This is a genomic window from Photobacterium carnosum (assembly GCF_021236965.1).
GTDB lineage: Bacteria > Pseudomonadota > Gammaproteobacteria > Enterobacterales > Vibrionaceae > Photobacterium > Photobacterium carnosum.
This window is the reverse complement of record NZ_WMDN01000013.1, coordinates 1-57671: the sequence shown is the minus strand read 5'-3', so window position 1 is coordinate 57671 and position 57671 is coordinate 1. Positions and strand designations below refer to the sequence as shown.

47 protein-coding genes and 1 tRNA gene (1 of these 48 running past the window's edge) are annotated in these 57671 nt (G+C 40.2%); 25 read left to right on the top strand and 23 right to left on the bottom strand.

Annotated elements, in window-relative coordinates:
- Positions 1-416: the 5' portion of a GatB/YqeY domain-containing protein gene (locus tag GLP24_RS12995; RefSeq protein WP_101769225.1), read on the bottom strand. The gene continues 28 nt to the left of window position 1, outside the view; 416 of the gene's 444 nt are visible here — the first part of the coding sequence; the start codon lies at positions 414-416; the stop codon falls past the left edge of the window.
- A gap of 31 nt (positions 417-447) precedes the next feature.
- Positions 448-663, bottom strand: coding sequence for a 30S ribosomal protein S21 (gene rpsU, locus GLP24_RS12990; RefSeq protein WP_005301411.1), 216 nt, complete (start codon positions 661-663; stop codon positions 448-450).
- A gap of 248 nt (positions 664-911) precedes the next feature.
- Between rpsU and tsaD the strand changes: the two genes are divergently transcribed.
- Entirely contained in the window at positions 912-1928 is a 1017-nt protein-coding gene (gene tsaD / locus GLP24_RS12985) for a tRNA (adenosine(37)-N6)-threonylcarbamoyltransferase complex transferase subunit TsaD (RefSeq protein ID WP_232598530.1), read from the top strand.
- Here tsaD and plsY read toward each other — a convergent pair.
- Positions 1925-2614 carry a glycerol-3-phosphate 1-O-acyltransferase PlsY gene (gene plsY / locus GLP24_RS12980; RefSeq protein WP_232616126.1) on the bottom strand — a complete coding sequence of 230 codons (690 nt, stop codon included), beginning with the start codon at positions 2612-2614 and terminating at the stop codon, positions 1925-1927. The two genes, tsaD and plsY, sit on opposite strands and share 4 nt — an antisense overlap.
- 251 nt (positions 2615-2865) lie before the next feature.
- On the opposite strand from plsY, the gene folB reads away from it, so the two are divergent.
- Genes folB through GLP24_RS12965 form a run of 3 tightly spaced genes read left to right on the top strand, consistent with a single transcriptional unit; the run spans position 2866 to position 4551 of the window.
- Positions 2866-3219, top strand: coding sequence for a dihydroneopterin aldolase (folB, locus tag GLP24_RS12975; RefSeq protein WP_101769228.1), 354 nt, complete (start codon positions 2866-2868; stop codon positions 3217-3219).
- Positions 3219-3692 (top strand): 2-amino-4-hydroxy-6-hydroxymethyldihydropteridine diphosphokinase, encoded by a 474-nt coding sequence (gene folK / locus GLP24_RS12970; RefSeq protein WP_101769229.1) that lies wholly within the window; start codon positions 3219-3221, stop codon positions 3690-3692. The genes folB and folK overlap by 1 nt, the downstream gene beginning before the upstream one ends.
- A 55-nt stretch (positions 3693-3747) precedes the next feature.
- Positions 3748-4551, top strand: a complete 804-nt coding sequence (locus GLP24_RS12965) for an undecaprenyl-diphosphate phosphatase (protein ID WP_101769230.1) — start codon at positions 3748-3750, stop codon at positions 4549-4551.
- 63 nt (positions 4552-4614) lie between these two features.
- Here GLP24_RS12965 and GLP24_RS12960 read toward each other — a convergent pair whose 3' ends face one another.
- A complete protein-coding gene (locus GLP24_RS12960) occupies positions 4615-5844 on the bottom strand; it encodes a multifunctional CCA addition/repair protein (RefSeq protein WP_232604068.1) in 1230 nt (409 codons plus the stop codon).
- Between the two features lie 229 nt (positions 5845-6073).
- On the opposite strand from GLP24_RS12960, the gene GLP24_RS12955 reads away from it, so the two are divergent.
- Both GLP24_RS12955 and GLP24_RS12950 read left to right on the top strand, forming a co-directional pair.
- Positions 6074-7690 (top strand): ExeA family protein, encoded by a 1617-nt coding sequence (locus GLP24_RS12955; protein WP_232616125.1) that lies wholly within the window; start codon positions 6074-6076, stop codon positions 7688-7690.
- A complete protein-coding gene (locus GLP24_RS12950) occupies positions 7690-8646 on the top strand; it encodes a general secretion pathway protein GspB (RefSeq protein ID WP_232616124.1) in 957 nt (318 codons plus the stop codon). The genes GLP24_RS12955 and GLP24_RS12950 overlap by 1 nt, the downstream gene beginning before the upstream one ends.
- Before the next feature lie 98 nt (positions 8647-8744).
- Here GLP24_RS12950 and GLP24_RS12945 read toward each other — a convergent pair whose 3' ends face one another.
- The 3 genes from GLP24_RS12945 to GLP24_RS12935 all read right to left on the bottom strand — a co-directional run bounded on the left by GLP24_RS12945 (position 8745) and on the right by GLP24_RS12935 (position 11448).
- Positions 8745-9356 carry a TIGR04211 family SH3 domain-containing protein gene (locus tag GLP24_RS12945; RefSeq protein ID WP_232576155.1) on the bottom strand — a complete coding sequence of 204 codons (612 nt, stop codon included), beginning with the start codon at positions 9354-9356 and terminating at the stop codon, positions 8745-8747.
- A 114-nt stretch (positions 9357-9470) separates the two neighbouring features.
- The gene (locus GLP24_RS12940; RefSeq protein ID WP_101769234.1) at positions 9471-10736 is read right to left on the bottom strand and encodes an inorganic phosphate transporter; all 1266 of its coding nucleotides are present in this window, start codon (positions 10734-10736) and stop codon (positions 9471-9473) included.
- A gap of 31 nt (positions 10737-10767) precedes the next feature.
- Positions 10768-11448 (bottom strand): TIGR00153 family protein, encoded by a 681-nt coding sequence (locus GLP24_RS12935; protein ID WP_101769235.1) that lies wholly within the window; start codon positions 11446-11448, stop codon positions 10768-10770.
- A gap of 185 nt (positions 11449-11633) precedes the next feature.
- Between GLP24_RS12935 and GLP24_RS12930 the strand changes: the two genes are divergently transcribed.
- The 4 genes from GLP24_RS12930 (at position 11634) to hldE (ending at position 19514) form a co-directional block, all read left to right on the top strand.
- Positions 11634-13148: a CYTH and CHAD domain-containing protein gene (locus tag GLP24_RS12930; protein WP_221944206.1), complete on the top strand. Its 1515-nt coding sequence runs from the start codon at positions 11634-11636 to the stop codon at positions 13146-13148.
- 272 nt (positions 13149-13420) lie between these two features.
- Positions 13421-15013 carry a methyl-accepting chemotaxis protein gene (locus GLP24_RS12925; RefSeq protein WP_232616123.1) on the top strand — a complete coding sequence of 531 codons (1593 nt, stop codon included), beginning with the start codon at positions 13421-13423 and terminating at the stop codon, positions 15011-15013.
- A gap of 110 nt (positions 15014-15123) precedes the next feature.
- The gene (gene glnE / locus GLP24_RS12920; RefSeq protein WP_232616122.1) at positions 15124-18012 is read left to right on the top strand and encodes a bifunctional [glutamate--ammonia ligase]-adenylyl-L-tyrosine phosphorylase/[glutamate--ammonia-ligase] adenylyltransferase; all 2889 of its coding nucleotides are present in this window, start codon (positions 15124-15126) and stop codon (positions 18010-18012) included.
- 71 nt (positions 18013-18083) lie between these two features.
- Entirely contained in the window at positions 18084-19514 is a 1431-nt protein-coding gene (hldE, locus tag GLP24_RS12915) for a bifunctional D-glycero-beta-D-manno-heptose-7-phosphate kinase/D-glycero-beta-D-manno-heptose 1-phosphate adenylyltransferase HldE (protein ID WP_232604074.1), read from the top strand.
- Between the two features lie 64 nt (positions 19515-19578).
- Here the strand turns inward: hldE and tolC are convergent, their stop codons facing one another.
- Positions 19579-20877 carry an outer membrane channel protein TolC gene (tolC, locus tag GLP24_RS12910; protein WP_152653977.1) on the bottom strand — a complete coding sequence of 433 codons (1299 nt, stop codon included), beginning with the start codon at positions 20875-20877 and terminating at the stop codon, positions 19579-19581.
- A gap of 320 nt (positions 20878-21197) precedes the next feature.
- Between tolC and nudF the strand changes: the two genes are divergently transcribed.
- The 8 genes from nudF (at position 21198) to idi (ending at position 29752) form a co-directional block, all read left to right on the top strand.
- The gene (gene nudF, locus GLP24_RS12905) at positions 21198-21833 is read left to right on the top strand and encodes an ADP-ribose diphosphatase (protein WP_101769241.1); all 636 of its coding nucleotides are present in this window, start codon (positions 21198-21200) and stop codon (positions 21831-21833) included.
- 32 nt (positions 21834-21865) lie between these two features.
- The gene (locus GLP24_RS12900; RefSeq protein ID WP_101769242.1) at positions 21866-22294 is read left to right on the top strand and encodes a DUF1249 family protein; all 429 of its coding nucleotides are present in this window, start codon (positions 21866-21868) and stop codon (positions 22292-22294) included.
- Positions 22295-22334: 40 nt separating this feature from the next.
- Positions 22335-23159: a 3',5'-cyclic-AMP phosphodiesterase gene (gene cpdA, locus GLP24_RS12895; protein ID WP_101769243.1), complete on the top strand. Its 825-nt coding sequence runs from the start codon at positions 22335-22337 to the stop codon at positions 23157-23159.
- Positions 23159-23737, top strand: coding sequence for an esterase YqiA (gene yqiA / locus GLP24_RS12890; protein WP_232616121.1), 579 nt, complete (start codon positions 23159-23161; stop codon positions 23735-23737). Before cpdA ends, yqiA begins: the two co-directional genes overlap by 1 nt.
- A gap of 212 nt (positions 23738-23949) precedes the next feature.
- Positions 23950-25833 (top strand): DNA topoisomerase IV subunit B, encoded by a 1884-nt coding sequence (parE, locus tag GLP24_RS12885; RefSeq protein WP_101769272.1) that lies wholly within the window; start codon positions 23950-23952, stop codon positions 25831-25833.
- A gap of 80 nt (positions 25834-25913) precedes the next feature.
- Complete coding sequence (gene parC / locus GLP24_RS12880; RefSeq protein ID WP_101769245.1) at positions 25914-28193, top strand: DNA topoisomerase IV subunit A; 2280 nt, start codon at positions 25914-25916, stop codon at positions 28191-28193.
- Between the two features lie 155 nt (positions 28194-28348).
- Positions 28349-29074 (top strand): 1-acylglycerol-3-phosphate O-acyltransferase, encoded by a 726-nt coding sequence (locus tag GLP24_RS12875; protein ID WP_101769246.1) that lies wholly within the window; start codon positions 28349-28351, stop codon positions 29072-29074.
- A gap of 150 nt (positions 29075-29224) precedes the next feature.
- Complete coding sequence (gene idi / locus GLP24_RS12870) at positions 29225-29752, top strand: isopentenyl-diphosphate Delta-isomerase (protein WP_101769247.1); 528 nt, start codon at positions 29225-29227, stop codon at positions 29750-29752.
- 65 nt (positions 29753-29817) lie between these two features.
- On the opposite strand, the gene GLP24_RS12865 is transcribed toward idi, so the two are convergent.
- From GLP24_RS12865 to GLP24_RS12830, 8 genes are all read right to left on the bottom strand, one after another.
- A complete protein-coding gene (locus tag GLP24_RS12865) occupies positions 29818-30204 on the bottom strand; it encodes a RidA family protein (RefSeq protein WP_232616120.1) in 387 nt (128 codons plus the stop codon).
- A gap of 109 nt (positions 30205-30313) precedes the next feature.
- Positions 30314-30799, bottom strand: a complete 486-nt coding sequence (locus GLP24_RS12860; protein WP_101769249.1) for an arginine repressor — start codon at positions 30797-30799, stop codon at positions 30314-30316.
- A 304-nt stretch (positions 30800-31103) separates the two neighbouring features.
- A complete protein-coding gene (gene pyrI, locus GLP24_RS12855; RefSeq protein WP_101769250.1) occupies positions 31104-31571 on the bottom strand; it encodes an aspartate carbamoyltransferase regulatory subunit in 468 nt (155 codons plus the stop codon).
- 16 nt (positions 31572-31587) lie between these two features.
- Positions 31588-32517, bottom strand: coding sequence for an aspartate carbamoyltransferase (gene pyrB, locus GLP24_RS12850; RefSeq protein ID WP_232616119.1), 930 nt, complete (start codon positions 32515-32517; stop codon positions 31588-31590).
- A gap of 440 nt (positions 32518-32957) precedes the next feature.
- Positions 32958-33968: an ornithine carbamoyltransferase gene (locus GLP24_RS12845; RefSeq protein ID WP_101769252.1), complete on the bottom strand. Its 1011-nt coding sequence runs from the start codon at positions 33966-33968 to the stop codon at positions 32958-32960.
- A gap of 126 nt (positions 33969-34094) precedes the next feature.
- The gene (gene arcC / locus GLP24_RS12840) at positions 34095-35009 is read right to left on the bottom strand and encodes a carbamate kinase (protein ID WP_101769253.1); all 915 of its coding nucleotides are present in this window, start codon (positions 35007-35009) and stop codon (positions 34095-34097) included.
- A gap of 63 nt (positions 35010-35072) precedes the next feature.
- A complete protein-coding gene (gene arcA, locus GLP24_RS12835) occupies positions 35073-36293 on the bottom strand; it encodes an arginine deiminase (protein WP_232616118.1) in 1221 nt (406 codons plus the stop codon).
- Between the two features lie 727 nt (positions 36294-37020).
- Entirely contained in the window at positions 37021-38469 is a 1449-nt protein-coding gene (locus GLP24_RS12830; protein ID WP_101769255.1) for a YfcC family protein, read from the bottom strand.
- Positions 38470-39008: 539 nt separating this feature from the next.
- On the opposite strand from GLP24_RS12830, the gene rraB reads away from it, so the two are divergent.
- Both rraB and GLP24_RS12820 read left to right on the top strand, forming a co-directional pair.
- On the top strand, positions 39009-39407 hold the full coding sequence (gene rraB, locus GLP24_RS12825; protein ID WP_101769256.1) for a ribonuclease E inhibitor RraB: 399 nt from the start codon (positions 39009-39011) through the stop codon (positions 39405-39407).
- Positions 39408-39609: 202 nt separating this feature from the next.
- Positions 39610-42045 carry a beta-mannosidase gene (locus tag GLP24_RS12820; RefSeq protein WP_101769257.1) on the top strand — a complete coding sequence of 812 codons (2436 nt, stop codon included), beginning with the start codon at positions 39610-39612 and terminating at the stop codon, positions 42043-42045.
- A 107-nt stretch (positions 42046-42152) separates the two neighbouring features.
- On the opposite strand, the gene GLP24_RS12815 is transcribed toward GLP24_RS12820, so the two are convergent.
- From GLP24_RS12815 to pepA, 4 genes are all read right to left on the bottom strand, one after another.
- Positions 42153-42566: a DUF2061 domain-containing protein gene (locus GLP24_RS12815; RefSeq protein WP_101769258.1), complete on the bottom strand. Its 414-nt coding sequence runs from the start codon at positions 42564-42566 to the stop codon at positions 42153-42155.
- A gap of 195 nt (positions 42567-42761) precedes the next feature.
- Positions 42762-45623, bottom strand: a complete 2862-nt coding sequence (locus tag GLP24_RS12810) for a valine--tRNA ligase (RefSeq protein ID WP_232577592.1) — start codon at positions 45621-45623, stop codon at positions 42762-42764.
- 38 nt (positions 45624-45661) lie between these two features.
- Complete coding sequence (locus GLP24_RS12805) at positions 45662-46102, bottom strand: DNA polymerase III subunit chi (RefSeq protein ID WP_101769260.1); 441 nt, start codon at positions 46100-46102, stop codon at positions 45662-45664.
- 47 nt (positions 46103-46149) lie between these two features.
- Positions 46150-47658: a leucyl aminopeptidase gene (pepA, locus tag GLP24_RS12800; protein WP_101769261.1), complete on the bottom strand. Its 1509-nt coding sequence runs from the start codon at positions 47656-47658 to the stop codon at positions 46150-46152.
- 195 nt (positions 47659-47853) lie between these two features.
- Between pepA and lptF the strand changes: the two genes are divergently transcribed.
- Positions 47854-48954, top strand: coding sequence for an LPS export ABC transporter permease LptF (gene lptF / locus GLP24_RS12795; protein ID WP_232576164.1), 1101 nt, complete (start codon positions 47854-47856; stop codon positions 48952-48954).
- On the top strand, positions 48954-50027 hold the full coding sequence (gene lptG, locus GLP24_RS12790; protein WP_232616117.1) for an LPS export ABC transporter permease LptG: 1074 nt from the start codon (positions 48954-48956) through the stop codon (positions 50025-50027). The genes lptF and lptG overlap by 1 nt, the downstream gene beginning before the upstream one ends.
- A 63-nt stretch (positions 50028-50090) precedes the next feature.
- Here lptG and GLP24_RS12785 read toward each other — a convergent pair whose 3' ends face one another.
- Positions 50091-50582 (bottom strand): RDD family protein, encoded by a 492-nt coding sequence (locus GLP24_RS12785; protein WP_193435470.1) that lies wholly within the window; start codon positions 50580-50582, stop codon positions 50091-50093.
- A gap of 242 nt (positions 50583-50824) precedes the next feature.
- Between GLP24_RS12785 and GLP24_RS12780 the strand changes: the two genes are divergently transcribed.
- From GLP24_RS12780 to GLP24_RS12770, 3 genes are all read left to right on the top strand, one after another.
- A tRNA-Leu gene (locus GLP24_RS12780) sits at positions 50825-50909 on the top strand.
- Between the two features lie 511 nt (positions 50910-51420).
- Positions 51421-53337, top strand: a complete 1917-nt coding sequence (locus GLP24_RS12775; RefSeq protein WP_232616116.1) for an acyltransferase family protein — start codon at positions 51421-51423, stop codon at positions 53335-53337.
- 586 nt (positions 53338-53923) lie between these two features.
- The gene (locus tag GLP24_RS12770; protein WP_152653970.1) at positions 53924-54787 is read left to right on the top strand and encodes a PA4780 family RIO1-like protein kinase; all 864 of its coding nucleotides are present in this window, start codon (positions 53924-53926) and stop codon (positions 54785-54787) included.
- Positions 54788-54881: 94 nt separating this feature from the next.
- Here the strand turns inward: GLP24_RS12770 and GLP24_RS12765 are convergent, their stop codons facing one another.
- Complete coding sequence (locus tag GLP24_RS12765; protein ID WP_221944220.1) at positions 54882-55574, bottom strand: 2'-5' RNA ligase family protein; 693 nt, start codon at positions 55572-55574, stop codon at positions 54882-54884.
- Between the two features lie 176 nt (positions 55575-55750).
- Positions 55751-56938 (bottom strand): MFS transporter TsgA, encoded by a 1188-nt coding sequence (gene tsgA, locus GLP24_RS12760; protein ID WP_232576166.1) that lies wholly within the window; start codon positions 56936-56938, stop codon positions 55751-55753.
- Between the last annotated feature and the right edge of the window lie 733 nt (positions 56939-57671).

Sequence of the window (57671 nt, the reverse complement as noted above, 5' to 3'; positions counted from 1 at the left end):
CTAACAATCCCCATATCGGCACGACCCTGAATCTGCGGTTTCAGTACGCCCATAACCTTGCCCATATCTTGCATGTTGACAGCGCCTGTTGCAGTAATAGCATCATCCAGCAAAGCAGAGACTTCATCTTCACTTAACGGTTGAGGCATAAATTCTGCTAGAACACTGATTTCAGCATGTTCAATATCAGCAAGATCTTGACGGCCTGCAGCTTCATATTGGGCTACAGAGTCACGACGTTGCTTTACCATTTTGGTCAAAACTGCTAACACGTCATCATCGGAAAGAATAATTCTTTCGTCAACTTCACGTTGTTTAATTGCAGAAAGTACCAAACGGATAGCGCCAAGACGAGGTTTATTTCTCGCCTTCATCGCCGCGATTTGTTCGCCTTTAAGACGTTCAATAAGAGTCATTACGCGATCCTTCTGTTTTATAATCTAACGATTAGTACAGACGAACACGACGCGCGTTTTCGCGAGCCAATTTTTTCAGGTGACGCTTAACTGCCGCTGCTTTAGCACGCTTACGTACAGTTGTTGGCTTTTCGAAGTGCTCACGACGACGAACTTCAGAAAGGATACCTGCTTTTTCGCAAGAGCGTTTGAAACGACGTAGTGCTACGTCAAACGGTTCGTTTTCACGTACTTTGATTACTGGCATGTAATACTCACCTCAGAGTGATTCGGTTTAATACTGACGTCAAATGTCAGATGATTAAAATGGTGCGAAATTCTAATCTGATTTGGGGGTATTTGTAAAGCATTCTACGCCTATGAACTGGTTAATTTGTGTTAACAGCGGTAACATGGCACTTAATTACCCCTTTAAAAACCCGTATGAACTGTCGGTTGTTATTGAAAATAGACTGATTTTTTATATTGGCTCTCCGAATAGTAATAGAGGCTGTTATGCGAATATTAGGCATTGAGACCTCCTGTGATGAAACAGGTATCGCAATTTTTGATGATGAAAAAGGTTTATTGGCACATGAACTTTACAGTCAAGTAAAGTTACATGCCGATTATGGCGGTGTGGTGCCTGAGTTAGCATCGCGCGATCACGTTAAAAAAACCATTCCCTTAATCATTGCGACATTAGCGGCTGCGGGGTTAACGCCAGAAGATCTTGATGGTGTTGCTTACACTGCTGGGCCTGGTCTTGTTGGTGCGTTATTGGTCGGCGCGACCATCGGTCGTAGCTTGGCGTATGCATGGGATTTACCTGCGGTTGCTGTGCACCACATGGAAGGCCATCTACTTGCTCCGATGTTGGAAGATAATCCACCGGAATTTCCTTTTGTAGCATTGCTGGTTTCTGGCGGACATACCATGATGGTAGATGTGCGTGGAATTGGTGATTACAAGATCCTGGGTGAGTCAGTTGATGATGCCGCGGGTGAAGCCTTTGATAAAACCGCTAAAATGATGGGCTTAGATTACCCAGGAGGTCCACGACTGTCCAAAATGGCTGAACAGGGCACTCCGGGACGATTTAAGTTTCCGCGTCCAATGACAGACCGTCCAGGGCTCGATTTTAGTTTTTCTGGTTTAAAAACATTTGCAGCAAATACGATTCGTGGCAATGATGATGATCCACAAACTCGGGCTGATATTGCGTATGCGTTCCAAGATGCTGTGGTGGATACGTTGGCAATTAAATGTAAGCGTGCATTAAAGCAAACGGGTTATAAGCGCCTAGTGATTGCCGGTGGTGTAAGTGCTAATCAAGCGTTACGTCAACAGCTTGAAATCATGATGAAAGGTATGCATGGTCAAGTGTTTTATCCGCGAACTGAGTTTTGTACGGATAACGGCGCGATGATTGCTTATGCTGGTATGCAACGTTTGAAAAATCATGAGTCAATGGATCTTGGGGTGAAGGTTTACCCTCGTTGGCCTATCGATCAATTACAACCTATTGCTTAATAGTGATTATGTGTTGATCCGAATAAAAAGCGAGAATATATATTCTCGCTTTTTATTTGTTTTTCTGCATTTTCATTGCTTTTCATTGCTTTTACGAGCAAGTTTGCGCCATATTTTTTTTCGTCACCATCGAGTAAACGACGAATGTTATCTTGATGACGAAAGAGAATTAAGCAAGAAAGCATGGCAACTGGCATCGTGTATTCGGGTTTTATCATCCATGTCATTAATGGTGCGATAAGTGCTGTGATTAATGATGCGAGTGATGAATACCCCGTGAGTGTTAACGCTAATATCCAAATAATAATTAAACTGCCACTAAGATCCCAGCCGATTGGAGCTAATGCGCCAAGTGCTGTTGCTACCCCTTTCCCGCCTTGAAAATGAAAGAAAATTGGGTAGATATGACCTAGACAAGCGGCGATCCCTATGATGCCTAATAAGAATGGATTTAAGCCAAAAAAATAGCTTAACCACACTGGAATCATCCCTTTTAGAATATCGGCAACTAAAACTAATATTGCGGCAGTTTTACCTCCAAGGCGAAGTACATTTGTCGCACCTGGATTGAGTGAACCATGGGTTCGAGGATCGGGAAAATGGTACAGTTTTGAAATTAATACTGCACTGGAAATAGATCCTAATAAATAGGCCGCAATGATCATCAATAACGCTAATGGTGTCATGCAATATTCCGATTATTTGAAAGATAAGTGCTGCTATTTATTGTTGCTAAATGTTAGCTAGATCTTATCTTTATCAATATTGGTACTGATAAATATCAGCGTGTTTATGGCTGTGATATAGTCACGATTATGGTCAACATTGAGTATGTTGTTGGCCTGTTAGCATTTATTAATGCTAACTAATATAGCCTGATAATACGCGTTTTTGTGTGTATTAGGTATCCGACCTCTAACAAAATTAGCGATTAAATATGGACACGGTATTTATAGAACAACTCGACGTTATCGCCACTATTGGAGTGTATGACTGGGAGCAACAAATTAAACAAAAATTGGTAGTAGATTTAGAGATGGCTCACGATAATCGTCCTGCAGCTATGAGTGATGATGTTAATTTAGCGTTAGATTATTCGACGGTAAGTACTGCTGTTACTGAGCATATTACTCAAGGTCGTTTTTTGTTAGTTGAGCGTGTTGCTGAAGATATTGCTAGTTTGATTATGACGCGTTTTGCTGTGCCGTGGATAAAAGTACGGATCACTAAACCGGGTGCAATTGCTAATGCGCGCGGGGTTGGGGTTCAAATTGAGCGAGGCATTAAGTAGTGATCACCGCTTATATCAGCATTGGCAGCAATATTGATCGTGAATATTATTTACCAGCTGGCGTAAAAGCAGTTGCACAATTGGCCAGTTCATGGCGAATGTCACGTGTGTTTGAAGCTGAACCGGTTGGTTTTGACGGTGATAATTTTTTTAATAGTGTTATTGAAATAAAAACGTCATTGTCATTAGCTACTTTGCAGCTGTCATTGAAAAACATTGAGCGTCAACTGGGTCGGCCTGAAAATACTCAAAAAAATCAAAGCCGTACCATTGATCTTGATATTTTATTGTATGGTGATGTTATCTGTGAGTGCTCACCAACAATACCGCGATCTGATCTGTATAAATTTGCTTTTGTACTCTGGCCGATGAATGAGTTATGTCCTGAGTTAGTTATTCCCGGACAACAACAGACGATTGCTGAGTTATGGCAACATTTTTCACCTCAACAGTCATTATGGCCTGTTGAATAATATCGAGTAAACTATTGCTTGCAGCAATGGATATAACCTAAATTAAGGATAATGAATGAGTCACTTTGAAGCGATCATGCTTGCTCTATTACAGGGATTAACAGAGTTTTTACCTGTATCGAGTTCTGCCCATCTTATTTTACCGTCAGAAATCTTGGGGTGGCCAGATCAAGGGTTGGCATTTGATGTTGCGGTGCATGTGGGTACGTTATTAGCGGTAATGATTTATTTCCGTAAAGAAGTTGTTACGCTTCTTAGCGCATGGATAGCTTCAATTTTTAAGCGTCAACACAATGCTGAATCTAAATTGGCATGGATGATTGTTATTTCAACGATTCCAGCCTGTATTTTTGGCTTGTTGATGAAAGATTTCATTGAGATGTATTTGCGTTCTGCGTGGGTTATTGCTTGTACAACCATTATTTTTGGCTTGCTGTTATGGTGGGTTGATAAGCATGCGAAGCAGACCGATGATGAATATCAGACCACATGGAAAAGTGCAGTTTTAATTGGTTTAGCTCAAGCAGCAGCAATTATTCCGGGCACATCTCGCTCTGGTGCAACCATGACTGCGGCATTATATTTAGGTTTTACACGTGAGGCGGCAGCACGGTTCTCGTTTTTAATGTCGATTCCCATTATTCTGCTTGCGGGTGGGTACTTAGGTCTTAAATTGGTGACGGGGCCTGAATCAATTGATGTTAGTAACCTCAGTATTGGGATCGCGGTTTCATTTGTCAGCGCTTATGCGTGTATTCATGTATTCCTAAAGTTGGTGACCCGTTTAGGTATGATGCCGTTTGTTATCTATCGTTTAATCTTAGGCGTTGGTTTGATCTTGTTTTTATTGTCAAAATAATTTCAGATAAACGAGTGACAAAAAAGCCGACATTATATATGTCGGCTTTTTTGTGGTGACGTATTAGTTTCGAGTGCGTTGTAAATATTCATCAACCGCGAGTGCGCGGGCTTGTGCTAATTGATGTTTGATTTCAACGCCAGTGAACCCGGCTGCAATAATCGGAGCCACGGGGACTGCTTGAGCGATATCAAAAGTGGCGATAGTGATATCAGCTTGTGGATAGGCTGTATCTTCTAAACCTTGACGACCACGCGCATCTGCGCGACAACATATTGCCAGTTGTTCAATACGTTGTGGTTTTCGCCATGCGTCTATTTGATCAAAAATGGTAATAAAGGTGCTAGCTCGCATCTCTTGGGCGTGATGGATTTTAGTATGTTGAGCGCACACTAACAGTGCTAAATCACGATAATCATTGGGCACTTTGATCCGTTGACACAACTGTTTAATCGGTTTGATACCGTCACGACAATGGGTTTTATGATGGGGTAAATCATCTTTCGGAGAGAGTGCTTTGCCAAGATCATGCACTTGGGCTGCAAAACGAATGATTGTATCATCACTAAGTATTGCTGCTTGTTTTGCTACGAGCAGAGTATGAATGCCACAATCTATTTCTGGGTGCCATTTTGTCGGTTGTGGTATGCCAAATAAGGCATCGATTTCAGGCATAATTACCGCTAAAGCACCACATTGGCGTAATACATTTAAAAAGATCTGTGGATCATTGCTTGAAAGTGATTTGTGCCACTCAAGCCATACTCGCTCTGGGGTTAAGTTGGCTAATTCACCACTGACCACAATTTCTTGCATTAATGCCATCGTTTCTGCGGCAATGGTAAAGCCTAAGTGAGCAAAGCGTGCGGCAAAACGGGCAACGCGTAATACTCGCAATGGATCTTCGCTAAATGCAGGTGAAACATGACGTAAGATCTTATGCTCGAGATCATATTGGCCATGGTAAGGATCGATGAGTTGCCCTTGTTGATCTTGGGCAATCGCATTAATGGTTAAATCACGTCGTAATAGATCTTGTTCGAGGGTAACATCAGCAGCTGCATAACAGGTAAAGCCAGTGTAACCATGGCCTGATTTACGCTCGGTACGTGCAAGGGCATATTCTTGTTTAGTCCGAGGATGTAGAAAAACGGGGAAATCACTGCCAATTTGCTCATAACCTAATTTAAGCATGGCCATTGGCGTAGTGCCAACAATAACCCAGTCTTGATCTGTTATAGGTAAGCCTAATAAAGTGTCGCGAACAGCACCACCGACAAGATAGGTTTGCAATGAAGACTCCTTAATACCACGCGGGCTAATAGTTGTAAGTCACCATTATCATTGCATGATAATGGTGATCGGTATTATTTTATTAACCAATATACACTGGTTTGTTGATGTCATCATGATAGCAAATATCGATCAGTAATGAGAGTTTGTCAGTACTAAGTTTTTTTATATTGTTGATGATGTTATCGATAATTTATTCCTAAATAATTTTAAGTATTAGAGTATAGATATGTACCAAGATTTTTTTGGCATAAACGAAGCGCCATTTTCAATTGTGCCAAGTGCCCGTTTTCTTTACCTCAGTGAGCGTCATCGAGAAGCCTTAACTCACATGTTGTCAGGGTTAACCGATGGCGGTGGTTTTGGGTTACTAACGGGTGAAGTTGGTACCGGGAAAACTACAATATTACGTGCAATGATTTCGCGATTACCGCAACAAGCACAAGTGGCTGTGATCCTCAATCCAGCTTTATCATCCTATGATCTACTGGCCACTATCTGTGATGAACTAGGATTATCTTACCGTGATGGAGCCAGTTTTAAACAACTAACGGATATTATTTATCGGCATCTTATTGCTAATCATGCCGTGGGTAAGCAAACACTACTATTGGTTGATGAAGCGCAGCATTTAATGCCAGATGTGCTAGAACAATTGCGTTTGTTGACCAATTTGGAAACTGATAGTCGAAAATTATTAAAGGTCGTATTAATTGGTCAACCCGAATTACAGCAATTATTACAACAAGAACGTTTACGCCAATTAGCACAACGGATCACTTCCCGTTACCACTTGCTGCCATTGACCGAAACTGAAGTTAATGAATATATTCATTACCGTCTTAATGCGGTTGATTGTTTATATCCTGTCTTTAATACCAGCATTGTCAGTTATATCGCTAAACAAACTCAAGGTGTACCGCGGCTAATTAACTTGGTGTGTAATAAATCGATGCAGTTAGCGTGTCAGGGCGGCGTTCACAGTGTGACCAAAGCAATGGTGGTTCAAGCCTGTGAAGATATATTGAGTTGGCAAGTACCATCAGTGGCTTCGTCACGTTCACGTTTAACATGGCTGCCATGGACAATAGCAGCGGCACTGTGTGGTGTGATGGCAACGGTGGCATGGCAATATTGGCCTCAAATAAATACTCAGACACAACCTTTAGCCGCCACGTCTTCTTCGCAAGTGGCAACAACGGATACTGCACCGTTAACAACGGCAGTCGTCAATACTGAAACTCGATTAGTGACAGCGATTAATGACAGTCGTAACCAACGTAATGCGATGCAAAGTCTGTATCAATTATGGGGCTTTGATACGGCATTAAATCAGGCAACGTGCGCGACAAGCTCTCGCATTGCATTGACGTGTTTTTCTGGTTCAACGACATTAACGCGATTAGGATTGATTAATCGTCCGGTGATCGTGGCCCTTAAAGATGGTAAACAGCAGCCTTTTTATGCGGTTGTGTATGCGATTACGAGTGATCGAATCGAGCTATTATTAGATAAACAGCGTATTTCAGTGATGCCAGCATGGTTTGAAGCTCGTTGGAATGGTCACTTTAGTTTGCTATGGCGTCCACCGCTAGGAAATAAAACCACGATTCGTTTTGGTCAAAGTGGCACGCGAGTCGCATGGTTAAATCAGCAGTTAAATACTTTCTTAGGTGATGATGGTCATCAGATTAGTTACTTTGATCAAACGGTATTGGATAAATTACGTCGTTTTCAACGTGCGCAAGATATTACTGCTGATGGTATTGCTGGCCCCATGACCTTAATGATTCTTGATGCTGCGCTTAATCTTCCTGGACCGACGTTACAACCGGAGCAAATCTAATGTCTCAGTTATTAACGGCTTTAAAACAATCAGATGAAAATAATGTGACTCAATTAAGCCGTGGGAATACTAATGGCGAGACTATGAAAATTGTGCATCCGATGCGTACTGTTAAGGCGCAACAATCGCGAATTAAGTGGGTGATGCCGATAATTATTGCTTTATTACCAGCCGCCTCGATTGTAGCTTATAAGGTTTATCAACAACACTCAGTTATTACAACGGCAGCGCTTAATCATCAACCAGAATTAAAGGCTGTAGCATTAGCTGTATCAACACATTCCGTGTCGCAACCACCGAATAAACAAGCGCTGCACTTAACTCAAGCGACGGCGGATACCGATGTAATATTTATGGCATATCCCGATTTGGTTACTGAACCTTTACCGATCAGTGATAGTCTTTATTCTGCTTCTCCTGCCTATTCATTAAATGATGATAGCGAGAGTCAATATGCTGATCTTGGTCCAACGTATGATGATGTAGCCGTACAGTCGCCAGTTAAACATGTTACAAAAGCCGCAGCTATTTCTTATGATCCCTATAAGCTCGATAATCTTGATTTATCTGGTTTATCACCAGATATTGCCGCTAAACTTAAATCAGCAATAGTGGCGACTGATGGCGAACAATATCAAGATAGCGAGGTTGATCGTAGTAGCGCTGATCGTAATGCAATCAAGCCTCATTCAACGGTAACTAAGGCACCTAAAAGTAACGTTATTCCTATTGGTTTATTGCCAAACACAGTGCAACGTCAGTTACCAAAGATGAATTTTAACCAACATATTTACTCTTCTACACCGACGAAAAGGTGGGTTAAGGTTAATGGTCATGAGCGCCATCAGGGCGATATCATCGCTCCTGGGGTTAAATTAGTTAAGATTGAATCTCGCGATGTGATCTTAACGTTTGATGGCTATGAAATTAGTATGCCAGCGCTATCTGAATGGTAATTAACGCGAAGTGAAAATCAAAAAAGGCAGCCAATTGGCTGCCTTTTTTATTGATACCTGACATCTTTATAATAACATGCGCTGTTATTTAGGAATGTTTATGCCCAACCATTCGTACGCTTACGGCGACGGGGGGTAATATGGGGTAATAGTAATCCCAATAACAAACCAACCCCCGCTACGAGGCCGCCATAAGTAAACCATTTCATTAATAAATCATCTTTTTGAGTATCAATTTTGGCACGTAGGCTACGCACTTCATCTTGAGCGATGGTTAATTCATTTTGTAATTGGGTATTACGTGTTTCTAATGTATTAATCTGACTATTACGTTGAGCCAAAGCACTATTTAAATCACTGTGTTTATTATCATTCGTAGAGAGTGCTTCTACTAGCTTGGCTTTGACGGTGGTTAATTCCGTTTCAAGTACGGGCAGACGTTCTTGCAATGCAAGATCTGTTGAGATGAACTTGGATTCAATCCAGCCAGTACGACCTTTAGTATCTGTAATACGACTATAACCGTTATCTTTTTCTAATAGTGTAACGGGTGAGCCTGCATTAACACTACCGACAATACGGTATTGACTGCCCGGACCTTTTAATAGGTAAGTAAATAAGTTGTCAGAAATATAATGGGTTTGTTCAGCATTAGCTATCGGGCTAATTAGTGTAAAACATAACAAAAAAAAGCTTATGAGGTGCTTCACTATCGAATCCTTGATGAACCTGAAATGGTTAGAGGTCGAGGATAGTAAGGGCTTTGTAGGAAGGGAGCAAGAAAAGAGAGAGGGGATACCTCTCTCTTTGAACTCTGCCACTCTTTAACTAAATACTGCTTGTATAATGTAGAAGAAGATGATGGCAAGTAAAGCACCTGCCGGCAAAGTTACAATCCACGATGCAACGATGTTGCGAACAACACCAAGGTTAAGAGCCGCAATGCCGCGAGCAAAACCAACACCCAATACCGCACCAACAAGTGTTTGTGTGGTTGAGATTGGTAAACCCGTGCCTGATGCTAGTACAACAGTCGAAGCTGTTGCTAACTGAGCAGCGAAACCACGGCTAGGTGTTAACTCAGTGATGCCTGTACCTACGGTAGCCATTACTTTATGACCAAGAGTAGCTAAACCGATGACGATACCAACACCACCTAGTGGAAGGATCCACCATGCGATTTGGCTTTGAGTTGCAATTTGTCCAGAGTTCTCAATAGTTGAAACAACTGCTGATAGTGGACCAATTGCATTTGCTACGTCGTTTGAACCATGGGCAAATGCCATCGCACACGCAGTAACAACCATCAATACGCTAAATACACTTTCAACGCCAGCATAGCCATTACTATCCACTAGATCGTCATCAGTATATTTATGCTGAATGTAGAAGTAACCTACTATCATAACGATAAATGAAATAGCAATTGATGCAATCCAAGCTTCACCTGTCGTCAAATGCAAACCTATATGTTTCAAACCCTTCTTAATTGTTACCAATGCAATGACCATCGCTGTGATAAACATATAAACAGGAACGAAACGCTTTGCATTTGCCATCGGGTTATCAGTATCAAAGATTAGCCTTTGAGCACTGATGAAAATCAGATATGCAAATATACCAGCAATGAATGGTGTAACTAACCAGCTACCCACAATACCTTGGATTGAATGCCAATCCACTGCATTGGTGCCAACTGACACACAAGCAAAACCGATGATAGCACCGATAATTGAGTGAGTTGTTGAAACAGGCCAGCCCATAAAAGAAGCGACAAGTAGCCATGTACCAGCAGCAAGAAGCGCCGACATCATGCCAAAAACTAGGGTTTCAGGGTGAGCTGCATATAGAGAAGTTTCGATAACACCCTTGCGAATAGTATCAGTAACTTCACCACCTGCAAGATAAGCACCTGCAAATTCAAAAATCATCGCAATGATGATCGCTTGTTTTACTGTAAGTGCTTTTGAACCAACTGAAGTGCCCATGGCATTGGCAACATCATTTGCACCAATACCAATCGCCATCAAAAGACCAAAAAAAGCTGCCACTCCAATTAATAGAGTGCCGTAGTTAGCCAGGATTTCCATTGTAAAACCTTGTTTTGTTAAATTCCCGTTATTAAGAACGCGAGAGCATAATTTCTAAACGTGAGCCGACCCGCTGTGCTTGATCAGCAATTGCGCCTACCCACTCGAGAATTTTGTACAGGAACATGACATCCACCGGGCTGTGTTGGTCTTCGATGGACATTAATTGTTGACGTAAGATTATCTGCATAGCATCGGTATCGTCTTCGATAACATCTAGCTGATTAATCATTTCGGCAACAAGCGTCACTTCTCTGCCTTTGAAACCAGTTTCGAGTAATTCATCCAATTCATTGATTACACGACGAGCTTGATCAGCTGCGTCTAAACAACGTTGAATGTATGCCACGAAGTCTGGGTACATGATAGCAGGCATTTTTAGCTTACGTCCTAAGACTCGACCAGCGATGTCTTTAGAGATGTTAGCGAGTTTGTCCTGCTGAGTTAACAGTCCTAACATATCAGTACGATCTACTGGCATGAAAAGACCACGAGGAAGCTTCAGACGGATCTCACGCTTGAGTACATCCGCATCTTTTTCAAGTTGCGATATCTGTTCGCGTAAAACGGCCGCCTTTTCCCAATCTCCAGCATTACATGCCTCGAAGAACGGGATAAGCAGATCACAACATTCAGTTACGCGAATAACATGACGTTGTAGTGGTTTGATTGGGGATTTTGCAAAGAGCCCCATTATTGTATTTACTGGCATAGCCGATCAACCTAAAGAGCGCCCGAATAAGGCTAAATCTTGAGCGATGGTCATTGAATCGCGCATTTTAACGTATTAAATAGTATAGTGGAACTAGTTTTGATCAAGGTTTTATTGATATTTCTCACTTGCTCTGGAGTGAATAAGCAAATATCCTTGGTTTGCCACCGTTTATAGGTATAACTATGGAAACCGAGATAGAACTGAAGTTTTTTGTTTTACCAGAATTTTCAACTCAGCTAGTGGATAAAATTTCTGCGGCTAAAATTCTGCAACAGAGCCGTCGAGAGTTAGGTAATGTCTACTTTGACACGCCTGATCAAGTATTGCGCCAGCATGATATAGGTTTACGTATTCGTCGTTTTGATGATGTGTTTGTACAAACATTAAAAACGGCAGGTCGTGTTGTTGCTGGATTGCACCAGCGCCCTGAATACAATGTTGAAGTTAATAGTACTAAACCGAGTTTAGCGCTTCATCCCGTAGATGCTTGGCCTCACGACTTTGATGTTGTTGCTGTTCAGCAGCAAATACAGCCATTATTTAGTACCGATTTTACACGTCAACAATGGTTAGTGGCGATGCCTGATGGTAGTCAAATTGAGTTAGCATTTGATCATGGTGAAGTGAGCGTTGATGATAAACGCTCACCAATTTGTGAAGTAGAACTAGAGCTGAAGTCGGGTCAAACCGATGCTTTATTCACTTTAGCGCGCGAATTATGCGTTGATGGTGGAATGCGATTAGGTAATCTTAGTAAGGCTGCTCGTGGTTACCGACTTGCTGCTGATTATCAAGGCGATCCTATCAAGCCATTAGTTTTTGTTGATACAAACTTGCAAGATTCAGTTGAATCAACGTTTATTAAAACGCTTGAGCATGCATTAGATCATTGGTTGTACCATGAGCAAATTTACGTGGAACGCCAAGATCCACAAGCACTGGTACAAATATCACAAGCGTTGAGCCTATTGCGTCAAACATTTGCTACTTTTGGTGGCATTATTCCGCGTCGTGCCAGTGCCTTATTACGCCAAGAATTACAATGGTTAGACGGTGAGCTTGATTGGCTAGAAGAAGCCAATAGTATTCAAGCGCTGAGTGACGATAAAGCTTATGTATTACGTAAGCTTCATGCTCGTAAAGAATTACAACAGCAATTAGATCTACGTTATCAGGAACTCCCTAATAGTGACGCGATGATCCAATTAATGCGTTCAGCACGTTATTGTGGTTTGTTGCTTGATTTAAGTCGTTGGATTTTAAGTCGCGGTTGGCAGCCATTTCTTGATGATAAGTCACGTACTAAGCTCGCTGCCCCCATAAAAACCTTTGCCGATAATATGTTGACCCGTTCATGGTCTGAATTACTTGATGTATTCCCTGCTGAGCGTCAACTGAATCGGATTGATTATCTTGATCAAAAACCGCGTTTATTACGTAATTTGATGAGCGGTATCGCTTTTGCTGGTTTATATGATGAAGATCGTCGTATTTCTTTTAGAATGCCGTGGTTAGATTTATTACAAGGCTTAGAGGATTTACGTGAGTTAGAACCGATTCGACAGTTATTACCGTTATTTGAAGCAGATGACTTAGCGCAAATTGAAAAGTGGTTACAGCGCCAAGAAGAATCCTTATTGCATGCCATGAGTCAGACTCGGCAGATCAGTATTGAGCTAACGCCTTATTGGCCATAATCGTAATACGTTATATGCAACAAGTCAGTCTTAAATATTAACGCCTCGCTTTATGCGGGGCGTTGTCGTTTTTATAAGACAAATTATAGTATGCGGCGCAGATCATATTTTGAGGTATCTTTTTTATTGAGAGCTAAATATTTAACGGTAAATGTCGATAAGCAATGAAAGAGAATAGAGCAATGATGCTTATTGATGAGATTACTGGCTTGCGGATGACACCTTCACGTTAAATGTGAATGGGTTAAGCGTTAGCGATATGGAGATAATAAATGGCAACACTAGAGTTTAAACCTTGGGAAAAGTGGTTAACGAACCTGAAATTAAGACCCAAACTTATTTTACTGATGGTGTTTAGTACATTATTATTAATTGGTAAACAGCTGTGGGATGCTGAATTATTTTACCAGTCTGTTATCGTGACTCAGCAAGATAAAGTCCAGCAATTAGCCCAGTCTAATGCTTTGATGCTGACGAGCTTAGCCACTACAAATCCTCCATTTTCAGCTTTAAATTCCCCTCAATTATCCACGGAATTGATTAATCATAGTGTGTATGTTGTTGAGTATCGCAACGACAACATGCTAGAAAAATCCAAACTAAATCAGGTTATTAATCTTAAACAGCCGCTGGAAAAAGGGCAAACACTGAGTCAACTTCTGCATGACACAAAGCTCAATAATCAGGCATTTACGCGACAAGATAATGACGGTTATGGATATATAGTCAAACTACCCGCGTTACAGTTAGCGGTTATTAGCTATCAATCAAATGCATTGGCCGCTGGTTATTATCAACAGTATTTAGTGCAAATTGTATGGCAAACATCATTAATGGTGGTGATTTTTGTGGTGGTGTTATTGCTCGCATCGCGGATTATGTTGCGTCAAATTGGTGGCTTAAAGCAAAGTATTCAAGCCTTCGCTAATAATGATTTGTCACAGCCAATAGCCATGGCATGTCGTGATGAGTTAGGTGAGTTAAGCCGTGAGCTTGAACAAAGTCGTTGTCAGCTAAAAGCGATATTTATTGCTCAGCGTCAGGCCGCCAGCGCACTGTCACAATCAGCGGAAATGATGTCATTAATGATGGAGCAAACGAAAGAATCGTCTCAAGAAGAGTTTGCTGAAATCGATCAACTTGCGTCAGCTATGGCAGAGATGACTTCGACAGTACAAACCGTTGCTGGCCATGCGCGTGATGCATCAAATGCGACCCTTAATACCTCAGAACAAGCAGCAACGGGGCAGCGGTTTGTTAGTCGAACCATGGTTACTATTAACCAATTATCGGATGATATTACCCAATCAGCGGCTGCTGTTAACCAAGTAGAAACCCGCGTCGATAAAATAAGTTCGGTGATTGTGACCATTCAAAGCATTTCTGAACAAACGAATTTATTGGCACTCAATGCGGCAATTGAAGCCGCACGTGCTGGGGATGCTGGGCGTGGATTCGCTGTTGTAGCTGATGAAGTCCGTAATCTCGCTCAGCGTACTCAAACCGCAACGGTTGAAATTCAAGATATGATCGCTCAATTACAGCAAAGTGCTCAGCAAGCGGTTAATTTAATGGAACGCAGTGTTATTGAAGCTGATGAAGGGGTTGATTTAGTTACTAATGCTGGTGGTGAGTTAAATAAGATTGTTGAACAAATTCAAGCGATTAATGATATGAATTTTCATATTGCAGCCGCAGCGGAACAGCAAAGTGCAGTGGCAGATGAGATGAATATTAATCTGACGAATGTACGAGAGTTGGTTGATGGCTCAGTTGGTGTTGTTACTGAGTTAGCGCAAACATCAATTGATATGCAGCATCAAGCCAGTGATTTAGAAGCCAAAATAGACGCATTTAAAGTGTAAATAAAACGCCTTATATTGAATGGAATAAAATTATAATGCCCATCGTTTGATGGGCGTTTTTGTATGCTAAATTAGAGTTCTTTATCGAATTACTTGTTCAAGGACAGCGCATGGCGACCGAAAAATCACAACCTTATCCAAGCATTGATCATTGTAGTGATGTAGTAGCTGCTGCAAATTTAGCATGGGAAAAATTAGCCGATAAGCACCCACAACTATTGGCGTTATGGCAAGGTAAAGCCAAGCAAGAATTATATGCCATGTTGGGGCTGAGTGATTTTATTAGTGCTTCTTTACAGCAAGATGCGACGTTATTGGAATGGCTATTTGAGCAGCGAGAGTGCTGCTTAGAGATTGATTACCGTGAGTTATTGAGTCAGCAGTTAACACAAGTAACCGATGAACCGTGTTTAATGCGTAATTTGCGTCACTTTAGACGTCGCTACATGACGTTAATTGCGTGGCAAGATTTTAGTCATCGCGTACCTTTACAATACAGCCTCGCTAGTTTGTCGCAATTGGCAGAAGCCTTGATCATGGAAGCATACCATTGGCTTTATCGGCAGTGCTGCACTGAGTGGGGCACGCCGATGAATGAGGACGGTGAACCACAACCGATGCTGATTTTGGGTATGGGTAAGTTGGGGGGCGGAGAGCTGAATTTCTCGTCAGATATTGATCTTATTTTCACTTATCCTGAAAACGGTGAAACGGTTGGCGGTCGACGTAGCCTTGCGAATGCCCAGTTTTTTACTCGCTTAGGGCAGCGATTGATTAAAGCGTTAGATCAAGTCACCTTTGATGGTTTTTGTTATCGGGTTGATATGCGGTTGCGTCCTTTTGGCGACAGCGGACCGTTAGTGATGAGTTATGCCGCATTAGAAGATTATTACCAAGAACAAGGTCGTGATTGGGAACGCTATGCGATGATCAAAGCACGAGTGATGGGCAAAGAAAGTTTTAGCCAATATCAAGGCTTGCGCCAAATGCTTCGACCGTTTGTATTTCGACGTTATATCGACTTTAGCGCGGTTCAATCATTGCGATGCATGAAAGCGATGATTGGTAGTGAAGTTCGACGTCGAGGTCTTACTAATAACATTAAATTGGGGGCCGGGGGGATTCGTGAGGTTGAATTTATCGCGCAATCGTTCCAATTAATTCGTGGTGGTCGAGAGCCGAGTTTACGTGGTCGCGGTTTATTACCGACTCTTGCGGCAATTAAAGAGCTAGCGTTATTACCGCCAGCGGATGTTGATACTTTAACGGCGGGGTATTGTCATTTACGTCGCTTAGAAAATCTATTGCAAGCGATTGACGATAAGCAAACTCAAACTCTGCCAGATAAAGCCCTTGATCAATCGCGGTTAGCGTGCGCAATGGCTGAGCATGATTGGGCGGCATTAGTCATAACGACTGAACAACATATGGCTGCTATTCATGCCATTTTCGACGATATTATTGGTCATGATGATCAAGATAATCAGCAAGATGTTGCGACGCAATACCATGAAATGTGGTCAATGGTGACCAATGAGGATGTATTGCTCAGTATTCTGGCTGAATTAGAGGTGCCGGAGCAACATTTACAAGCTCAGAACTTAGCGGCTTTTAAGCATGAATTATCGAAACGTACCTTAGGTCCTCGTGGGCGTGAGGCGTTAGCCACCTTAATGCCTGAAGTTTTAGCGCAAGTGGTGTTACGTGATGATGCGGTACAGTTGTTACCGCGATTGACGAAATTGATTATTCGTATCGCGACGCGTACCACTTATCTTGAATTATTAACCGAACATCCCGTTGCACTAAAACAACTGATTCGATTATGTGCTGCCAGTCCAATGGTGGCAGATCAACTGGCTTTGTATCCATTATTGCTTGATGAATTGTTGGATCCGCAGCATTTATATCAACCCACACAACTCACGAGTTACCAAGATGAATTGCGTGAATATCTGGCGCGTATTCCTGAAGAGGATATGGAGCAACAGATGGAGGCGATTCGCCAGTTTAAGCAAACCCAATTATTGCGTATTGCTGCCGCTGATATTGCAGGTGTATTGCCTATAATGAAAGTAAGTGATCACTTAACGTATCTGGCAGAAGCGATTATTGCGGCGGTGGTTAATCAAGCATGGTTACAGATTGTAGCTAAATATGGTGAGCCAAGTCATTTGTTAGAGCGTGAAAGTAAAGGCTTTGCGGTGATTGGTTATGGCAAAGTGGGAGGTTGGGAGTTGGGATATGGCTCTGATCTTGATTTGGTTTTTATTCATGATTGCCCAGATAATGTTTATACCACTGGCAGTAAAGAAATTGATGGTCGTCAGTTTTATTTACGGTTAGCCCAACGCATCATTCATTTGTTCTCAACCAGAACTGCATCGGGGGTGTTGTATGAGGTTGATATGCGGTTACGACCTTCTGGTGCTTCTGGATTGTTAGTAACGACAATCAATGCGTTTTGTGAGTATCAGCAGCAACAAGCATGGACATGGGAGCATCAAGCTTTGGTTCGTGCGCGAATGGTGTATGGGGATGTGATATTACAAACTGCATTTGCCGATGTTCGCCAGCAAGTGTTAACAGTCGCTCGTGATCAGGCGCAATTAGCTAACGATGTGGTGACGATGCGCCACAAAATGCGCGCCCATCTCGGTAAGAAAAAAGCGGGTATGTTTGGTCTTAAACAAGACCAAGGAGGCATCACCGATATTGAATTTTTAGCACAATATTTAGTGTTGGCTTATGCCCATCAGCAACCAGCTTTAACGCGTTGGTCTGATAATGTGCGTATTTTTGACTCGATGGCCGATTATGACATTATCGATAGCGCCACTGTGGCTCAATTACAACAAGCTTATTGTGATATGCGTAATGCCATTCATCGATTAAGTTTATTGGGGCTACCCGCTTATGTTGATCAGCAGCAATTTATTGGAATGCGACAGACGGTGGAACAGGTATGGCAGCAATGGCTTGAACCTTGTCAGGTTTAGTTGTGATCCCGATGCCCCTTGATTTTAGTTTATGCTAGTATTCGAACGTTGCCATATTCCCGGAGAAAGAAATGAAACTGACGCTGCCTGATTATAACCATGCAGAAGTATTGATTGTTGGTGATGTAATGCTCGATCGATACTGGACTGGACCCACTGAACGTATTTCACCAGAAGCGCCGGTGCCAGTGGTTAAAGTTGATCAGATTGAAGAGCGCCCTGGTGGTGCTGCGAACGTAGCGATGAATATTGCAGCGTTAGGCGGTCATGCTAAATTGATTGGCTTAACCGGTATGGATGAGCCAGCACGCGCATTGACTGAAAAATTGTCGTCATTGAATGTGAATAGTGATTTTGTCGCATTGGCACAATATCCAACGATTACTAAATTACGCGTGATGAGCCGTGGTCAGCAATTAATTAGGTTAGATTTTGAAGAGGGCTTTCAGGATGTTGATCCTGCATTAATACTTGAACGAATGCAGCCAGCACTAGCGAAGGCTAAAGCGGTTATTTTGTCTGATTATGCCAAAGGCGCGTTGGTACATGTGCAGGCGATGATTCAATTGGCGCGTGCGGCAAAATTACCGGTGTTAATTGATCCTAAAGGGGCCGATTTTGAACGTTACCGTGGCGCGACGTTATTGACGCCTAATTTGTCTGAATTTAAAGCTGTTGTTGGCTGCGTGAACTCAGAGCAAGAATTAGTTGAAAAAGGCATGGCATTGATCGAAAAATTTGATTTTGAAGCTTTGCTGGTTACTCGCTCTGAACATGGTATGACCTTATTAGAGAAAGGTTGTGAGCCGTTACACATGCCTACCCTTGCGCAAGAAGTTTATGACGTAACAGGTGCTGGTGATACGGTTATTTCAGTTTTGGCTGCATCATTGTCAGCCGGAAAATCATTATCTGATTCATGTAAACTTGCGAATGCCGCTGCGGGTGTCGTGGTGGCGAAGTTAGGTACATCAACCTTATCGACGATTGAATTAACCGAAGCAATTCATGGTAGCCAAGACAGTGGTTTTGGGGTTATTTCTGAGTCAGCATTAATTGATGCGGTGAAAGCGGCGCGTGCACGTGGTGAAACCGTAGTAATGACTAACGGTTGTTTTGATATTTTGCATGCGGGTCATGTTGCCTACTTAACCGAAGCCGCAAAATTGGGTGATCGGCTAATTGTTGCGGTTAATTCTGATGATTCAGTTAAAGGTTTAAAAGGCCCTGGACGTCCAGTAAATCCAGAAGATCGTCGTATGGCGGTATTAGCAGGATTAGGGGCGGTTGATTGGGTCGTTCCATTTACTGAAGAGACGCCACAACGATTAATCAGTGAAGTCTTACCAAGCATTTTAGTTAAAGGTGGAGATTACACCCCAGAACAAATTGCAGGTGGTAAAGAAGTGATCGCAGCTGGTGGAAAAGTGTTAGTGCTTAATTTTGAAGATGGTTGTTCAACCTCTAAAATTATTGAAGCCATTCGTGGTGGACGTGGTTAATCTTTGAATTATCGGCTACAAAAAAAGCGCCGTTAGGCGCTTTTTTTATATCGATATTAATGGTTTATTTAGTTTGTACTAAACCTGAATTAATATCTAACACATCTTGTTCGTTAAGTGTGCCTACCGCTTGCTTTAGTTGTAATTGTGCAAGAATGTAATCATAACGTGCATTTGCAAGTTCACTATTAGCAGAATACAAACTACGGGTTGAGTCTAATACGTCAACAATAGTACGTGTACCTACATCAAAACCTGCTTCCGTTGCCTCTAAAGCAGATTTCGCAGAAACAACAGATTGCTTATATGCATTGATTGAACCAATTGTCGCATTAATGTTGTTATAGTAATTACGTACATTTTTAACGATTAATCGGTATTGCGCTTCAAGATTTTCACTTGCCGATACATATTTATATTGGGCTTGTTTTACCTGAGAGGTAGTATTACCGCCACTATAAACAGGTAAGTCAATTTTAATACCAGCGGTTAGGTTACCTTGATCGGGTTTCATTTGACTACTGGTATCATCATATTGATAACCGGACTCAAACGATAATGTTGGTAGGTGACCCGAATCTGCTAATGAAATATTATCACGAGCAATATCTTGACCAATACGCGACGTTAATAAGGTCAGATTTTCTGTTTCAGCATCTTTAACTAGACTGTCAGCCGCTTGTTTTGGCTTACTGGCTGAGAAACTAGCAGTATTTAATGGATCTAATGATGAATAAGCATGACCAGTAATTTCACGTAATTCTTCATAGTTATTAGCAAGGGTATTTTTCTTTACAATATTTGATGCTAATACCGTATCGTATTGTGCTTGAGCGTCATAAACATCAGTGATCGCCGATAGACCTACTTCAAAACGTTGTTTCATTTGTTCTAATTGACGACCAACCGCTGCTTTTTCTGCTTCACCAAATTTCAGGTCATCTTGTGCTTTTAATACATTAAAATATGCAGAAGATACGCGTAAAATAAGGCCTTGTTGAGAAACGGCGTAAGTGGCATCGCTTTGACGTGCTGTTTTTTCAGCAATATCAAGGCCAACCCAACTCGCACGATTATATAATGATTGGCTTAATGTAACACCCGCATTAAAACCGTTATCTTTGCTATCTTTGGCATCAAGGTAATAAGTATTGTAGCCTGCAGAAAGGTTAATTTGAGGCAAAAGCGTACTACGAGAAGAATTGATTGCTTCAAAAGCTGCATCTTTATCGGCCGCGGCTTTTAGAAGTTGTGGATCATTTTGCTTGGCTTGCTGATAAATCTGAGCGAGATCGTCAGCCGATGCTGATTGACTAATTGAGCCAATTGCAAGGCTAATAATGATTGGAAGCAATTTTTTCATGGATGCCTTTCCTGGTCTTGCTGACAAAAATGGGAATGTATAAATAGTGCAAGCGGCAGTTTACCTGAAGCAGGCTTGCTTGAAACTGATCATTACGTAGTTTTACTTAATGACTGTATTCTAACATTCAATAATAAACTTATTGTAATCGATTTAATAAACAGCGTGTCAAAAAGATACGTGATATTTAATTGTTTAAACACTAAAAGTGAAATATTACACTTAAAGTATGAGTGAAAGGAATATAACTTAATTTTGGTACTATCTCTTTGGGGATTGGTTAACTTTTAATTGGTATTTAGTGTCGATGGAGAAAAAGAATGGAGAAAAAATTAGACTGTTTACCTGTGTCTTCCGCTTTTAATGGTAACGATGTTGAGGTTTTATCAACTAAAACGGTGTATGACGGTTTTTTTAAAATGGTTAAATATCGTTTACGGCATAAGTTGTTTGCTGGTGGTTGGAGTGGTGAGTTTGAGCGTGAATTGTTTGAACGTGGACATGCCGCTGCGGTTTTACCTTATGATCCGGTACTGGATCAAGTGGTATTAATTGAGCAATTTCGTATTGGTGCACTGGCGGCTAATTGTCAGCCATGGCAGTTAGAAATTGTGGCAGGTATGCTTGATCATGAGAATGAGTCTCCAGAACAAGTGATACGCCGAGAAGCAACGGAAGAGTCGGGATTAGTTCTAGGTAAAACCGAAAAAATCTCCCGTTATTTATCCAGTTCAGGTGGTTGTTCTGAAATCCTTGATATTTTTATTAGTGAAGTTGATAGTCGTTTAGCCCAAGGGATACACGGGGTTGCGAGTGAATCCGAAGATATTCGAGTACATGTTGTTTCAAGAAATCAGGCTTACCAATGGTTAGAATCTGGTAAAATTGAAAATGCAGCGACAATTATCGCATTACAATGGCTGCAATTACATCATCAACGTTTGCGACAGGTATAAAATAAAGTATTGTATAATCCTAGGGGAATGATTTGAATAAAAGGTATACTGTTGATTTGACAAGCCTAATGCGCTTGTATGAAACTAATTATGCTAAACTCTTACCGCTATTGCCACGTAGTGATATGGTTGGGGATATGCTTGTATACCTCGTGTGTGATGATGTGTATCAGTTGGAAATTATTGAATCAACACGTTATACCACGGTAATAACCTTAGGTTTGCTTGAGAGTGAAAAGGTAGCTGATTATTTATCTCCCTTATTAACGGTACGGTTATATCATGATGCTAGGGTAGCAGAAGTGTGTGCTGTACAGCAGATTTCTCGACTCAAGCCAATATATGATTACCCAAACTTGCGTATGCACCAAAAAAATGAGAAACATCAAGTCAACCTTTTCTTAGGTGACTGGTTGAAGCATTGTTTACGCCACGGGCTTAGTAAACAATCCGTTTGTTAATTGAACTTAATTGCTCAGAATAGACAAGGTTTTTGACGTTTTGCAGACCTATTCGCTGCCGCAGACCAACCCCGAAAGTGTGGTTCTTCTGCAAATTACCGACACTCATTTGTTTGCCAATGGTTCAGGCACTTTGCTTGGCGTGGCAACCAAAGACAGTTTTCATGCCGTGCTTGCAGGGGTAGATATTGCCGCGCGTCATTTTGACGCCATCGTAGCTACTGGTGATATTTCTCAAGATCACACCCCTTATTCTTATCAGCGTTTTGCTGATGGTATTTCACGTTGGTCACAACCGTGTTTCTGGCTACCCGGTAATCATGATTTTCAACCAACAATGCAGTCCATTTTACCGAGTGAGCAGATTAAGCCACAACAACAGGTATTAGTGGGTGAGCATTGGCAAATGATTTTATTGGATAGCCAAGTAAAAGGTGTACCACATGGTGAGCTAGATGAGGCTCAGTTAGTATTATTAGATACAGCTCTTGCTTGTTATCCTGAACGACATGCGCTAGTTTTATTGCACCATCATCCACTTGAAGCTGGCAGTGCGTGGTTGGATCAACACAAACTACATGACAATAGTGGTTTATGGAATGTGATTGATCGCTATCCGCAAGTGAAAGCGATATTATGTGGTCATATTCATCAGGATTTAGATCGTACTTATCATGGTGTACGTGTGTTGGCGACACCATCAACGTGCATCCAATTTATGCCTGATTCTGATGATTTTGCTTTAGATCATAACAATCCTGGTTGGCGTTATTTAGAATTAACTAAAGACGGTCGAATAATCACTAGCGTTCATCGTATTAGCGGTGATCAATTTAAACCTAAACTTGATGCTGAAGGGTACTGATGCCATCGTTATTGATTTATTTACATGGCTTTAATAGTTCACCATCATCATTGAAAGCCCAACAAATGATAACCTATTGCCGTGAACATCGACCGGATATTAAGGTTATAGCACCGCAATTACCGAGTTATCCTGCAAAAGCGAGTCAATATCTGGCGCAATTGATTGAGCAATATAACGACCGTTATACCATCGGTGTTGTCGGTAGTTCTTTGGGGGGCTATTTAAGTGCCTGGCTCAGTGAGCATTATCAGTTGCCAGCAGTGTTAGTTAACCCTGCTGTTAAGCCTTATCAACTGCTAGTTGACTATCTTGGGCCACAACAGAATCCTTATAGTGGTGAAAATTATGTGTTGGAAATACAACACATTGATGAGTTAAAAGCTCTCGAGGTGAGCAATATTACTCAACCACAACGGTTGTGGGTGCTATTACAGCAAGGTGATGAGGTACTTGATTATCGCCAAGCAGCATTAAAATATGCACACTGTAAGCTGACAATAGAAGCTAATGGTGATCATGGTTTTTGTGATTTTGAACGTTTTCCCGCCACCATTCTTCAATTCTTAGGGTTATAACCTGACTTATCTGTTCATTGAGTAATGAGATAGGCTACCCTATAAATCAAGTTATGCGTATTAGCATAAAATAGATACCTTGTTTACGCCTCTTTTTCATTATAAGAAAAGAGAGGCTACTCACTAATTGTGAGTTTCCGCTGGCTCTCGCTTGGCAACAACGCGAGGGTTACTGACTTTTTTTGCAAAATTTTCCCGTAAATTTCCGTGATATGACAGATCAAAGCTATAACGCTGGAGCCATTGAGGTTCTAAATGGCCTTGAGCCAGTACGCCGCCGTCCAGGTATGTATACCGATACGGTAAGACCTAACCACCTTGGCCAAGAAGTTATCGATAATAGTGTCGATGAAGCCTTGGCTGGACATGCCCGTAAAATAGAAGTCATTCTTTATGCCGATCAATCATTAGAAGTGATTGATGATGGCCGTGGTATGCCAGTAGATATTCATCCAGAAGAAGGTGTTTCTGGTGTTGAACTTATTCTTTGTAAATTGCATGCCGGAGGTAAATTCTCGGGTAAAAGCTACCAATTTTCAGGTGGTTTGCATGGGGTAGGTATTTCAGTTGTTAACGCCCTTTCTGATCGCGTTGAAGTGACCGTCAAACGTGACGGTCAGGTATATCAAATCGCGTTTGAAAACGGTGAGAAAGTCTCTGAATTAGAAGTAATTGGCACTTGTGGTCGCCGTGCTAAAGGCACCAAAGTCCATTTTTGGCCAAATCCAAAATATTTTGATAGTGCTAAGTTTTCAGTTACCCGTCTTAAAAGTAACTTGAAAGCAAAAGCGGTATTATGCCCTGGTTTAGAAGTTGTTTTCACTAATAAAATCACTGATGAAACAATAACCTGGTGCTATGAGGATGGTCTTAATGATTATTTAGCCGAAGGTGTTAAAGGCTATACCTTACTGCCAGAAGAACCGTTTACAGGTGTCTTTAGTGGTGCGACAGAAGCGGCTGATTGGGCGTTATTGTGGCTACCTGAAGGTGGCGAACTGATCACTGAAAGTTACGTTAACCTGATTCCAACTGCGCAAGGTGGTACGCATGTTAATGGCCTGCGCCAAGGTTTACTTGATGCGATGCGTGAGTTCTGTGAATTCCGTAATTTGTTACCGCGTGGAGTAAAACTTACCGCTGATGACATCTGGGATCGTTGTGCATACGTGCTATCTGTTAAAATGCAGGATCCACAATTTGCAGGTCAAACCAAAGAACGCTTATCGTCACGTCAATGTGCGGCATTTGTTTCTGGTGTAGTAAAAGATGCCTTTAGTTTATGGCTTAATGAGCGCCCACAACTTGCTGAATTATTGGCAGAAGTTTGTATTGCTAATGCCCATCGTCGTATGCGAGCCAGTAAAAAAGTTGTTCGTAAAAAGATAGCTTCAGGCCCTGCATTGCCGGGTAAATTAGCTGACTGTTCCCAACAAGACTTAAATCGTACTGAATTATTCTTGGTAGAAGGTGACTCGGCGGGCGGTTCGGCAAAACAAGCCCGTGATCGTATGTTCCAAGCGATTATGCCGTTACGCGGTAAAATATTGAATACGTGGGAAGTGTCATCTGATCAGGTATTGGCTTCGGAAGAAGTCCATAATATTTCAATCGCATTGGGTATTGATCCTGATAGTGATGATTTAAGTGGTCTACGTTACGGTAAAATATGTGTTCTTGCCGATGCGGACTCCGATGGTTTGCACATTGCAACTTTGTTGTGCGCCTTATTTATGAAGCACTTTGAAGCCTTAGTACGAGCAGGACATATCTTTATTGCTATGCCACCCCTTTACCGTATCGATTTGGGTAAAGAGGTCTTTTATGCACTAGATGAAGCTGAAAAAAATGCCATTCTGGAGCGTTTAAAAGGCAAGCGCGGTAAGATCAACGTGCAGCGCTTTAAAGGTCTGGGTGAAATGAACCCACTGCAATTACGTGAAACTACCATGGATCCTAATACCCGTCGTTTGGTACAACTTACTATTGACGATGATAGTAAAACCAATGAAATGATGGATATGTTACTCGGTAAAAAACGCGCAGAAGATCGTCGCCATTGGCTACAAAGCAAAGGCGATATGGCGGAAGTATAATTCATCCCCACGTATATCATTTTTAAATCGGCAAACGTTATGTTTGCCGAATCGCATTATTTAAGACGGATTATCTCACGATGACTGATGTCTCTATGGATGGCGTTGAACAGCTTCCACTTAGAAAGTTTACTGAAGACGCTTATTTAAACTATTCCATGTATGTAATCATGGATCGTGCGTTGCCTTTTATTGGTGACGGCTTAAAACCAGTACAACGTCGTATTATTTATGCGATGTCAGAGTTAGGTTTGAGTGCTACTGCAAAATATAAAAAATCAGCACGTACTGTTGGTGACGTATTAGGTAAATTCCATCCACACGGCGATTCTGCGTGTTATGAAGCGATGGTACTTATGGCACAGCCATTCTCTTACCGTTATCCATTAGTGGATGGCCAAGGTAACTGGGGTGCGCCTGATGATCCAAAATCTTTTGCTGCAATGCGTTATACCGAATCACGTTTATCGCGTTTTTCAGAAGTATTATTAGCTGAAATAAATCAAGGCACAGCTGATTGGGTACCTAACTTTGACGGTACTATGCTTGAGCCTAAAATACTGCCAGCACGTTTACCTCATATCTTATTAAACGGTATTACAGGTATTGCTGTGGGTATGGCGACGGATATTCCGCCGCATAACGTGCGTGAAGTGGCTAATGCTGCTGTGCACATGATTGATAATCCCAATGCTGACCTTGAACAATTAATGGAATTTGTGCAAGGTCCTGATTATCCGACTGAAGCTGAAATTATTACTTCAAAATCTGATTTGAAGAAGATGTACGCCACTGGGCGTGGTAGCGTCAAAATGCGTGCTATTTGGCATAAAGAAAACGGTGATATTGTTATTACCGCGTTGCCTCATCAAACATCAGGTGCCAAATTATTGGAGCAAATTGCGGCGCAAATGCGTGCCAAAAAGCTGCCAATGGTAGAAGACTTACGTGATGAATCAGATCATGAAAATCCAACTCGAATCGTGATTGTACCGCGTACAAATCGTATTGATTGCGATCAGTTGATGAATCACTTATTTGTCTCGACAGATTTAGAAAAAAGCTTTCGTGCAAATATCAATATGTTGGGTCTAGATGGTCGTCCACAAGTTAAAGGCTTGGTGACAATCATTAAAGAATGGCTTGAATATCGTCGTAATACGGTACGTCGTCGTTTGCAGTATCGTTTAGATAAAGTGATTGCTCGATTACATATTTTAGAAGGTTTATTAGCGGCGTATTTAAACATTGATGAAGTGATTGAGATCATTCGTAGTGAAGATGATCCTAAAGCGGAATTAATGTCACGCTTTGCTTTGAGTATGACTCAAGCGGATGCAATTTTAGAAATAAAACTGCGTCAGTTAGCCAAACTTGAAGAAATTAAGATCCGTGGTGAATTAGACGAATTAGCTAAAGAACGTGAGCAGCTTGAAACGCTATTAGGTTCTGAACGTCGTTTAAATACCTTGATCAAAAAAGAAATGATCGCTGATGCTGAAAAGTATGGTGATGATCGTCGTTCTCCATTGGTTGAGCGCGCAGAAGCCAAAGCAATGACTGAGCGTGATTTAATTCCAAGCGAAACGATCACTGTTGTATTGTCTGAAAAAGGTTGGATCCGCCATGCGAAAGGGCATGATGTTGATCCTAATACACTTAATTATAAATCAGGCGATAACTATCTTGCCCATGCGCGAGGTAAGAGTAATCAACCTGCGATATTCTTAGGTTCAGATGGTCGTAGTTATGCACTTGAATCTCATAGTTTACCGTCAGCACGTAGTCAAGGTGAGCCGATTACTGGCCGTTTAAATCTGACTCCGGGCACTCATATGCGTCAGGTTATGATGGCTGATGATGATCAGTTATGGTTGATGGCATCAGATGCAGGTTATGGTTTTATTTGTAAGAGCAGCGATATGGTATCAAAAAATAAGAGCGGTAAAGCCTTATTAACCGTACCTGAAAAATCACTAGTACTGCCACCTCAACCGATTGCTGATATTAACAAAGATCAGATTATGGCGATTACCAATGAAGGCCGAATGTTATTATTCCCAATTAAAGATTTGCCACAACTCGGCAAAGGCAAGGGTAATAAGATCATTAATATTCCATCAGCACGCGCAAAAGCGCGTGAAGAATTCTTATCTTACTTAACGGTTATCACCGCAGATAGCCATGTCACCTTGTATGCTGGTAAACGTAAGTTAGGTTTGAAACCAAGTGATCTTGAAAACTTCCGAGGTGAACGAGGGCGTAGAGGTTCAATGTTGCCTCGTGGCTTGCAACGAGTGACAGATATTGAAATTGATTCGCCACAGACAGCGACTGATGATCAATTAACTGACCGTTAATGTTGATGATATATACAATAAAGCCCTCATATTTATGAGGGCTTTTTAAATGATTTATATGCGTTAATTATGTTGCTAACGATAGCATTATGGTTACACATAACGAGTGTGATTTATTTATATTTACCCACACTTGAACGCTGAGGAGTATTGGAATGATTTATATTTTACGCATGATTGCGATTGCAATTTTTGCGATTGTAACTTTTGTCTTTGGTTGTGGTTATTGCTTATTTAGTCCACGTAATCCTAAACATGTTTATACTTTTGGACGACTTTTTAGCAAGATGTCACGCGTGGTCGGAATTAAGCTTGAAATCCGTTACGCTGAAGGTGCGGATCAAGTAGGTCCAGCGGTTTATATTGCTAACCACCAAAATACTTATGATTTATTTACTGTATCTGGTGCGATTATGCAGCGTACAGTAACGGTAGGTAAAAAAAGTTTAGTCTGGATCCCACTGTTTGGGCAACTATACTGGATCACAGGAAATATTTTAATTGATCGTGCTAATCGTAGTAAAGCGGTAGGTACAATTGGTCAAGTTGTCGATAAAATTAAGAAAAATAAAGTCTCAGTGTGGATGTTCCCTGAAGGTACACGTTCTCGTGGCCGTGGTTTACTACCGTTTAAAACGGGTGCATTTCATGCCGCCATCGGTGCTCAAGTTCCTGTTGTGCCAATTGTATGTAGTTCAACCGATAAGGTAAAACTCAATCGTTGGGATAATGGTATTGTAATTGTCGAAGTTATGAAGCCGATTGCGACGGTTGGTTTGGGTAAAGAAGATGTTCGTAACTTATTAACCCAAAGTCGTGATCTAATGGCAGTGAAGCTAGCAGAATTAGATCAAGAGGTTGCTCAGCGTAACAAACATTAATCGTATTTATTTAAACGTTTAATAATCATAGCTAAAAGATATAATATGAGCATCATTAACAAGGACATGTTTTATAAACATGTCCTTGTTTTGTTTTATTGTTACTCAATAACGATGAACAATATTTTGAGATAAGAGTAGAAGATAATCATGACTGAAGAATATGTTGTATTGGTAGATGAGCAAGGCCATGAACTTGGCTTACAAGAAAAAATGCAAGCTCACCGTGAGGGCGTATTGCATTTGGCTTTTTCAGTATTACTTTATCGTGATACTCCTTCTGGGCGTGAATACTTGTTACATCAACGCGCATTAGAGAAGTATCATAGTGGTGGTTTATGGACCAATACTTGTTGTTCCCATCCTCGTCAAGATGAGTCGTTTAGCCAAGCTGGCATTCGTCGCTTACAAGAAGAAATGGGCATTACGTTGTCGACTAAGTTAACCGATGTAGGTCAGTTTTGTTATTACGCAGAATTGGATAATCAGTTAATTGAACACGAGTTAGATCATGTGCTGATAGCTAATGGTGATGGATTGGTGTTTACGCCTAATGTTGCGGAAGTAATGGCTTATCGTTGGTGGTCTACGGCGGAGTTGAAATTACAATTACAGCAAGCGCCACAGCTTTTTTCTGCGTGGTTTGCGCAAGTATTAGCTGTAGTGGAACAATCGTAATTCTTGTTACGATGAAGAACAAAAAGCGATCACTGATTTCAGTCTCGTGATCGCTTTTTTGACGATTATTTACGTACTGCAATCGCTTCAATTTCAATTTTTACATCTTTAGGTAGACGCGCAACTTCAACACAAGAGCGAGCAGGGTAAGGCGCATTGTGTTCATCAAAAAATGCACCGTAAACTTCATTTACTGCACCAAAATCATTTAGATCTTTAACAAATACAGTCATCTTCACGATATCAGCAACACACAAGCCTGATGCTTCAATAACCGCTTTAACATTATCTAATGATTGACGTGTTTGAGCTGCAATGTCCTCTGCAACTTCACCTGTTAGTGGATTAATCGGGATCTGACCTGATGTTAGTACCATGCTACCAAGATCAACACCTTGTACGTAAGGACCGATTGCCGCTGGTGCTTGCTCTGTATGAAGAATTTTTGTCATGATTTATCCTATTTTATGATCATTAAAAGGCAAAATAATAGTCTTTAAGTGTTAATTAATATGGGGGCAATAACGCTTATATTCAACTAATGATCATCGTTATCAATAGCTATTTCAGCCCTAAGCGTTGTTTTACTACCTGTAGGCATTCGTTAATTCGAGTAATATCTTTTGGCGCAACCATGATGGTATCGTTACCGCCAATCGTCCCTAAAATATCCACATGGGGCTGCATGTCAATTAACCGTGCCACTAATTGTGCACTACCTGGGTGGGTTTTTATAACAACCACTAACTGGTTATGGCTGATAAATTCAACTTGTGACGCAATAGAAGCGTTAATTTTAATTGGCTCATTCTCTGCTGTAAGGCAATAAATTTTTTTCCCCGCAGCATTGGGTACTTTGGCTACCCCGAGTCGCAATAATAACCGTGACACTGTTGATTGACTGATATCGTGAAAGCCTAATTCAATTAACTGATACCGAATATCATCTTGCGTTGTAAAACTTTGCTGTTGTAATAAGCGTTTACATGCTGATGTCATATTATCATTACAATAATTATGGTCGATTGATGGGGGTTGGATATCCATTTGAGGTCATTCCTTGGCGAGATATGGATCAATAACGGATTAGACGATATAGGTCATCTTTAATGCGCACGTATGCATATTGATAATAGCAATTATAATATAGTGTAGATATGACCATTATCACCAAATAACAAACGTTATATGAAGTTACTCTAGTGAATGATAATAATGTGATGGGGGTTAACGTTATAGATTGTGTTGAGTTAACCGTTTCTTGAATGCAGATAAAAATACCCAGCGCATACTTATTATTCTTTCTCATTGAAAGTGTATTTGCTGGGTATATACGTTACTTATCGACTTTTTAGTGATTACATTCAGTCACGATTTGACGTGAGAATACTTTTTCGCAGTATTTACATTTTAATTGAATATCTGCTTTTTTAGTCAGTACCTTAAAGCCACTATTTACTGGTTCACCATGTGAAATACAGTTACTGTTGGGGCATTTAAAAATAGCGCTGATAAATTCAGGCAGTGATAAATTAAGCTTTTTAACCACTTCGTAGTTTTCAATTTGATTAACAGTTGCTTTTGGTGCATAGAGCGCTAATTGATTGGCTTGATCTTCAGTGACAAACACATTTTCAATTTTGATTAGATCTTTAGTACCTAATGCTGAAGAGGGTAAATTAAGACCAATAGTGACGCGTTCATTCGTTCCTTTGATATTAAATAATTTAAGGATTTTAATGCCGACATTAGCCGGAATATGATCGATAACTGTGCCGTTTTTAATTGCTTCAACTTTAAGTTGGGTTTCCTTAACCATGATTGTCACGCCTCTTCTATAGGTTTTCATTAAGTACAAGAGCAAGTAGCGCTTGACGCGCATAAACACCATTTTCTGCCTGTTGGAAGAAGTAAGCATATTTGGTTTTATCTACATCAACGGTGATCTCATCAACGCGTGGTAGTGGATGCAAGACTTTTAGATTGTCGCGTGCACTTTCCAACATGTTAGCTGTTAGGATATAAGCTGCTTTCATATGTACATATTCAGATTCATCAAAACGTTCTTTTTGAACCCGTGTCATATAAAGAATATCTAATTCAGGAATAACATCTTCCATGTTGTTGTGCAGGCTATAACTGATACCTGCGTCATCTAACTCTTCGCAAATATAATCAGGCATTGCCAGTACTTCAGGGGCAATAAAGAAGAATTTAACATCATTAAATTTTGATAATGCTTGGGTTAATGAGTGTACGGTACGGCCATATTTTAAATCACCAACAAAAGCGATATTAATGCCATCAAGTCGACCTTGAGTTTCATGGATCGTAAACAGATCGAGCAAGGTTTGGGTTGGATGTTGATTAGCACCATCACCACCATTGATCACTGGAACACCATTAGAAAACTCAGACGCTAAACGTGCAGCCCCTTCTTGTGGGTGACGCATAACGAATGCATCGACATAAGAGGTGATCACTTGGACTGAATCTGACAGTGTTTCACCTTTATTGGCTAATGATGTATTTCCTGGTGAATCAAACCCTACCACTGTACCGCCTAAGCGCTGAATGGCAGTCTCAAAAGAAAGACGGGTACGGGTTGATGGTTCAAAGAAGCAACTTGCGACGACTTTATTTTTAAGTAAGGTCGGGTTAGGTTCGGCTTTTAGTCTCGCAGCAGTGCCAATAATAAGCTCTAATTCAGCGCGATTAAGCTCGGAGATGGAAATAATATGCTTTTTAAACAGCGAATTAGCCATGGCTTCTTTCCCTATGATGGTTAAATTAAATTAAAAAACGGTTGTTATCATTGTGTTTGCCAAATTTTAGGCAAAAAAAAGCCCCCTATTAAAAGGAGGCTTTTTTTTGAAAAAGAATAAAAATAAAACAACAAACCATTATCAACGGATGATTACAGCGAATCAATTTGGTATTTATGATTAGGTTCATTTTTTATCTCTTGCTAGGCAAATTGGAAGGATTATACCGTCTATTTTTTGTTACGCAAGCGTTTGCGTTAACTATTTAATGTGCGGATTTTTATGCAATTTTAGGAATGACAGATTTTTGTGTTTCTATTTTTAGTATTTTGAAAAATAAAGTTTTTATATTATTTTTAATTTTATAGCTGCAATAATATGCAACTGCCGCTCTAATAAGCGGCAGAAGAATTAAAGGATATCGTAATTAGGTTGGTGGTTTAATTACCTAATGTAGCAACCATTACTGCTTTGATGGTGTGCATGCGGTTTTCTGCTTCATCAAACACGATTGAGTGGTCTGATTCAATCACTTCATCGGTTACTTCCACCCCTTTAGATAACATTGGGTAAGCTTGAGCAAGCTCTTTTCCAATAGTGGTATCTTCGCCATGGAAAGCGGGTAAACAGTGCATAAATTTCACATGCGGATTACCTGTTGCTTGTAACATTGCCATGTTTACTTGGTAGGGCAACATTAAATTGATTCGCTCTGCCCATGCTTCTTTGGCTTCACCCATTGAAACCCAAACATCGGTATAAAGGAAATCACAGCCTTGAACTCCTTCTTGAACATCATCGGTCATGGTGATTTTAGCCCCAGTTTCAGCTGCAATTTCACGGCATTGAGCGACAAGTTCAGCATCAGGCCAGAAAGCTTTTGGTGCGACGAGGCGAATATCCATCCCCATTTTCGCTGCGCCAACCATCAATGAGTTACCCATGTTATTACGCGCATCACCAAGGTAAGCAAATGATATTTGATGTAATGCTTTACCACGGCCATGCTCTTGCATGGTTAGAAAGTCAGCTAAAATTTGAGTAGGGTGGAATTCATTTGTTAGACCATTCCATACTGGAACCCCTGCGTATGCGCCAAGTTCTTCAACAATATTTTGTCCAAAACCGCGGTATTCAATACCATCATACATACGGCCTAATACGCGAGCGGTGTCTTTCATTGATTCTTTATGGCCAATTTGAGAGCCAGAAGGGCCTAAATAAGAAACTTGAGCACCTTGGTCAAAAGCGGCAACTTCAAATGCGCAACGAGTACGGGTTGATGTTTTTTCAAAGATCAGTGCAATATTTTTACCTTTAAGGCGTGGTTGCTCATAACCATTGTATTTCGCTTTTTTTAATTCAGCTGAAAGCTCAAGTAAATGTTGAATCTCACGAGGAGTGAAATCAAGTAATTTTAGGAAGTTGCGATTACGAAGATTAAAAGCCATGATGTATCCCTCTTAAAATTCAGTATCTCTTCGACTGAATCTTGTTATGTTATGGTTGAGTTGCTCAATAATATTAAATGTTAATAATATGTGTATCTTATTTCTTGTTATTTGTGAATAAATATTCTACTTATCCGCGATAATATTTGTTCCAGCTTGGCCTTTTAGAATCTCTAATCCGTCATGTAGCGCGCCGATACCGACAAATTTCCCACCTTGCTTGATAAATTCACATGATGCTTCAATCTTGGGTCCCATCGATCCAGCGTCAAAGCTATACTGTGATAATGCGCGTGGGGTGGTACTGGTGATCGCTTTCTGGGTTGCTTTACCCCAATCGAGATAAACCGCATCAGTATCAGTTAAAATAAGTAACGCATCGGCATTTAATTGCTTGGCGAGATAAGCGGCTGACATGTCTTTATCGATTACTGCTTCGACACCGATAAGTTTGTTGTTTTCACGTTTAACGGGAATACCGCCACCGCCAGTACAAATAACCAAGTGATTGCGTTTAATTAGGGTTTCGATAGCATCGCATTCAATAATTCCAATTGGTTGTGGGCTTGGTACTACACGGCGGAAATATTGACCGTCAGCTTTAACTGTCCATTGAAACTTCTCGGCTAATTCACGCGCTTCAGCTTCTTGATATACAGGGCCAATAGGCTTAGTTGGATCAGCAAATGCTGGGTCTTGCGGATCAACGAGCATTTGAGTAAGCATGCAAGAGACATCTAGCTCTGGTAGTAAATTCTTAAGTTCTTGCATTAAAATGTAGCCGATCATGCCTTGTGTTTCTGATCCCAATACATCTAATGGGTAAGGCATCACTTTTTTATATTCCAATCCTTGAAGTGCCAGTAATCCTACTTGCGGGCCGTTACCATGAACGAGTACGACATTATATTGCAGTGCAATTTCCGCGATGGTTTTTGCCGCTGTCGCAATATTTTGACGTTGAATGCTAGCTTCTAAAGGCTCACCGCGACGTAGTAAGGCATTACCACCTAGGGCAACAACAACTGTTTGTTTCGTCATAGCCGTGTATCTCCTCGTTTATTAGAGGCTGGTCGATAGTCGCACCAGCCCTTTTTTATTGGGTTAAATACCATCACGCTCAATTGGGCAGCTCATGCAGCGTGCGCCGCCACGACCACGACCAAGTTCATCACCAGGGATAGGTAAAACAGTGATGCCTGCTTTATCATATTTTTCATTGGTGTAAGTGTTACGCTCATAACCAATAACCACCCCAGGGCTAACAGTTAACACGTTGTTAGCATCGTTCCATTGTTCACGTTCTGCTTCAAATCCATCACCGCCAGTAGTAACTAGATTAAGTTGATCAACGCCCAAGGCTTTTTCGATAGCGTGAACAAAATAACTTTCTTCTTTAGCTTTAACGTTGCCATAAGCATCGCCCGTTAAGCTCCAGCATTGGACGTCTTTACGAATAACTTCTGGGTAAACAGAGAAGGTATCTTCACGCATATGTGTCATCACGGTATCAAGGTGCATGCATGAACGGTGCTTTGGTAATTCCATTGCAATGACTTGCTTGGCTTGACCGTGTTTAAATAGGCTGGCTGCTAACGCTTCAACCCCTTGTGCTGTGGTGCGTTCTGACATGCCGATTAACACGCTGCCTTTACCTAGCACTAAAACATCACCGCCTTCGATGGTAGATTTGTCATAAGCATTTTGCTCATCGCCAAAGTACTTAATGAAGTCTTGGCCTGCAAAAGTTGGATGCCAACGATAAATTGCCCGTAAATGGTTTGTTTCACGTTGACGTGCTTCTTTTGCCATTGGGTTGATAGAAACACCGCCATACACCCAACATGAGGTATCACGAGTAAATAGATGATTAGGTAATGGCTTGATAATAAAATCACAAGGCGAATGCATTTTTTGCATAATCGATGATGATTGCAGTGGCAATTCTGCGTAACTTAAACCACCTAATAAAATTGAAGCGAGTTCAGTATGCGGAAGGTCAGCCAAGAAACAGCGAATATCATTAGCAAAGGTATCACCAAAACGGTAATTTGATATCTGAGTTGATAGCAACCAATCTTTTGCTTCTGGAATAGCTAATGTTTCGCTTAACATATTTTGTAATAATAAAACTTCAACACCTTGTTGGCGTAAAGTATTAGCAAATACATCATGTTCTTGACCTGCTTTTTCAACAGATAAAACATCATCAAATAATAAATCTTGGCAGTTTGATGGTGTTAGATTATTTAAAGCACGCTCTGGACGATGAATAAGTACGCGGCGTAGTTGACCTATTTCCGAACCCACATAAAAGTTACCCATAATAGTATCCCTCTATTTTTATGCCTATTAATGATGGCTATGTTTAAAGTTACGAAGCGTTAAATAAGTATTGGGTGTTGTTTATGTAATTGATTCTACGTGGTTAGTTTTATTTGTATAAGATCATTATCACACTTTAATTATTAATGACTTAGTTATGCGGTAGTGGTTTTTTACGAAAAATAACAATAAAAAAATAATGATATTTACTGATTTATTATGTAGTTGTCATGTTTTTTTAAGAGAAATGTTGTTTTTATATCATTGTTTTTAAAGTATATTTTATTTTGATATGAAATCTTATGCAGTTTGTTTTTTAAATTAAGTTTTAATCGTGGCGAATATTATTCAAATAAGATGCGTAGATATATTAAATAACAAGTGTTTTTATTTTTTTTATAATGTCTTTAAGTGTTTTTTGTGATGGCTGTTTATTTTGTTATTTTGTTATTTTTTAAATTTAAATATGTTTTAAATTATATTTATTTGATGATTTTAAATATAATTTCTGTTTTATTAGAAGATTAGAAGATTAGAAGATTAGAAGATTAGAAAAATAAATACGTTTTAAAAAATAAGTCTAAGTATTAATTAACGCATAAGATAAATAACTAGGACGTTATTATTATTGCTAATAAATAATGTGACTATATTTATAACAAGTAATAAAAAACCGCCCGTAGGCGGTTTTAATAAAGGATATAGATTTATAGGTTAAATTAGCGTGTTACACTAATATTACGCCAATACTTAAAACCACCATCGTAAATACAATAATAATGCCTAATAATGGTGCGACCCATTTTAGCCAACGGATATAAGGTACGCGTGCGATGGCTAATCCACCCATTACAACAGCTGAAGTTGGTGTGATTAGGTTGACTACGCCAGAAGCAGATTGGTAAGCCGTAACAACGAGTTCGCGTCCGACGCCTGAAAAATCAGCTAATGGAGCCATAATTGGCATGGTCAGCACGGCTAACCCTGAGGTTGATGGAACTAAAAATGACAGTAGTATTTCTAATATATACATCACATTGATAAACACGACCGCTGAAAGTCCGGTAACGATATGCTCGGCTGAGTTTAAAATAGTATCGGTGATCATACCGCGATCCATTATCACCACAATACCGCGCGCAATACCGATAATTAACGCTACTCCAAGCAGATCTCGCGCACCATCAATAAAGCTGGTTGAAAAATCTTCCTCACTCATTCGTGACACGAAGCCAATGAGAATAGAAACGCCAAGGAACATGGCTGATATTTGTGGCATCCACCAACCAGCAATAGCAACCCCATAAATCATTACCGCAAACGATAGTCCAAAGATAGTCAGAATAACTTTACGAGTGGTAGTGAATTCAAGCATTTGGTCCGATTGATTACTTAAAAAATGCACTTTATTTTGTTCATATTGGTCATACACAATTGATTTGGTTTTATCGTCACGCACCATTTTTGCATAACGCATGACATAACCGACACAGATTAACCAACCGACGGTTAGGATGATAATCCGTAACATAATGCCATCAGTGAACGGTATTCCTGCAGCGTTAGAAGCAATAACTGTCGCAAATGGGTTTATTGTCGAGCCCAATGTACCAATACCTGCTCCTAGTAACACCGTTGCCGCGGCGACGAGAGGATCAAACCGTGCCGCCATCATCACAGGTACTAATAAGGTATAAAAAGGTAATGATTCTTCTGCCATACCATAAATGGTACCGCCCGCGGCAAACAGACCCATCAGAATAGGGATCATTAACTCTTCTTTACCATGCAGGCGAGCGGTGACACGCTCAATACCAGCATCAATGGCTCCTGTTTTTGTTACTAGCCCTAAAAATCCACCGATAATTAAGATAAATAATGACACATCAATAGCGGCGGCTTCATAAGATTCATGGTTATAAAAACCATCTATTGGTGCGAGTAATACATCAACAACGCCTTGGGGATTACTCTCAACTGGTTTATAAGTGCCTGTAATTGGAACTTCTTTACCGAGTTCAGCATTCATTTCACGATCGTATTGCCCCGCAGGTACAACCCATGTGAGGGCGGCAACAAAAGCAATTAACATAAATAAAATGGTATAAGCAGAAGGAAATTTTAATTGGGAAAAAAAGCTTTTCTTTTCGGTTTTAATCTCAGAGTGTGTCGTCATGGTTATCTCCTGCACCGTCGGTTAGTGACAACCATAAGGTGTGTTTGTCTGCATGAGTGAGAATGATCACTTATGAAAAAAGAGGGGCACAAACAATAAATGTAACTAATTGAAAAATAGTGCTACTTAATATCACGGTGGTAGATAGGTCATAAATAGTCTCATTGGGCTATGGGGCACAATGATTCTAAAGTGGAATTTGATTACTAACTCAACGATTGTTCACAAATTGTTTGCATTTATATTGAGTGATGAAAGTGCCATTTTAAAACACGGGATATTAGTGTGAAAAAACTGGGTGTCTATGCGAATAATATTACAAAAGATTAATATATAGCGCAGAATTGCGGTTATCGCAGCATAGTCGGTATTATCGTGGTGGAATATTATGCATAGCGATGAGTATATTAGGCGTTGGCGTTAATGACTTAAGTATTGATTAAGATCAATTTAGACTAGGCTTGCGCGTAAGATATGGTAATTGAGTGCAAACCATGCGATATTTGCCAGCAAATTTATTCCATAGGTAGAGTGATACTATGTCTTACGCAGAATTGATTGCAGAGCAAAAAGAAGAAACTCGCGAAATTATTGCCGCGTTACTTGAAGATGGCAGTGAGCCAGAGGCGCTTTATACTATTGAGCACCACTTCTCTGCAGACACATTTGAAGAACTAGAAGCTGCTGCCGCTGAAGCATTTAAACTTGGTTTTAATGTTTTAGAAGCAGAAGAGCTAGAACTTGATCCTGAAGACGGCGGTGGCAAGGTTGTATGTTTTGATGCCGTAATGGAATCAGCTCTAAATGCCGAATTAATTGATGAACAAGCTGAAAAGTTAATGATATTGGCTGAAAAGTACAGCATCGATTATGACGGTTGGGGTACTTATTTCGAGTCAGATGAAGATGATGAAGAAGAGAGTGAAGACGAAGAATAAATCGTCATAACACAACTCTGTTCTAAAAAGCCGGCATTTTGCTGGCTTTTTCTACTTTTTGGCTGTGGTATCAAGCTTTGATATTGATGACATAATAGAAATTTACCCGTGATCACTGTCTGTAATCACAACGCGTGTAAATCTTTCCATTTATCCTCACACATTTAAATAATACTGAATATATTCAGTATTGGAGTGATTGATGACAATCTCACTTAATGGCCAGTGGTTGCTTGCGTGTGTTCAACGTACAGCAATTCAAGACCTTCATATTGATTTGCCGGGTGATGTTCATTCGGCATTATATGCAGCCGGAGAGATCCCTGATCCTTATTGGGCAACCAATGAAAAAAAAGTTCAGTGGGTCGGTGAGTGCGACTGGATTGTCAGCCGCCACTTTGAGTTAACTGCCGAACAACTGACGTGTAATGCCATGGACTTGGTATTAGATCAGCTTGATACGGTAGCTGAAATTCGTATTAATGGTCATACCGTTGCCGATTTTAATAATATGTTCATGCGCCATAAGGTGGATGTATTAAGTTGTTTACAAGTGGGCACTAATCGCATTGAAATTGTGTTACATCGTGCTGATCTAGCCGCTAAAAACCGTGCAGATAAATTACCGTTCCCAGTACCGTGGGCAAAGGGTAATAACCAAATTCCATTTATGAATACGCTGCGTAAACCACAGTTTCATAGTGGTTGGGATTGGAGTATTTGTCTGTCTGTTTTGGGCGTCTATGGTGATATTGTGCTACAGCCAATTGAGCATGTACGTATTAGTCATCTAGAAACTAAACAGAAATGGCACCAGCAAGAATGTGAGTTAGCGGTTACTTTACATTATGAAGTTGTTTCTGAAAAAGGACTGGCTAGTGCGTCGGTTACTTTTGATGGGCAAACCTTTTGTCTTACTCTCGATCGAGAGGCAACCAAAGCCAGTGTTATTTTCCGTATTGATAATCCTCGCCATTGGTGGCCTGCGGGTTATGGTAAGCAGCGGTTATATAAATTAGCGTTAGAAGCTGATGGCGTTGCGATAACTAAACAGATTGGTTTACGCAAGTTAGAATTAGTTACTGAAGATGACGATCATGGCCAAAGTATGGTGGTAATGGTCAATGATGTGCCTATCTCTGTTCGTGGTGCTAACTGGATCCCTCTGGATGCGATGCCTGCACGTATGAGTGAGCAACGTTACCGTAATTTAGTTACTGATGCTGCCGCTGCTAATATGAACATGCTGCGAGTGTGGGGCGGTGGAATGTATGAAAAAGACATTTTTTATAATCTTTGTGATGAATTAGGCTTACTCGTTTGGCAAGATTTGATGTTTGCCAATGCATTGTATCCATCAACCCCTGATTTTATTGCAGAAGTTGAACAAGAAGTTGAATACCAAGTTAGACGCTTAAAAGATCATCCAAGTTTAGTGCTATGGTGCGGTGATAATGAGGTGCTGGGGGCGATTGATCGTGATCCTGAATCGCGTCAGCATCGTGAAAAGCATCTGATTAATTATGATCGGCTTAATCGTGCATTAGCTGACGTCGTTGAACGTGAAGATCCCTCGCGTCGCTTTTGGGCTAGCTCACCGTGTAATGGTGAATTAAATATTATCGATACTTGGCATCATGATCCTCAACGAGGTGATATGCACTGCTGGGATGTATGGGATAGTGGTAAAGAATTTGATTCTTATCTGCAAGTAACCCCCCGTTTTTGCTCAGAATTTGGTTTTCAATCTTGGCCGTCATTACCGACGATAAAGAGTTATTTGCCTGAACAAGATTGGAATATTAGCTCGCCAAGTTTTGAAAGCCATCAAAAAAGCAGTAATGGCAATTCGATCATTACCGAAATGTTTACCCGTTACTTTCGGTTTCCGAATGGGTTTGTCAATATGTTGTATTTATCACAAGTACAACAAGCATTAGCGGTCAAAACAGCGGCTGAATATTGGCGTACTCAAAAACCGACTAATCGTGGCATGCTTTTCTGGCAATTAAATGACTGTTGGCCGGTAAGTTCATGGTCATCATTAGAATACAGCGGCCGGTGGAAACAATTGCATTACCATGCGCGTCGCTTCTTTGCGCCGCAAATTGCTACTTTTACTCGTGATCAACATGGGCTTAAATTACATCTTGTGAATGATGGCCGTAAAAATACCGAGTTAAAAGGTGAAGTGGTATGGCAAAGCTGGGAAGGGGAAATTCTTTATCGTGAGCCGATTGCGCAATATTTAGAAGCTGACTCAACCAAGATCGTATGGGAATGGTTGAATGAAGATTTAGAGGGTCATGAACAAGATGGCTTTTTCCATGTGCATTTGCATAGTGGTCAGCAATTAATTGAAAATACGTGGTTTCCAGCACGCCCTAAATACTGTGAGCTAGCTTGTCCTGATTTACGTTTTGAAGTTGCAGAGCACAATAATGAGATAGTGGTAATGCTAAGTAGCAGTAAACCCGCCTTCTTTGTGCATTTGGAATTTGAAGGCGAAGGGCGATTTGAAGATTCAAGTTTTACGCTTGTGCCTGAGCATCAACGTCAAATTAAATATATTGGTTCAGCGACCTATGCTGAAGTTGCTCAAGGTTTACGGGTTTATCACCTTAAACAAAGTTATTAGTCGCCTGTTTATTAATAAGTAATATTATTAGTAACTCATAATACAAGTAAATAAACCCTGTTTGTTATTGATGTAATGTCATTTAATAAGCAGGGTTTTTTGTCATCTTAATGATGTAAACAAACCATCATTGACATCAATTGTTGAGGCGGATTTTGATGGTGTTGTTTTTTTTGCCACACTCGCTCGTGAAGGTAATAAGCCAAGGTATTAATTGTTGGTTCGATCATCGCCATTGTGCCACCAATCAGTAAATCACCAGTTAGTAAATACACGACAGTAAAAGCGACACTAAAATGCAATATAGCGAAACTGATTGTCTTTTTACTTGGAGAGGAATGTTGGGTTTGAACGAGCTTTTTGGTTTGCCATACTTTCTCATGGAAGTAGAAAGCAACAGTATTGACCATGGGCTCGATTAAAGCGATTAAGCCACCAATCAAAAGGTTTCCCGTTAAGAGAAATGCCAAACTAAAAGCAACGGTAAAATGGATAATGGCAAAACTAAGGGTCTTCTTCATAAGGTTAATCTCATTAATTTGATGTAATGAGTATTACAAACTTAGTTCAATAGGTAAATTCGGTATTTTATATATCACCAATAGTTAAAAGCTATTATTAGTAAGTGTTTTTATCTTCGTCTGAGTGCTATGAATTTTAGAATAAAAAAAACCGACGTCGAAACGTCGGTTTTTATTGATATGATTAACGATTACTTATAGCGCGGCAATAGTTGCTTTTTGCTCGGTAAGTTTAACCAGTGTTTCTTCATAACCCGCTAGTTTTTCACGTTCTTTAGTTATTACGATTTCAGGCGCTTTAGCAACGAAACCTTCGTTACTTAGTTTGCCCGCAGTACGTTTGATTTCGCCTGTCATTTTCGCAATTTCTTTATCTAAACGTGCCAGTTCAGCATCTTTATCAATCAGACCCGCCATTGGGATCATTAACTCAGATTTACCTACAAGCGCTGTTGCACAAGCAGGTGTTGCTTCACCGTCAGCCAATACTTTAACTTCTTCAAGTTTAGCTAGAGATTTAAGTACTGTTAGGTTTGCTTCAACACGAGTTGCATCGTTAGCATCTGCGACTTTCAGCATTACTGATAGTGGCTTGCTTGGCGCGATATCGTATTCTGCACGTAAGTTACGAATACTAGTGATAAATGCTTTAACAAACTCAATGTCAGTAATTGCAGCTTGATTGAATTGCGCTTCATCAAACTGAGGCAATGCCTGATTCATGATGGTTTCACCTTCAACACCGTCAACCAGTGGCTTAACGCTCTGCCAGATTGATTCAGTAATGTAAGGTAATACTGGATGCGCAAGACGTAATGTCTTCTCAAGTACTGTGATTAAGGTATGACGCGTTGCACGTTGTTGTGCTTCAGTGCCTTTCCATAGAACTGGTTTTGTTAGCTCTAGGTACCAGTCACAGAATTGGTTCCAGATGAACTCATAAAGTACACCTGCAGCCATATCGAGACGGAAGTTATCAATGTGAGTATTAAAATCTTTCGCAGCTAGTTGGAATTGTGATTCAATCCACTTGTCAGCCGCTGAGTACTCAAGAACGCTATCGGCAGCAAAACCACAATCTTGATCTTCTGTGTTCATTAGTACGTAACGGCTTGCGTTCCATAGCTTGTTACAGAAGTTACGGTAACCTTCAAGACGCTTCATGTCCCAGTTGATGTCACGGCCAGTCGAAGCCATTGCAGCAAGGGTGAAACGTAGTGCATCGGTGCCGTAAGGTTCAATACCTGCTTCAAATGTCTTACGGGTCGCTTTTTCGATCTTCGCGGCTAGTTGAGGTTGCATCATGTTACCACAACGTTTCTCTACTAGAGACTCAAGATCAATACCATCGATCATGTCGATAGGGTCGATTACGTTACCCTTAGACTTAGACATTTTATCGCCGTTTTCATCACGGATAAGACCGGTTATGTAAACAGTTTTAAACGGTACTTGTGCTTTGCCGTCTTCATCTTTACAGAAGTGCATGGTCATCATGATCATACGCGCAACCCAGAAGAAGATGATGTCAAAACCGGTTACCAACACATCAGATGGGTGGAAGGTTTGAAGATCAGGGGTGTTTTCTGGCCAGCCTTGCGTACCAAATGTCCATAGCGCTGAAGAGAACCATGTATCAAGTACGTCGTTGTCTTGGTTTAGTACCACAACTGGCGCTAGATTGTGTTTCTCACGTACTTCATCTTCGTTACGACCAACGTAAACATTACCGTCGTTATCGTACCAAGCTGGAATGCGGTGACCCCACCAAAGTTGACGAGAAATACACCAATCTTGAATATCACGCATCCAAGAGAAGTACATGTTTTCGTACTGCTTAGGGACAAATTGGATATCACCGTTTTCAACGGCTTGAATCGCAGGTTCAGCTAATGGTGCCGCGCGAACGTACCATTGTGCGGTTAGCATTGGTTCGATAACTACGCCACCACGATCACCATAAGGAATAGTAAGATCGTGATCTTTAATTTCTTCTAGTAGACCAAGCTCGTCAAATTCAGCAACGATAGCTTTACGCGCTGCAAAACGTTCCATACCTTGGTATTTGGCTGGAATCTCAGTGCTGTAAACATCACTTTCTTCACCATTGGTGGTGAATACTTCCGCCGCATCACGAATATCAGCATTGAAAGTTAGGATGTTGATCATCGGTAGGCTATGACGCTTGCCTACTTCGTAGTCATTGAAATCGTGCGCAGGGGTGATTTTTACACAACCTGTACCTTTATCTATGTCCGCATGCTCATCACCTAAAATAGGGATGCGACGGCCAATGATAGGTAGAATGATTTCTTTGCCGATCAGATCTTTGTAACGTGGATCTTCAGGGTTTACTGCAACACCTGTATCACCCAGCATGGTTTCTGGACGGGTTGTTGCAACGACAATGTAGTCTTTACCATCTGCTGTTTGTACACCATCAGCAAGTGGGTAACGGAAGTGCCACATGTGGCCTTTAACATCTTTGTTTTCAACTTCGATGTCAGAGATCGCTGTGTGCAATTTTGGATCCCAGTTAACCAAACGTTTACCACGGTAAAGCAGGTCTTCTTGGTAAAGGCGAACGAAAACTTCTTGAACAGCATTTGATAGACCGTCATCCATCGTGAAGCGCTCACGATCCCAGTCTACTGATGCGCCAAGGCGACGAAGCTGTTTGGTGATAGTGCCACCAGATTCGTTTTTCCATTCCCAGATCTTATCGATGAAAGCATCACGGCCGTAGTCGTGTTTAGTTTTGCCTTCTTCAGCAGCGATCTTACGCTCCACAACCATCTGGGTAGCAATACCTGCGTGGTCTGTACCAACCTGCCATAAGGTATTTTTACCTTTCATACGCTCACAACGGATCAGGGTATCCATAATGGTATCCTGGAACGCGTGGCCCATATGTAGGCTACCTGTGACGTTTGGTGGCGGGATCATAATGCTGTAAGCATCTTTAGATGTATCACCATGAGGCTTAAAGTAACCAGCCTCTTCCCAGCGCTGATAAAGCGCTTGTTCAATTGATTGTGGGTTGTATGTCTTTTCCATAGCGCTCTTAGAAGGATTCTATGTGGATTTAAGGCGTCTCAAGCAGCCGTAGTCGTTATTTGAATACCAGCAAGGCGATAAGCCTTGTAGCGTTCACGAGCTTGCTGCTTGAGCATTTCATCGCAAGGGACAAAGTCTACCACTTGTGCAAAGCTAACCGCAAAATTTGCGACAATTTCGGCTAAATTAATTAATACTGCGCGGTGTCCGCTATAGCGTAAACCGGGCCAACCAATTTCAACCGGTGATCCCCCTCTAGGTCCTTCGCCAATTAAATTATGCGGGACAAAATTATCGGGATCTTGTTGCCATAGATATTCATCTATTTGTTCTGCTTGTTGTTTGTTTGCTGCAAGTAAGAAAACACGGAGTCCCTGACGGTAACTCATGGCTGCGCAATGACAAGCAAAATGGCACTGAAAATCACTATTAGCGCCAGCTTGATTATCATCTAATATATAAAACGTAGCATGAGTCATAAATTATGTCCTAAAAGAAAAGGGCCAAAGGCCCTTTTCTGAATGTCTTATTCGACAATCTCTTGGCCTGCTCGATTGAGAAGAAATTGGACTAACAAGGGCACCGGACGTCCGGTCGAGCCTTTCGCCGCTCCACCTTTCCAAGCCGTACCCGCTATATCAAGGTGAGCCCAATTATATTTCTTAGTAAAGCGAGATAAGAAACAGGCAGCAGTAATAGTGCCTGCACCGGGTGAGCCTAAGTTTGCCATATCAGCAAATGGGCTAGCAATTTGCTCTTGGTACTCATCACTCATCGGTAGACGCCAAGCGCGATCGCCCGCTTGTTCTGACGCATTAATAAGTTCATGTGCTAATGGATTATGGTTGCCCATTAAGCCACTAATATGATGACCAAGCGCCACTACACATGCGCCAGTTAATGTGGCAACATCAACCACACACTCTGGCTCAAAACGTTCAACGTAAGTTAATGCATCACATAATACCAAACGGCCTTCGGCATCGGTATTTAACACTTCAACCGTTTGACCTGACATGGTGGTTAAAATATCACCAGGACGGTAAGCGCCGCCACCAGGCATATTTTCACAACCAGCAAGTACACCGACAACATTAATCGGTAGATTCAGTTTTGCTAACGCTTTCATGGTACCAAATACAGATGCTGCGCCACACATGTCGTATTTCATTTCGTCCATTTGAGCACTAGGCTTGATAGAAATACCGCCTGAATCAAATGTTAAGCCTTTACCGATAAGAACAATGGGTTTGGTGTCTGGATCCGGGTGACCTTTATATTCAATTACTGACATCATAGCTTCATTTTTAGAGCCTTGACCGACAGCAAGGTATGATGTCATACCTAAGGTTGCCATTTCTTGTTCACCAATAATCTTGGTACTCACTGTCTCAAAATCATCTGCTAAACGACGTGCCTGTGAGGCTAAATAAGCAGGATTTGCGACGTTAGGTGGCATATTACCGAGATCTTTACTGGCTTTAACACCAGAAGAGATTGCAAGACCATGCGCAATAGCACGTTCGCCTAAAGAAAGCTCACGGCGAGTGGGTACATTAAAAACTAATTTGCGTAGTGGACGTCGCGTCTCTGGCTTGTTACTTTTAAACTGATCAAAGGTATAAAGGCTATCTTTGGTTGTTTCTACTGCTTGACGTACTTTCCAGTAGGTATCACGGCCTTTAACATGCAGCTCTGTTAGGAAGCAAACGGCTTCCATTGAACCTGTTTCATTGAGCGTGCTGATGGTTTTTTTGATGATTTGCTTATACTGACGTTCATCAAGTTCACGCTCTTTACCACAACCAACAAGTAATACTCGTTCTGACAATACGTTTGGAACATGATGTAATAACAACATCTGTCCTGGTTTACCTTCAAGGTCGCCACGACGTAATAATGAGCTAATATAGCCATCACTAATTTTGTCTAGCTGTTCCGCGATTGGAGAGAGACGACGTGGTTCAAATACGCCCACGACAATACACGCACTGCGCTGTTTTTCGGGGCTACCGCTTTTGACACTGAACTCCATGCGTACTCCTAACATCCTATAAAGACAATTAACGCTAAATGTTAGATAATACCACACTTGCTTGCTCTGCCGAGATTTCGGTATAGGCTTAAAAGCGTGGACTTACATTCAGCCGAAAGATAAAAAAATAACTAATTTAACCAAAAACTATAGTGATTCCATCAAAAAAACAAGTTTTCTATGGGAATATAACGCGTGATTATTGTTAGGTATTTGACGAGAGAGACAGTAAAAAGCCAATTAGCAGTACTTTTTGTGCTTTTTCTTGTCTTTATTAGCCAAAAGTTCATTCGCATTTTAGCACAAGCGACTGATGGTTCGATCCCGAGTGATCTCATCATTACTTTAATGGGGCTTTCTATTCCAGCAATGGCATTGCTGATGTTACCACTGAGTTTATATATTGGTATTTTGCTAACTTTTGGGCGTTTATACGCTGAAAGTGAAATTACTGTTATGAGTGCTACCGGTATGGGGAATAAGTTTCTTATTCGTGCGGCATTAGCGTTAGCTTTAATTACGGGCTCTATAGCAACGGCCAATGCATTATGGGTTGCACCATGGGCTCAATATAAAATTGAACAAATTACAGACCAAGCTAAAGCTGATCCAGGTTTAAATATGTTGGTTAAAGGCACCTTCCAAATGGCGCCCAATGGATCAGGCGTGGTATTTGTTAATAACATTACCGATAAAGGCTCCAAATTACATAATGTGTTTATTGCTCAATTAAAAGCCCAAGATACATTGCAGCCTAGTGTTATGGTGGCAAAAAAAGGTTTTGTTACCGAGCTGGCAGATGGTCGCCAAATGTTAGATTTACAGCAAGGTACTCGTTATGAAGGTGTACCAACGCAGCTTAATTATGGGATTACCCATTTTGATGATTACCAAGCGTTAATTGGGCAACGTAAAGTAAAACAAAGTGATCGTGATTGGGAAGCGAAAACGACCGCTGAATTATTAAAAGATCCAAGTTTAGCTGCAACAGCAGAAATGCAATGGCGGTTATCGTTAATTTTGTGTATTCCATTATTGGTGATGATTGTGGTGCCGTTGTCGGCTGTTAACCCACGCCAAGGTCGATTTGCGAAATTAGCGCCGGCAGTATTAATTTATTTAGCGTATTTCTTAGCAATATCATCCGCAAAATCTGCGATTGAAGATGGTTTTATTCCTGGGTGGATGGGAATGTGGCCGATTAATATTGGCGCACTATTGATTGCGATAGGTTTAAATAGCTGGGACAGCTTACCGGTTCGACGCATTAAAGATAAATTACGGAGACGCGGTTAATGTTTAAAATTCTCGACTGGTATATTGGCCGAACTATTATCACAACATCAGCATTAACCTTATCAACCTTGGTGGGGCTTTCTGCCATTATTAAGTATGTTGAGCAGCTACGTAAAGTCGGTCAAGGTAGTTATGATTTACTGAAAGCATTGTATTTTGTGTTGTTATCGATGCCACAAGATATCGTTACATTTTTTCCTATGGCAGTATTACTCGGCGCATTAATTGGCTTAGGTATGTTAGCTTCAAGCTCTGAGTTGGTGGTGATGCAAGCAGCAGGTTTTTCTAAGCTAGATATTGGTTTATCTACTCTGAAAACCGCAGTGCCATTAATGATCATTGTGACTTTATTAGGGCAGTGGGGTGCACCACAGGCACAAAAATCAGCCCGAGAGTTACGTGCGTTATGGACCAGTGGCGGCAGTATGTTATCGGTTCAAAGTGGTGTGTGGGCAAAAGATGATAATGACTTTATTTATCTTGGCCGCGTGCATGATAAAAATCAGATTGATGTGGTAAATATTTGGCAATTTAATGGCCAAGATAAACTACTTGATGTGTTATCAGCAAAAACGGCAACTTATGACGCGAAGCTTGGCTGGACGATGCAGAATGTTACTGTGACCGATATGACTAATCCTGCCAAGATTACAAATATTCATTACGATACCAAAAAATGGCAAACGACTTTAACTCCTGATAAGTTAGCGGTCGTTACTGTAAAACCAGAAGAGTTATCACTTTCTGGATTATATGATTATGTTGGTTATCTGAAAGAATCTAAGCAAGATGCAATGCGTTATGAACTCGCATTTTGGCGAAAAGCACTGCAACCCGTATCCATTGCGGTAATGATGTTATTAGCATTATCATTTGTCTTTGGGCCGTTACGTTCGGTGACGATGGGTGCTCGGGTGTTATCTGGGGTTATTTTTGGATTTGCATTTTATATCTCTAATGAAGTGTTTGGACCGATGAGCTTAGTCTATAATTTACCTCCGATAGTCGGTGCGCTTGCACCAAGTCTGGTGTTTTTAGCCATTACTATTTATTTACTCCGACGTAAATTATAGCGATTAAAAAAGGAGCCTAATGGCTCCTTTTTTATTGGGATACTTTTTTATCATGAGTACATTCTAGTGTACTTTTTCAGTCACGATCATTTCGCATTCCGCCATGATATCTTGCATTGAACGGCGCGTATTATTAAATGCCATCAAGTTACCTAAACCAAATGCTGAGGTGGCAATTCGAATAAGCGCCTGAGTGATTTTAATGCGAGATCCATCCGTATTTTGAAGTTTTAGTTTCCATGCGCGCATGCCTAATGTTTGTCCTGCTTGAGTCCAAAAATAACTATAAAAACCAATAATAATAATTGCAAGATAGGCACTATATAATGTGCTTGCGGTTGGATTTGATATTAAGTAATTACTGGCGTCTTGGTAGTTACCTAACGTTAGTACACCAACATGAAGGAGTGCCGCCACCATTGCCATCGCAAGCGATCCTGCAACCATTAAAATCGCCACGACGATAAGCATATCGTAGAACCAAGCCCCTAAACGACGAAACAAGTTTGGGTATTGGTGTGAAGGTATTGCATGTTGTGGTTTGGTTTTCTTCATGATGGTTCCGATATCAATGATAGTTGAATAAATCCTTATAGTGGCAGTGTAGCAGTAAACGAAATTTAGATGAATGAACTAAATTGCTACAAAATATATTCATGGATCACATTACATAGTGGTTTGATTATCATCAATAAAATTATTTCAGATTAAAAAAACAACGCCTGAGTCTTTATTCGAAAAATGTTCTCGATTATTGCTTGCACATCAACGTGATATACGTATAATGACCGCCATAAGCCCGAGTGGTGAAATTGGTATACACGACGGATTCAAAATCCGTTTCCTTCGGGAGTGTCGGTTCAAGTCCGACCTCGGGCACCAAATTTCAGAAAAAAGCCTCAATCGCAAGATTGAGGCTTTTTTTGTGTCTCATCTCCATGCTAAATTTCTTAAGTTCGCTTTTCACCTTGTCATCAATCAAAGGAAAGCGGGTTTAAGTCCCCAAGTTATATTTATTCCTACTTCATTACACACCATATTCAACCTCTGGTTCATATCCCGTATTTAACGGGCGATTTTCTGCACCTGTCATTTGCTAACACCGTTAAGGCTTTCTGGTACGGCTGAGAAATTGGCTGGCTGAAAAGTTGAGACCTTACCGAAAGTGTAGGATTAAGAACGGAATAAATCTGATGATATTCTTCATCTACATTAATGGTTGTCGTGTATGAGATGATGAGCTTTAGTGAGTTTGTGATGCGGAATTTCTTGGAGATACGTAATACGTTAGGTGCGGTAAGTGGATATTTCTCATAATTATAGATTATTGTCACATTTTTGTTTTTACAGTATTCTGTGTCATTAAAAAGTTGAGTTATTCTTGGTGGGATATATGAAATTTAGAACTGATATAAATGGCTTGAGGGCACTTGCTGTCATAGCCGTTGTTTTATTCCATTTTAACCCATTGTGGGTTCCTGGTGGCTTTGCTGGGGTTGATGTTTTCTTTGTGATTTCTGGTTTTTTAATGACTGGACTCATATTCCGTGGGCTAGAGAACAATAACTTTTCTATTATTAATTTCTATGTTGCCCGTGCTAATCGTATTATTCCTGCGCTATCTGTTGTCTGTTTAGTATTGTTGGTATTTGGTTGGTTTTATCTAAGACCACTAGATTATCTAGCATTAGGTAAACATGTTGCGAGTAGCATAGGATTCTTATCGAATATAATTTATTGGAGTGAGTCTGGTTATTTTGACGCATCATCGCATAGTAAGTGGTTGCTTCATACATGGTCTTTATCTGTAGAGTGGCAGTTTTATATTATTTATCCAGTGGTATTGGTGCTATTAAAGAAATGCATGTCATTCACTAATATTAAGCGTTTGCTTGTTGTTAGTACTGTGATTGGCTTTATTTTTAGTGTTTATATGACATCTCGTTGGCCTGATATGTCTTACTTCTCTTTTCCTACTCGAGCATGGGAAATGATGATGGGTGGGCTTGCATTCCTTTATCCATTACAGAACCTTAAAGATACAAGTAAAAAGTATCTTGAGTGGATTGGTGTTACGTTAATTTTAGCTTCGTATATGCTTATATCTAAAGATAACTTGTGGCCTGGATACTTGGCGTTAATTCCAGTGCTTGGTGCTTATTTAGTTATTCTTGCTAACCGTAGCGGTAGCGTGATTACTGATAACATTGTGATGCAGAAAGTAGGTTTATGGTCTTACTCTATTTACCTATGGCATTGGCCTGTTGTTGTATTTGGCTATTACTTTGAAATGCAGTATTGGGAATGGATTGGTATTCCTATATCTGTTGTATTGGGTTTCTTTAGTTATAAATTTATTGAAAGCATTAAGTTTCCGGCGTTATCAAGTATTTCATTTAAGTCAATAGCTACGTTTAAACCATTGTGGATGGTGGTGAGTCTTGGATTAATTGGTAGTATTTTATTTGTAAATATTACCAATAAGATAAACGCTATACCTGATATTAATAAATATAATATGGCAAGTAAGGCTGAAGGCTTTTGTTTTGGTTCTCCAGGTTCTGGGGTGTCATCTGTTGACTACCTAACATGCCAAATAGGTAAAAAATCTAATGATCCTAAAATATTATTATTTGGTGATTCATTTGCAGGGCAATATGAACCAACTTTATCCATATTAGGGAAAAAGAATAATATTGGTATATTATCTATAACGACAAATTCTTGTTTTCCTTCTTTTACAAAAAATTTCCACTACCCTAAAAGTCATGTTGGATATAGTCAGTGTATGCTGAATAGGCAATTTGTAGAACAGAATTATAAAAAGTACAAGTTGATCTTTATTTCTGGTCGTTGGGACGAGTTTTTTAAGGATGGGCATGAATATTCAAATGATACGATTAATATGATTAATAAAATCACAAGTGATGGTGTTAAGGTCGTATATTTACCTTCCCCTACAATTATTAAGGGAAATATAACGAGTGATTATATTTCATCTATCATTAGTGGTGATTTTTTTACAAAAGAAATGATTAACCATAGAAAAGATATTATTAAGAATAAATACGAACAAAAAATAGAGATGAAGTTACGATTATTATCTAAAACTAATGATAACTTTATATATATATCAAAATCAGAATTATATAAAAATGATTTTTTCATTCAGAATGGAAAATTAATACCTTATAGTTCTGAAGGTGGACATATATCTATTTTAGGTGCAGAAGCATTAGCTAATGAAATTCTTGATATGAAGAAAAAATGTAAAATTATGCAATTATTAGAGCAATCTACAGGTAGATAATAACTGCACGGTGTTAGCCATAATATGATTTTTTGGTTGCAAGAGTAGCTGATAATGTGTTGTCGGCTAACATAACTGAGGTTGTGATTGCAGATATCGGGTAAGGTAGATTGATATGCGGTTACTCTAAGAAACTCAAAATCCGTTTCCTTCGGGAGTGTCGGTTCAGGTCCGACATCGGGCACCAAATTTCAGGAAAAAGCCTCAATCTCAAGATTGAGGCTTTTTTTGTGTCTCATCTCCATGCTAAATTTCTTAAGTTCGCTTTTCACCTTGTCATCAATCAAAGGAAAGCGGGTTTAAGTCCCCAAGTTATTCCTTTTCTGATTATCTTTATTTATTGATTAAATTTAAAAATGTGACTATAGCGGTTGTCGTTAAATTAATAACCAACACTTTTTGTTTTATGTTATTGTTTTTAAAGCAATATATTATATATTTAAGCTCGTTTTTTTCTGAGCTGGTTTTATAGTTAGCGGGTCAGCTAATAAATAACCACTCATCAATACTTGTTAAAAATTTTCAGCTAGCGATAATGCGATATTATAAATAAGTATATTCCCAGTTACTGACAAATGTAGGTGTAATGAAGATTCCTCCACGATTACAACCCCTCGTTGAAGATGGTCTTGTTGATGACGTTTTATCTCAACTGATGAGCGGTAAAGAAGCCTCTGTGTATGTTGTTCGCAGTGGTGGCAAAATTTGTTGTGCCAAAGTCTATAAAGAAATTGATCAACGTAGCTTTAAAAAAGCGGTGACTTACCGTGAAGGGCGAAAAGTACGTAATAGTCGTCGTGCTCGAGCCATGGAAAAAGGCTCTAAATTTGGCCGTGATGAACAAGAAAAAGTGTGGCAGCAGGCAGAAGTTGATGCTTTATCATTATTGCTAAAAGCTGATGTGCGTGCTCCTATTCCTTATGGCTGTTTTGATGGCGTATTGTTAATGGAATTGATCACCGATGAGGATGGTGCTGTCGCGCCTCGTCTAAATGATATTACATTAACCAAAGAAGAAGCCTTACGAGATCATGCGTTAATGATAAAATATATCAAGCGTATGTTATGTATTGGTCTTATTCATGGTGATTTATCTGAATTTAATGTGTTAGTGGACGGGCACGGTCCGGTGATTATTGACTTACCTCAAGCGGTTGATGCTTCAGCAAATAATAATGCTAAGTGGATGTTTGAGCGTGATGTGAATAACATGGCTAATTATTATGGTTGTTATGCACCAGAGTTACTTGAAACGCAATATGGCAAAGAAATGTGGGCATTATTTCAAGCGGGTACACTAACGCCTGAGACCGAATTAACGGGTGTTTATATTGAAAGCGAAGTTGATGCTGATATTGATGGCCTAATGGCAGAAATTAATGCGGTTATGGCTGAGGCTGAATTACGTCGTGCTCGATTAATGGGTATTGATGAAGAAGAAAGTGAGTAGTCACTCTTATGATGTAGCTTTAGAATAGCTAATGTAGAGTAGAGTGGTGCCACCTAGAAAGCCTCAATCTTTGGTTGAGGCTTTTTTATGTGTACTATTTAGTAAAAGAATAATGAGCAATAACCGCTTTGGTTTGACCATTATTATTAACTGCTGCGATCCCAATCCCTAGTGCTTTAAAATTTACAGGGTGAAATTTATCACCGTAATTTGTCATAAACTGGGTGAGTTTTTGATGATCCGTTTGTGGCAGTAAAGTGATATGAGGTTCAAAGTTAGTGAATACATTTGGACTCCCGTAACGTTGGAATGCTGCCAGTTTTTCTGGGTAGTGACTAACCCATGTTGGTACTTTAGGATCCATTGCACGCAGTGGTGCGATAGTTATTGCGGCTGTGTCAGCTAAGCGCTGGAGTTCTGGAGTATTACTGACCTTAAGCATCAGCCAATCTCCTTTAGTCGACTCAATATTGCTAAGTGTTAAATTAAAACTGTGCCACTGGGTCGCAAGTTGTTGGGCTTGTTGTTTCAGTGATTTGAGGTTTTGGGTCGGATATTCGGTTAAATAAAGGGTGATATGGGGTAGGTAACCTTGGCTATAAAGAGACGATAAGTGTTGTTTTTTTAGTTGGTGACTGATCGTTGAAACTGTTTTATCAACATTATGGCTCGGGATCAGAAACAGGTTATAACTGGTTGTGGGTGATGCAAGTGATGGTAAAGGGGTAGCAATAACTGCGGGACTAATACAGAGGCATGTTAAGGCTAATAGATGTTGTTTAAACATTTCAATATGCTGCTTTAAAGTCAGTGATACGGCACTTTATACCTTTTTAGAATGATATTTTGTTAGAGTGATAACAATAATCAACGAATAAATAAAAGCAGAGGTGTTTCTACTTTTTATTGAGTTATAAAAAAGCCTCACTTTGAAGTGAGGCTTTTTATTGAGTGGTGTTTTAATTAGTGACCATTGTGGCCATTGATTCGGTGTTTCGTAACAAAACCAACCAATACACACATAACAAACACAGCAGCATAAAGAGCATTCGCGGTAACTAAAGCAGCATGTGTGCCATAGTTTTTAACGATAGGGCTCGTTACCACGAAAGTTAACATTGTACCAATTGTGCCGCATAGCAGAATAAAGTTAACCAATTTTGGTGAGGATACTTTAGTTTGCTGTGAGCCTAAGGTAATAATAGTGGTATAAATTGCACTACTGATAAAGCCAAGTGCTGAAATTATGTAGATAAGATTATGTGGGTCAGTATCTTTATTAAATAGATACATTAGTACTGTTGCCAAGCCTGATAAAACAACCACAAAATAATGAAGGTCGAATTTCTTTAGCAAGACACTGAAAATCCACATACCAATCATATAAGCACCCCAGAAGTAACTTACTAATTGGCTTGCACTACTAATAGATAAGCCTAATTTGTTAGTTGCGTATTCAGGGATCCAAGAAATAAAGCCAAGTTGACCTAAGATGTAACATAAAGCTGCAATCGCTAAGAATAGAACACCCAATCCCCATTTTTCTTTTGGTTCATTGGTTGCCGTTTCTTGAGGTGCGTCTTTTCCTAATACAGGGAATGTAGACATCAAAGTTAAGATGAAAATAGCAAGGTAGATAATACCAATTGCAGCGTAGACCCAATACCATTGCATATGATGTGCTAATACTGCTGCAGAAATGATAGGGAAAACCATACCTGCCATACTGAAAAATGAATCAGTAAATAGCAAACGTGAACCTCGTTCTTTACCATCATAAATATGAGTGATTAAGTAAGTACCAATCGACATGGTGATACCACTGACAACACCAAGAACGAACATACAGCCAGAGAAAATAGCAATATTATGACCAAAAATAAGGCCAAGGATTGCTAATAACATAAGAATGAAACCAAAAATGAGCTGACGTTTTAGTGGAACAATTTCCATTAACCAGACATTAAGGAAAATAGAAATTAAAATACCAGTATTAAGGAAAGTGAATGTGTTGCTCATGCTTGATATTGGTAAATCAAAATATTTAGCAATATCTCCCATAACGATACCGGTAACGATAATCAGAGATCCAGTTAGGGCATAGGATAAGAAACTTATCCACGTCAGAAGAATGCGATTCTGGTTTGTCATAGCAAATCCTGTATAACTTTCGATTATAATTAAAGAGGCAAATGAAATGCCAATTAATGAAAGGGCTGAATCCTAACATAAGGATTAGCTGTATTTGTGATATATCTCACTATTATATGGCATGGGGGAATTTATCATACCGATAAGATATGAATAATCATGATTTATAAGCTGAATTTTTATTACTATTTGTTTTTATTGTTTTTATTTTTGTGTGAATTTAAGTTTTTTAACAATATTTTGTCGTTATTTATGTTTTGTTGCTCTTATTTGTAAATATCTTGATATTTTTGTTCTATCTATAGGGTTTTAATTCTCCTTCATTACAAGGAGGTCGATTACTATTGATTAGTATAAAGATATAAAACATGCCAGTTAGTGATGCATTTTGAATCTAATTTAAACTATTTGGTCACTGTCTATACTTGGTTGCATTTTTTTTGAGAATTAAGGTAATTAATACTTGCTAATGTGATCTAAGTCTCTATAATTCGACCTCACTGACACGGAGCAAGCCATTGGCTAGCAACGAAATCAGTATGTTCTTTAACAATTTGACCATGCAATCTGTGTGGGCACTCACTGAATAGTTAAGTCGAAAGATTTATCAATAAACTGAGTGACCAATACAAAATAGCCCAATCTATTTATAGAGAAGATTATTTTGGCACAGTTATTTAATTATCATTCTTTGAATGATAAAAAGCTTTAAAATTACATTCTTTATTTATAA

Excerpts from the sequence above, each read along its gene's own strand:
- lptG (WP_232616117.1), top strand. The coding sequence starts at position 48,954 with ATGTTTAAAATTCTCGACTGGTATATTGGCCGAACTATTATCACAACA.
- GLP24_RS12965 (WP_101769230.1), top strand. The coding sequence starts at position 3,748 with ATGAGTCACTTTGAAGCGATCATGCTTGCTCTATTACAGGGATTAACA.
- parE (WP_101769272.1), top strand. The coding sequence starts at position 23,950 with ATGACAGATCAAAGCTATAACGCTGGAGCCATTGAGGTTCTAAATGGC.
- GLP24_RS12820 (WP_101769257.1), top strand. The coding sequence starts at position 39,610 with ATGACAATCTCACTTAATGGCCAGTGGTTGCTTGCGTGTGTTCAACGT.
- GLP24_RS12875 (WP_101769246.1), top strand. The coding sequence starts at position 28,349 with ATGATTTATATTTTACGCATGATTGCGATTGCAATTTTTGCGATTGTA.
- arcA (WP_232616118.1), bottom strand. The coding sequence starts at position 36,293 with ATGGGTAACTTTTATGTGGGTTCGGAAATAGGTCAACTACGCCGCGTA.
- arcC (WP_101769253.1), bottom strand. The coding sequence starts at position 35,009 with ATGACGAAACAAACAGTTGTTGTTGCCCTAGGTGGTAATGCCTTACTA.
- GLP24_RS12775 (WP_232616116.1), top strand. The coding sequence starts at position 51,421 with ATGAAATTTAGAACTGATATAAATGGCTTGAGGGCACTTGCTGTCATA.
- rpsU (WP_005301411.1), bottom strand. The coding sequence starts at position 663 with ATGCCAGTAATCAAAGTACGTGAAAACGAACCGTTTGACGTAGCACTA.
- GLP24_RS12950 (WP_232616124.1), top strand. The coding sequence starts at position 7,690 with ATGTCTCAGTTATTAACGGCTTTAAAACAATCAGATGAAAATAATGTG.
- GLP24_RS12930 (WP_221944206.1), top strand. The coding sequence starts at position 11,634 with ATGGAAACCGAGATAGAACTGAAGTTTTTTGTTTTACCAGAATTTTCA.
- tolC (WP_152653977.1), bottom strand. The coding sequence starts at position 20,877 with ATGAAAAAATTGCTTCCAATCATTATTAGCCTTGCAATTGGCTCAATT.
- folB (WP_101769228.1), top strand. The coding sequence starts at position 2,866 with ATGGACACGGTATTTATAGAACAACTCGACGTTATCGCCACTATTGGA.
- GLP24_RS12810 (WP_232577592.1), bottom strand. The coding sequence starts at position 45,623 with ATGGAAAAGACATACAACCCACAATCAATTGAACAAGCGCTTTATCAG.
- nudF (WP_101769241.1), top strand. The coding sequence starts at position 21,198 with ATGGAGAAAAAATTAGACTGTTTACCTGTGTCTTCCGCTTTTAATGGT.
- parC (WP_101769245.1), top strand. The coding sequence starts at position 25,914 with ATGACTGATGTCTCTATGGATGGCGTTGAACAGCTTCCACTTAGAAAG.
- GLP24_RS12935 (WP_101769235.1), bottom strand. The coding sequence starts at position 11,448 with ATGCCAGTAAATACAATAATGGGGCTCTTTGCAAAATCCCCAATCAAA.
- plsY (WP_232616126.1), bottom strand. The coding sequence starts at position 2,614 with ATGACACCATTAGCGTTATTGATGATCATTGCGGCCTATTTATTAGGA.
- GLP24_RS12925 (WP_232616123.1), top strand. The coding sequence starts at position 13,421 with ATGGCAACACTAGAGTTTAAACCTTGGGAAAAGTGGTTAACGAACCTG.
- tsgA (WP_232576166.1), bottom strand. The coding sequence starts at position 56,938 with ATGACAAACCAGAATCGCATTCTTCTGACGTGGATAAGTTTCTTATCC.
- idi (WP_101769247.1), top strand. The coding sequence starts at position 29,225 with ATGACTGAAGAATATGTTGTATTGGTAGATGAGCAAGGCCATGAACTT.
- GLP24_RS12940 (WP_101769234.1), bottom strand. The coding sequence starts at position 10,736 with ATGGAAATCCTGGCTAACTACGGCACTCTATTAATTGGAGTGGCAGCT.
- GLP24_RS12860 (WP_101769249.1), bottom strand. The coding sequence starts at position 30,799 with ATGGATATCCAACCCCCATCAATCGACCATAATTATTGTAATGATAAT.
- GLP24_RS12815 (WP_101769258.1), bottom strand. The coding sequence starts at position 42,566 with ATGAAGAAGACCCTTAGTTTTGCCATTATCCATTTTACCGTTGCTTTT.
- GLP24_RS12865 (WP_232616120.1), bottom strand. The coding sequence starts at position 30,204 with ATGACAAAAATTCTTCATACAGAGCAAGCACCAGCGGCAATCGGTCCT.
- GLP24_RS12955 (WP_232616125.1), top strand. The coding sequence starts at position 6,074 with ATGTACCAAGATTTTTTTGGCATAAACGAAGCGCCATTTTCAATTGTG.
- GLP24_RS12785 (WP_193435470.1), bottom strand. The coding sequence starts at position 50,582 with ATGAAGAAAACCAAACCACAACATGCAATACCTTCACACCAATACCCA.
- GLP24_RS12765 (WP_221944220.1), bottom strand. The coding sequence starts at position 55,574 with ATGTTTAAACAACATCTATTAGCCTTAACATGCCTCTGTATTAGTCCC.
- tsaD (WP_232598530.1), top strand. The coding sequence starts at position 912 with ATGCGAATATTAGGCATTGAGACCTCCTGTGATGAAACAGGTATCGCA.
- GLP24_RS12830 (WP_101769255.1), bottom strand. The coding sequence starts at position 38,469 with ATGACGACACACTCTGAGATTAAAACCGAAAAGAAAAGCTTTTTTTCC.
- GLP24_RS12845 (WP_101769252.1), bottom strand. The coding sequence starts at position 33,968 with ATGGCTTTTAATCTTCGTAATCGCAACTTCCTAAAATTACTTGATTTC.
- yqiA (WP_232616121.1), top strand. The coding sequence starts at position 23,159 with ATGCCATCGTTATTGATTTATTTACATGGCTTTAATAGTTCACCATCA.
- GLP24_RS12770 (WP_152653970.1), top strand. The coding sequence starts at position 53,924 with ATGAAGATTCCTCCACGATTACAACCCCTCGTTGAAGATGGTCTTGTT.
- GLP24_RS12805 (WP_101769260.1), bottom strand. The coding sequence starts at position 46,102 with ATGACTCATGCTACGTTTTATATATTAGATGATAATCAAGCTGGCGCT.
- pepA (WP_101769261.1), bottom strand. The coding sequence starts at position 47,658 with ATGGAGTTCAGTGTCAAAAGCGGTAGCCCCGAAAAACAGCGCAGTGCG.
- pyrB (WP_232616119.1), bottom strand. The coding sequence starts at position 32,517 with ATGGCTAATTCGCTGTTTAAAAAGCATATTATTTCCATCTCCGAGCTT.
- glnE (WP_232616122.1), top strand. The coding sequence starts at position 15,124 with ATGGCGACCGAAAAATCACAACCTTATCCAAGCATTGATCATTGTAGT.
- rraB (WP_101769256.1), top strand. The coding sequence starts at position 39,009 with ATGTCTTACGCAGAATTGATTGCAGAGCAAAAAGAAGAAACTCGCGAA.
- pyrI (WP_101769250.1), bottom strand. The coding sequence starts at position 31,571 with ATGGTTAAGGAAACCCAACTTAAAGTTGAAGCAATTAAAAACGGCACA.
- hldE (WP_232604074.1), top strand. The coding sequence starts at position 18,084 with ATGAAACTGACGCTGCCTGATTATAACCATGCAGAAGTATTGATTGTT.